The sequence below is a fragment of the Subtercola sp. RTI3 genome (assembly GCF_035018625.1).
GTDB classification, from domain to species: domain Bacteria; phylum Actinomycetota; class Actinomycetes; order Actinomycetales; family Microbacteriaceae; genus Subtercola; species Subtercola vilae.
Map to the genome: position 1 here is coordinate 1 of NZ_JASJXO010000006.1, position 57671 is coordinate 57671.

The 57671-nt window shown below is 66.3% G+C and carries 48 protein-coding genes and 1 pseudogene (1 of these 49 running past the window's edge); 23 read left to right on the forward strand and 26 right to left on the reverse strand.

Annotated elements, in window-relative coordinates:
* Positions 1 to 34 precede the first annotated feature (34 nt).
* Complete coding sequence (locus tag QN358_RS03835) at positions 35 to 1012, forward strand: AAA family ATPase (protein ID WP_136641651.1); 978 nt, start codon at positions 35 to 37, stop codon at positions 1010 to 1012.
* A gap of 67 nt (positions 1013 to 1079) precedes the next feature.
* Complete coding sequence (locus QN358_RS03840) at positions 1080 to 2387, forward strand: DUF58 domain-containing protein (protein WP_323511652.1); 1308 nt, start codon at positions 1080 to 1082, stop codon at positions 2385 to 2387.
* A 33-nt stretch (positions 2388 to 2420) separates the two neighbouring features.
* Here QN358_RS03840 and QN358_RS03845 read toward each other — a convergent pair whose 3' ends face one another.
* Positions 2421 to 3416: a stage II sporulation protein M gene (locus QN358_RS03845; protein WP_323511653.1), complete on the reverse strand. Its 996-nt coding sequence runs from the start codon at positions 3414 to 3416 to the stop codon at positions 2421 to 2423.
* A 17-nt stretch (positions 3417 to 3433) separates the two neighbouring features.
* Between QN358_RS03845 and QN358_RS03850 the strand changes: the two genes are divergently transcribed.
* The gene (locus QN358_RS03850) at positions 3434 to 4306 is read left to right on the forward strand and encodes an RDD family protein (RefSeq protein WP_323511654.1); all 873 of its coding nucleotides are present in this window, start codon (positions 3434 to 3436) and stop codon (positions 4304 to 4306) included.
* On the opposite strand, the gene QN358_RS03855 is transcribed toward QN358_RS03850, so the two are convergent.
* A complete protein-coding gene (locus QN358_RS03855) occupies positions 4303 to 4515 on the reverse strand; it encodes a DUF3499 family protein (protein ID WP_136641648.1) in 213 nt (70 codons plus the stop codon). The genes QN358_RS03850 and QN358_RS03855 overlap by 4 nt on opposite strands.
* 61 nt (positions 4516 to 4576) lie before the next feature.
* Here QN358_RS03855 and QN358_RS03860 point away from each other — a divergent pair, with 61 nt between their 5' ends.
* Positions 4577 to 5017 (forward strand): metallopeptidase family protein, encoded by a 441-nt coding sequence (locus tag QN358_RS03860; protein ID WP_323511655.1) that lies wholly within the window; start codon positions 4577 to 4579, stop codon positions 5015 to 5017.
* 32 nt (positions 5018 to 5049) lie between these two features.
* Here QN358_RS03860 and QN358_RS03865 read toward each other — a convergent pair whose 3' ends face one another.
* The 3 genes from QN358_RS03865 to QN358_RS03875 all read right to left on the reverse strand — a co-directional run bounded on the left by QN358_RS03865 (position 5050) and on the right by QN358_RS03875 (position 10672).
* On the reverse strand, positions 5050 to 6651 hold the full coding sequence (locus QN358_RS03865; RefSeq protein WP_323511656.1) for a DUF5719 family protein: 1602 nt from the start codon (positions 6649 to 6651) through the stop codon (positions 5050 to 5052).
* Positions 6626 to 10276 (reverse strand): glycosyltransferase family 2 protein, encoded by a 3651-nt coding sequence (locus tag QN358_RS03870; protein ID WP_323511657.1) that lies wholly within the window; start codon positions 10274 to 10276, stop codon positions 6626 to 6628. Before QN358_RS03870 ends, QN358_RS03865 begins: the two co-directional genes overlap by 26 nt.
* 78 nt (positions 10277 to 10354) lie before the next feature.
* On the reverse strand, positions 10355 to 10672 hold the full coding sequence (locus QN358_RS03875) for a WhiB family transcriptional regulator (protein ID WP_136641644.1): 318 nt from the start codon (positions 10670 to 10672) through the stop codon (positions 10355 to 10357).
* A gap of 194 nt (positions 10673 to 10866) precedes the next feature.
* Between QN358_RS03875 and QN358_RS03880 the strand changes: the two genes are divergently transcribed.
* Positions 10867 to 11820, forward strand: coding sequence for a GlxA family transcriptional regulator (locus QN358_RS03880; RefSeq protein WP_323511658.1), 954 nt, complete (start codon positions 10867 to 10869; stop codon positions 11818 to 11820).
* A 58-nt stretch (positions 11821 to 11878) separates the two neighbouring features.
* Here QN358_RS03880 and QN358_RS03885 read toward each other — a convergent pair whose 3' ends face one another.
* Positions 11879 to 13153, reverse strand: a complete 1275-nt coding sequence (locus QN358_RS03885) for a type I phosphomannose isomerase catalytic subunit (protein ID WP_323511659.1) — start codon at positions 13151 to 13153, stop codon at positions 11879 to 11881.
* Positions 13154 to 13278: 125 nt separating this feature from the next.
* Between QN358_RS03885 and QN358_RS03890 the strand changes: the two genes are divergently transcribed.
* The 3 genes from QN358_RS03890 (at position 13279) to QN358_RS03900 (ending at position 16951) form a co-directional block, all read left to right on the forward strand.
* A complete protein-coding gene (locus tag QN358_RS03890) occupies positions 13279 to 14481 on the forward strand; it encodes an acyl-CoA dehydrogenase family protein (RefSeq protein ID WP_323511660.1) in 1203 nt (400 codons plus the stop codon).
* Between the two features lie 65 nt (positions 14482 to 14546).
* On the forward strand, positions 14547 to 15935 hold the full coding sequence (locus QN358_RS03895; RefSeq protein WP_323511661.1) for an O-antigen ligase family protein: 1389 nt from the start codon (positions 14547 to 14549) through the stop codon (positions 15933 to 15935).
* Between the two features lie 47 nt (positions 15936 to 15982).
* A complete protein-coding gene (locus QN358_RS03900) occupies positions 15983 to 16951 on the forward strand; it encodes an FkbM family methyltransferase (RefSeq protein WP_323511662.1) in 969 nt (322 codons plus the stop codon).
* Positions 16952 to 17000: 49 nt separating this feature from the next.
* Here the strand turns inward: QN358_RS03900 and QN358_RS03905 are convergent.
* The 8 genes and pseudogenes from QN358_RS03905 to QN358_RS03940 all read right to left on the reverse strand — a co-directional run.
* Positions 17001 to 17744, reverse strand: a pseudogene (locus QN358_RS03905) (ABC transporter ATP-binding protein); the annotation flags it as partial.
* Complete coding sequence (locus QN358_RS03910) at positions 17744 to 18688, reverse strand: ABC transporter permease (protein ID WP_323511663.1); 945 nt, start codon at positions 18686 to 18688, stop codon at positions 17744 to 17746. The pseudogene QN358_RS03905 and the gene QN358_RS03910, both read right to left, overlap by 1 nt.
* A gap of 67 nt (positions 18689 to 18755) precedes the next feature.
* Complete coding sequence (locus QN358_RS03915) at positions 18756 to 20225, reverse strand: glycosyltransferase (RefSeq protein WP_323511664.1); 1470 nt, start codon at positions 20223 to 20225, stop codon at positions 18756 to 18758.
* Entirely contained in the window at positions 20222 to 21772 is a 1551-nt protein-coding gene (locus QN358_RS03920; protein WP_323511665.1) for a glycosyltransferase, read from the reverse strand. Before QN358_RS03920 ends, QN358_RS03915 begins: the two co-directional genes overlap by 4 nt.
* Positions 21769 to 22029: a hypothetical protein gene (locus tag QN358_RS03925; protein WP_323511666.1), complete on the reverse strand. Its 261-nt coding sequence runs from the start codon at positions 22027 to 22029 to the stop codon at positions 21769 to 21771. The genes QN358_RS03920 and QN358_RS03925 overlap by 4 nt, the downstream gene beginning before the upstream one ends.
* A gap of 7 nt (positions 22030 to 22036) precedes the next feature.
* Positions 22037 to 22660 carry a GtrA family protein gene (locus QN358_RS03930; RefSeq protein WP_323511667.1) on the reverse strand — a complete coding sequence of 208 codons (624 nt, stop codon included), beginning with the start codon at positions 22658 to 22660 and terminating at the stop codon, positions 22037 to 22039.
* A 67-nt stretch (positions 22661 to 22727) separates the two neighbouring features.
* Positions 22728 to 24458 (reverse strand): DUF4012 domain-containing protein, encoded by a 1731-nt coding sequence (locus tag QN358_RS03935; RefSeq protein WP_323511668.1) that lies wholly within the window; start codon positions 24456 to 24458, stop codon positions 22728 to 22730.
* A 237-nt stretch (positions 24459 to 24695) separates the two neighbouring features.
* Positions 24696 to 26597 (reverse strand): glycosyltransferase, encoded by a 1902-nt coding sequence (locus QN358_RS03940; RefSeq protein ID WP_323511669.1) that lies wholly within the window; start codon positions 26595 to 26597, stop codon positions 24696 to 24698.
* Positions 26598 to 26670: 73 nt separating this feature from the next.
* Between QN358_RS03940 and QN358_RS03945 the strand changes: the two genes are divergently transcribed.
* From QN358_RS03945 to QN358_RS03975, 7 genes are read left to right on the forward strand one after another with little or no spacing between them, the layout of a single operon-like run.
* On the forward strand, positions 26671 to 27657 hold the full coding sequence (locus tag QN358_RS03945; RefSeq protein WP_201799253.1) for a GDP-mannose 4,6-dehydratase: 987 nt from the start codon (positions 26671 to 26673) through the stop codon (positions 27655 to 27657).
* Between the two features lie 4 nt (positions 27658 to 27661).
* Positions 27662 to 28627, forward strand: coding sequence for a GDP-mannose 4,6-dehydratase (locus tag QN358_RS03950; protein WP_323511670.1), 966 nt, complete (start codon positions 27662 to 27664; stop codon positions 28625 to 28627).
* Positions 28624 to 29814: a glycosyltransferase family 1 protein gene (locus QN358_RS03955; RefSeq protein ID WP_323511671.1), complete on the forward strand. Its 1191-nt coding sequence runs from the start codon at positions 28624 to 28626 to the stop codon at positions 29812 to 29814. The genes QN358_RS03950 and QN358_RS03955 overlap by 4 nt, the downstream gene beginning before the upstream one ends.
* A complete protein-coding gene (locus QN358_RS03960) occupies positions 29811 to 30674 on the forward strand; it encodes a glycosyltransferase family 2 protein (RefSeq protein ID WP_323511672.1) in 864 nt (287 codons plus the stop codon). The genes QN358_RS03955 and QN358_RS03960 overlap by 4 nt, the downstream gene beginning before the upstream one ends.
* Before the next feature lie 5 nt (positions 30675 to 30679).
* Positions 30680 to 32161, forward strand: a complete 1482-nt coding sequence (locus tag QN358_RS03965) for a hypothetical protein (RefSeq protein ID WP_323511673.1) — start codon at positions 30680 to 30682, stop codon at positions 32159 to 32161.
* Positions 32162 to 32173: 12 nt separating this feature from the next.
* Positions 32174 to 33922, forward strand: a complete 1749-nt coding sequence (locus QN358_RS03970) for a glycosyltransferase (RefSeq protein ID WP_323511674.1) — start codon at positions 32174 to 32176, stop codon at positions 33920 to 33922.
* On the forward strand, positions 33919 to 35403 hold the full coding sequence (locus tag QN358_RS03975; RefSeq protein ID WP_323511675.1) for a glycosyltransferase: 1485 nt from the start codon (positions 33919 to 33921) through the stop codon (positions 35401 to 35403). The genes QN358_RS03970 and QN358_RS03975 overlap by 4 nt, the downstream gene beginning before the upstream one ends.
* Before the next feature lie 40 nt (positions 35404 to 35443).
* Here the strand turns inward: QN358_RS03975 and QN358_RS03980 are convergent, their stop codons facing one another.
* The 5 genes from QN358_RS03980 to QN358_RS04000 form a co-directional block, all read right to left on the reverse strand.
* A complete protein-coding gene (locus QN358_RS03980; protein WP_323511676.1) occupies positions 35444 to 37603 on the reverse strand; it encodes a hypothetical protein in 2160 nt (719 codons plus the stop codon).
* Entirely contained in the window at positions 37600 to 38166 is a 567-nt protein-coding gene (locus tag QN358_RS03985) for a hypothetical protein (RefSeq protein WP_323511677.1), read from the reverse strand. Before QN358_RS03985 ends, QN358_RS03980 begins: the two co-directional genes overlap by 4 nt.
* Before the next feature lie 79 nt (positions 38167 to 38245).
* On the reverse strand, positions 38246 to 39379 hold the full coding sequence (locus QN358_RS03990) for a glycosyltransferase family 4 protein (RefSeq protein ID WP_323511678.1): 1134 nt from the start codon (positions 39377 to 39379) through the stop codon (positions 38246 to 38248).
* On the reverse strand, positions 39372 to 41492 hold the full coding sequence (locus QN358_RS03995; RefSeq protein WP_323511679.1) for a hypothetical protein: 2121 nt from the start codon (positions 41490 to 41492) through the stop codon (positions 39372 to 39374). Before QN358_RS03995 ends, QN358_RS03990 begins: the two co-directional genes overlap by 8 nt.
* Positions 41493 to 41623: 131 nt before the next feature.
* A complete protein-coding gene (locus tag QN358_RS04000) occupies positions 41624 to 42910 on the reverse strand; it encodes a hypothetical protein (RefSeq protein ID WP_323511680.1) in 1287 nt (428 codons plus the stop codon).
* A gap of 74 nt (positions 42911 to 42984) precedes the next feature.
* Between QN358_RS04000 and QN358_RS04005 the strand changes: the two genes are divergently transcribed.
* Entirely contained in the window at positions 42985 to 43866 is an 882-nt protein-coding gene (locus QN358_RS04005) for a decaprenyl-phosphate phosphoribosyltransferase (protein ID WP_323511681.1), read from the forward strand.
* A gap of 30 nt (positions 43867 to 43896) precedes the next feature.
* Entirely contained in the window at positions 43897 to 44877 is a 981-nt protein-coding gene (locus QN358_RS04010; RefSeq protein WP_323511682.1) for a UDP-glucuronic acid decarboxylase family protein, read from the forward strand.
* A 20-nt stretch (positions 44878 to 44897) separates the two neighbouring features.
* Here QN358_RS04010 and QN358_RS04015 read toward each other — a convergent pair whose 3' ends face one another.
* Complete coding sequence (locus QN358_RS04015; protein ID WP_323511683.1) at positions 44898 to 46784, reverse strand: hypothetical protein; 1887 nt, start codon at positions 46782 to 46784, stop codon at positions 44898 to 44900.
* A 93-nt stretch (positions 46785 to 46877) separates the two neighbouring features.
* On the opposite strand from QN358_RS04015, the gene QN358_RS04020 reads away from it, so the two are divergent.
* Positions 46878 to 47597: a glycosyltransferase family 2 protein gene (locus QN358_RS04020; protein WP_323511684.1), complete on the forward strand. Its 720-nt coding sequence runs from the start codon at positions 46878 to 46880 to the stop codon at positions 47595 to 47597.
* A 76-nt stretch (positions 47598 to 47673) separates the two neighbouring features.
* Positions 47674 to 48813 (forward strand): glycosyltransferase family 1 protein, encoded by a 1140-nt coding sequence (locus QN358_RS04025; protein WP_323511685.1) that lies wholly within the window; start codon positions 47674 to 47676, stop codon positions 48811 to 48813.
* Positions 48814 to 48831: 18 nt separating this feature from the next.
* Here the strand turns inward: QN358_RS04025 and purE are convergent, their stop codons facing one another.
* The gene (purE, locus tag QN358_RS04030; RefSeq protein ID WP_136641615.1) at positions 48832 to 49332 is read right to left on the reverse strand and encodes a 5-(carboxyamino)imidazole ribonucleotide mutase; all 501 of its coding nucleotides are present in this window, start codon (positions 49330 to 49332) and stop codon (positions 48832 to 48834) included.
* A gap of 229 nt (positions 49333 to 49561) precedes the next feature.
* Between purE and QN358_RS04035 the strand changes: the two genes are divergently transcribed.
* Positions 49562 to 49972: a hypothetical protein gene (locus QN358_RS04035; protein ID WP_323511686.1), complete on the forward strand. Its 411-nt coding sequence runs from the start codon at positions 49562 to 49564 to the stop codon at positions 49970 to 49972.
* A 41-nt stretch (positions 49973 to 50013) separates the two neighbouring features.
* On the opposite strand, the gene QN358_RS04040 is transcribed toward QN358_RS04035, so the two are convergent.
* On the reverse strand, positions 50014 to 51156 hold the full coding sequence (locus QN358_RS04040) for a 5-(carboxyamino)imidazole ribonucleotide synthase (protein ID WP_323511687.1): 1143 nt from the start codon (positions 51154 to 51156) through the stop codon (positions 50014 to 50016).
* Positions 51157 to 51296: 140 nt separating this feature from the next.
* Between QN358_RS04040 and QN358_RS04045 the strand changes: the two genes are divergently transcribed.
* Entirely contained in the window at positions 51297 to 51821 is a 525-nt protein-coding gene (locus QN358_RS04045; RefSeq protein WP_323511688.1) for a GtrA family protein, read from the forward strand.
* On the opposite strand, the gene QN358_RS04050 is transcribed toward QN358_RS04045, so the two are convergent.
* Complete coding sequence (locus tag QN358_RS04050) at positions 51811 to 52329, reverse strand: PH domain-containing protein (RefSeq protein WP_323511689.1); 519 nt, start codon at positions 52327 to 52329, stop codon at positions 51811 to 51813. The genes QN358_RS04045 and QN358_RS04050 overlap by 11 nt on opposite strands.
* Positions 52330 to 52336: 7 nt before the next feature.
* Positions 52337 to 53164: a biotin--[acetyl-CoA-carboxylase] ligase gene (locus QN358_RS04055; RefSeq protein WP_323511690.1), complete on the reverse strand. Its 828-nt coding sequence runs from the start codon at positions 53162 to 53164 to the stop codon at positions 52337 to 52339.
* A 76-nt stretch (positions 53165 to 53240) separates the two neighbouring features.
* Between QN358_RS04055 and QN358_RS04060 the strand changes: the two genes are divergently transcribed.
* Together QN358_RS04060 and QN358_RS04065 are read left to right on the forward strand one after the other, a co-directional pair.
* Complete coding sequence (locus QN358_RS04060) at positions 53241 to 54812, forward strand: acyl-CoA carboxylase subunit beta (protein ID WP_136641675.1); 1572 nt, start codon at positions 53241 to 53243, stop codon at positions 54810 to 54812.
* Positions 54813 to 54884: 72 nt separating this feature from the next.
* Positions 54885 to 55112 carry an acyl-CoA carboxylase subunit epsilon gene (locus tag QN358_RS04065; RefSeq protein WP_136641610.1) on the forward strand — a complete coding sequence of 76 codons (228 nt, stop codon included), beginning with the start codon at positions 54885 to 54887 and terminating at the stop codon, positions 55110 to 55112.
* 292 nt (positions 55113 to 55404) lie between these two features.
* Here QN358_RS04065 and QN358_RS04070 read toward each other — a convergent pair whose 3' ends face one another.
* Together QN358_RS04070 and QN358_RS04075 are read right to left on the reverse strand one after the other, a co-directional pair.
* A complete protein-coding gene (locus tag QN358_RS04070; protein ID WP_323511691.1) occupies positions 55405 to 56448 on the reverse strand; it encodes a hypothetical protein in 1044 nt (347 codons plus the stop codon).
* Positions 56424 to 57671, reverse strand: partial view of a sensor histidine kinase gene (locus tag QN358_RS04075; RefSeq protein ID WP_323511692.1) — the 3' portion only. 105 nt of this gene lie beyond the right edge of the window; 1248 of the gene's 1353 nt are visible here — the last part of the coding sequence; its start codon lies beyond the right edge, outside the window; it ends in the stop codon at positions 56424 to 56426. Before QN358_RS04075 ends, QN358_RS04070 begins: the two co-directional genes overlap by 25 nt.

Here is a 57671-nt window from a genome sequence, read left to right on the forward strand (position 1 = left end):
CGTGGGCTCGGAGATGTGTATAAGAGACAGTCAGATGACCGACCCCGCCCAGCCGAGAACGAACGACGAGCTGCGCCTCGCCCTCTCCCGTGTGCGCACCGAAGTCGGCAAGGCCGTCGTGGGGCAAGACGGCGCCGTGACCGGGCTCATGGTGGCGCTGCTCGCGCGCGGGCACGTGCTGCTCGAGGGTGTTCCGGGCGTCGCCAAGACCCTGCTCGTGCGCTCGCTCTCGGCCGCCCTCAGCCTCGACACGAAACGCGTGCAGTTCACGCCCGACCTCATGCCCGGTGACGTGACGGGTTCGCTCGTGTACGACGCCCGCGCCGGCGAGTTCGAGTTTCGGGCCGGGCCGGTGTTCACGAACATCCTGCTGGCCGACGAGATCAACCGAACGCCCCCGAAGACCCAGTCGGCGCTGCTCGAGGCCATGGAAGAGCGCCAGGTCAGCGTCGACGGTGTCAGCCGCCCGCTGCCAGACCCGTTCCTGGTGGCCGCCACCATGAACCCCATCGAATACGAGGGCACCTACACGCTGCCCGAGGCGCAGCTCGACCGCTTTCTGCTGAAGCTGACGCTCGAGATTCCCGAGCGCGACGCCGAGATCGCGGTGCTGGCCCGACACGCCGCCGGCTTCAACCCGCGCGACCTGGCCGGCGCCGGTGTCACGGCCGTGCTGGGTGCCGACGAGTTGCACCAGGCGCAGGCCGCTGTGGCGCGGGTTGGTGCGGCCCCGGATGTTCTCGCGTACGCCGTCGACCTCTCGCGTGCAACGAGGCAGAGCCCCTCGGTGAAGCTCGGGGTGAGCCCGCGCGGCAGCACAGCGCTGCTCGCCGCAGCCAAGGCGTGGGCCTGGCTGAACGGATTCGACTCCATCACCCCCGACCACGTGCAGGCAATGGTGCTGCCCGTGCTGCGGCACCGCATCCAGCTGCGGCCAGAGGCCGAACTCGAAGGGGTGTCGGTCGACACGATTCTGCGCGGCATTCTCGCGCAGGTGCAGGTGCCGATCTAGTGCCGCTGCCGCTTGCACTGATCTCGTCGCTCGCACCGCGAGCCGTCATCGACGCTGGGCCGCGCTGATGGCCGTCTCGGGCCGTTTCGTGCTGCTCGTCGCGCTCGGCGCTGTGCCCATCGTGCTGTTCGGGCAGCTCTACGGCCTCGCGCTGCCGTCGCTCGGCTGGTGGCTGGCGCTCGTCGTTGTGCTGGGCATCGTCGACCTCATCGCGGCAGGCTCGCCGCGGGCCCTCGCCCTCGAACGCGCGCTCCCGGCCCGGGTGCGACTCGGAGAGACGACCGCGGGCGAGCTGTACCTCACCAATACGGGCCGTCGCCCGGTGAACGGCACGGTTCGGGATGCCTGGCAGCCGTCAGCCGGTGCCCTCACGACACGGTTCGCGGTGCGGGTTCCCCGCGGCGAGCGGCGAATGGTCACCGTCGTTCTCCGGCCGTTCAGGCGGGGTGAGCGCCGGGTAGAAGAGGTGGGCATCCGGTCATTCGGGCCGCTCGGGCTCTGGGCGAGGCAGGCCACTCTGCGGGCACCCGGGCGCATTCGGGTGTTACCGCCGTTCACCTCGCGCAAGCACCTGCCGTCACGACTCGCACGGCTCCGCGAACTCGACGGTCGCACCAGCATCATGATCAGGGGGCAGGGCACCGAGTTCGACAGCCTGCGCGAATACGTTCGAGGCCACGATGTGCGTTCGATCGACTGGCGTGCGACGGCCCGGCACAACGACGTGGTTGTTCGCACGTGGCGGCCCGAGCGAGATCGCCGCGTCGTGATTGTCATCGACTCAGGCCGTACGAGTGCCGCCCGCATCGACAACGAACCGCGGCTCGACACCGCGTTCGAGGCGGCGCTGCTGCTCTCGGCACTCGCCACGCGCGCCGGCGACCGGGTCGACGTCATCGCCTACGACCGCCGCGTTCGCGCCCGTGTGAAGGGTGCGACCGGCGCTGCACTGTTGTCGGGACTCGTCGACGCGCTGGCCCCGGTTGACCCTGAGCTGCTCGAGACCGACTGGGCGGCCATCCCGGCCCAGGTGCGCCAGGTGACGAACCAGCGGGCGCTCGTCGTGCTGCTCACGTCGCTCGAGACACCCGGGTCATCGCGCGGGCTACTGGCGGTGCTTCCGCAGCTCACCCAGCGCCACCTCGTGCTCGTAGCGTCGGTGACCGACCCCGAGACGTTTGCGCGGGTCAGCCGGAGATCCGACCGCGAGGAGACCTACACGGCGGCCGCCGCCGAACGTGCGCTGCTCGATGTGGCACGCGTGGCCGCTGCCGCCCGCCAACAGGGTGCGGATGTCGTCACGGGCGCCCCTGCCGACCTGCCGCCCGCGGTGGCCGACCGGTACCTGGCTCTGAAGGCAGCCGGTCGGCTCTGACCCGCCGCACGCGCGAGCTGGGCGAGCGGGCTCTCAGACCGCGACGAGCTGCCGCGCGCCGGCGTCGAACTCCGCCAGGTCGCCCGTCTGGCCGGCCCGAAAGGCCCGGCCGCCCACGAACACCATGTAGAACACGAACGCGCCCACCGCAACGGCACCGATGGCGATCTTCACCGGCCACGGCCACGGCTGCGGCGTGACGAACCCCTCGAGCACACCCGACACGAGCAGCACGAACACGAGACCCACGGCGACCGTGAACAGGGCCCGCCCGTCGTCGGCGAGCGCCTGGCCACGGGTGCGGGCGCCCGGCGCGATCCACGCCCAGAAGATGCGCAAGCCCGCGGCCGCGGCCACGAAGATGGCGGTCAGTTCGAGCATCCCGTGCGGAAGGATGTACTGAAAGAACACGTCGCCCTGCCCGTAGTGAAAGAGCACCGCCGCGTCGACGCCGATGTTCTGGGCGTTCTGCAGCAGCAGGTACGGCACGTAGACACCCACAAGGCCGAAGGCGACGCACTGCGCGGCGAGCCAAGCGTTGTTTGTCCAGACCTGCCCGGTGAACGAGGCGGCGGGGTTGTTCGAGTAGTAGTCGACGAAGTCATGCTGGGCGACCTGGCGGAGCTCGGCATCGGTGCCGAAGTTGGCGAGCACCTGAGGGTCGTTCAGCGCCCACACGGCGAACAGTGTGCTGACAACCACCGTGGCCAGCGCGACCACCAGCACAATCCACCGGAGCCGGTACAGCGCCGCCGGCAGCTGCAGTTGGAAGAAGGCGGGAATCTGGCTGAGCACATTGCTGCTCGCCCCGGTGAACCGCAGGCGTGCCCGCGACAGCGACACCGAGAGGCGGTCGCCGGCGACACTCGAGCCGACCGAGGTGCTGATGGCCGAGAGGTCGGTGGCTCCCGATTGGTAACGGTCGATCAGTTCGTCGGCTTCGGCACCCGAGAAAGTGCGGCGTCGCCCGAGAGCATCGAGACGACTCCATTCGTCTCGATGGGCGGCAGTGTAGGCGTCGAGATCCATCTGCTTAGATGATAGCCATGGCAGCGCCCCTTCTCGCCCCCACACAGGCGACACACTCCCTCGAGTACAGCGGCGACATGCTCGTCACGGGCGAGGCGGTCGCGCTAGACCTCCGCCCCGCGAGTTTCATTCTGCGGGGGGCAGGCGCCATGATCGACGTGCTGTTCTCTGCGGGGTTGTTTCTCGCGGCCCTCTACCTGCTGGGGGTCTGGCAGCAGGCGACCGGCGCAGACGACGCCCTTCTGCGCGCGTTCACTGTGGCCAGCGTCGCGTTCTGTCTCGTCGTGGTGCCCACCGCCGTCGAGACCTTCACGCACGGTCGCTCTCTCGGCAAGCTCGCGGTCGGCGCTCGCATCGTGCGCGACGACGGCGGGTCGATCTCGCTCCGCCACGCACTCATCCGCTCGCTCACCGGAGTGCTCGAGCTCTACTTCACTCTCGGCGGCCTGGCCGTGTTCGTGTCGCTGCTGAACCCGCGCTCGAAGCGCCTGGGCGACCTCGTGGCAGGAACCTTCTCGCAGTACGAACGAGTTCCCCGCCTCGTCTCGCATGCCCAGCCCCTGCCGCCGGTTCTGTTCGGCTGGGCCCAGGTGGCCGACGTCGCGCGGCTGCCTGACCGCCTGGCCCGGCGCATCGCCCAGTTTCTGGCCGAGGCACCGCAGATGACTCCGGATGCCCGGGGCCGTCTTTCTGCGGCTCTGCTGGCCGAAGCGGCACCCTTCGTCTCACCGCTGCCCTCGTCGCCGCCGTTTCACCCCGAGACGGTGTTGCTCGGCGTGGCCGCACTGCGGCGCGATCGCGAGGCTGCCGCCCTCGCCCTCGAGGCTGCACGGCTCGCCCGCCTGGCCCCTACCCTCGCCGCGCTGCCGCACGGCTTTCCGAACCGTTAGAAGTCGTTGCCCACAGCGACGTACCGTACGACTTGCCAGCCCTGCGGGGCACTGAGGCTCTCGGAGTGCTTGGCGCACAGATCGTAGCTGTGCGGCTCGTGCTGGGTGCTCAACGGGCCGAGCACCGCCATGGAGTCGGCGTACACATAGGTGAACGTGGAGACCGCGACGTTGTGGCACGTGATTCTCGAGCAGGTTCTGGTGGTCATCCGTTTCAGAGTAAGCGCCCCGGGCGCCCAGAAGCTCCGTGCCGCGCCGTAAGCTGGGTTCATGCCACGTTCACGGCGAACCAGTTCAGCGAGAACCTCCAGCGAGAGGTACCGCAACCGTCACGGGCGCACCCTGCGTTCGTCGGTCACGGGCCCTCATCTGCCACCGCTGCGCACTCGCATCGACTCGTTCGAGATGACCGTGGCGTCAACAGCCGACTACCTGAAAAGCGTCTGGCCCGATGAGCTGGCAGACGCGAAATTCGAGATCGGCGCGGTTCCGCTCGGGCTTCCCGAAGCGGGCGCACCCGTTGCCCGTTGGAGCGTCATCGGCCGCCGCGTGATTCTGTACCGGCTGCCCATCCAGCGCCTGTCGAAGCTGCACCGCGACGACGAATTGCACAAGCGCATGATTATCGAGAGCTGCGTTTTTCGCGCGGTCGCCGAGCTGCTCGGCAAAGACCCGTGGGATCTGGCGCCCGATCGCTTTCGCCACTTCTAGAAGCGGGGCCGCGGCTCTGCAGCCGCAGAACGTCAGTTGCCCGGGTACAGGGTGAGCGGGCTGGCGAGCGGGCTCGGCGGGCTGATCGTGAACGACGAGATGAGTCCGTCGCCGAGGTACCCGATCGCTGCTGTGATGGGCGCGGTCGTGGTCACCGTGTACGTCGTGTTCGGCTGCAGTGACACTCCGGCCGCCGAATTCGCAGCCACGGTCAGCGACACCGTGTCGCTTGCCTGCGGAGAAGCGACAGCCTGAGTCACCGTCACCGCAGCGTCTGCCACGCCCGAATTGGCCAGCATGAGCCGCGGGTTCGGCCCGGTGGCGCTCGAAACCAGGAACGAACCGTTCAGGCTGGGCGCCGAACCCGTCCACGCGAAGTCGACACCGCCGCTCACGACGGCGGAGCGAGCACCGACCACGACCGGCTTGTCTGACACGACGCTCACGCTGTAGCTGTCGTCGGTCAGGGAGGGCAGCGGAAAGTCGGTGACGAGCCCCCCGGTCGCCGTATAGTTCACCGAGATGTCGGCGACTCCGAGCGTCTCGCTCTTGAACGTCACGGCGAGGGTGGCTCCCTCTGCGCTCGGCACGTAGACACGCAGCGCCGCCGGGAGGTCGCTCGACGCGGGGTCAGCGGCCCGTTCGGCGATGGCGCTGGTGCTGACGATCTGAACGCCCGCGATGGTCTGTGTAGTGGCGGGGGCCTGCGTCGGGCCTGCGACATCGACTCCGCCCGGGGTCAAACTCCGAACGACGCTCTGCTGCAGTGACGCGAGTACATTGCCGCCCGTGCTGACGACGTGGATGACCGGCGACACCACGTTCGGTGCGAACCCTGCCAACGACAACACCCGCTGCGATCGCGGTGCCACGGTGATGCCGCTTGTACCGGGTGCGGTGACGAGCCCGGTCTCGCCGAAGATCGTGAGGTTCACCGTCGACGCCACCTCGGTGGGGTTCGTGAGCACGACGAAGCTGGTGCGGCCCGTGGTTGTCGACCCGGCTGCCAGCCAGCTGTCGGCCGAGGTCTCGGCGCAGGCAGAACTCGCGAGCCCGACCAGATCGCCGTTGGAGACCTGCTGCGACTGGCTGCCCGAGACCAGGATTCCCGTGGCGCCCGCCGCAGTGATGCCCGTCGGCAGGGAGGCTCCGGATGCAGCACCGGCCGCATCGGTCTGAGTGAGGTTCGCAGAACTGAGTGGGGTGCCGAACGGGGTAGCCCCGGCCACGAGCGTGGTGGTGCCCACCGAAGCGACCTTGGTCGCGCTCTGCCCCGAACTGTCGGCAAGCGAGACGAGAGGGCCGGGGCACGCCAGAGTCTGCGGGGAGGCATCGGGAACGACGGTGACGCTCGGCACGCCGTGTGACACCTGCGGCAGAGCAAGGGCACTGGCCGCGGTAACGGTGGCGACACCGATGGCGAGCACCACCACACCCGTCACAAGCCGTGCGCCCGTTTTCGCGTACCGGGTGCGAGTCGATGGCGAACCGGTCGATGATCCGGTCGCATTTTCGGCCCTGCCTGCTTTCGCGGCTGCTTTCGCATCTGCCTTGGCTTTCGCATTCGCGGCGGCATTCGCCCGCACGGCCGCCTTCACGGTACCGGCATCAGCGTTCTTCGGTGTTCGTGCCACGGTGCACCTCCTCGCCTGGGGTCGGGTTCATGCCGTCAGCGGCATGTTCGTCGGACTCGTTTGGCACGGCGACCTCGTTTGGCACTGCGGCGTCGTCAGCCGGTGCGGTCTCGCCGGGAACTGCGACTTCCTCAGCCACGGCAACCTCGTCGGGCACTGCGACTTCGTCAGCCACTCCGACCTCGTCGGGCACTGCGACTTCGTCAGCCACTCCGACCTCGTCGGGCACTGCGACCTCGTCGGGCACGGCGACCTCGTCGGGCACTGCGACCTCGTCGGGCACTACGACCTCGCCAGCCGGTGCGGCGGCGGTGTTGATGGTTTCGGTGTTGGGTGCGGTGTCGGTGTTGGGTGCGGTGTCGGACACTGCTCTCACGTCGACCTGTGTGGCGTCGGGCGCGACAGTCACGGCGGGCTCGGCGAGTTCGCCAGAGTCGACCGGTTCGGCCGGATTGGCCGGTTCGGCCGGATTGGCCGGCTCGACGACGGCATCGACAGGCACAGGCACCGGCTTCGGTTTGCGCGCGAAGAGTTTGCGACGTTTGGCCCCCGCAGTGGCCGCGGTAGCAACCGACGCGGCCGCAGGTGTCACGGCCTCGCCGACGGCTGCGACACCGGCGGAAACCGGGAGGCCGCTGGCGTCGTCGGCGGCGGCGACCGTGCCGATGGTCGGCGGGGCGTCGAGCCCGCCCGTCTTGTCGACGGCCGCACCTCCCGCGTCACCGCGCTGATCGTCTGGCACGCTGTCATCGGGCTCGAGCGGTTCGACTGGTTCGAGCGGTTCGACTGGCTCACCAGGCTGGTCGAGCTCGTCGACTGTGCTGGCCGCCCGCAGGCCATGGGCCTCGAGGCGCCCGGCTGGCAGTGCGAGAAGCAGCAGCAGCCCGAACACGATCGCCTGCACCAGAAGAACGACGAAGCCGATGGGAGTGCCCGTGTTGGTGGGGGTGGGCGCGGGAAGCGCCGAGAACCCGGGGGTGCCGGTGATCTGCCACAGCTCGCCTGCGAAGGTCTGCCCGATGGCGGTGAGGGAGGCATTGCTGTCGAAGGCGCTCGTGGCGCGCGCAACGACGGCCTGGGCATCCGGTGTCGCCGACGACGTGGTCGGCGAGAGAACGATGAACTCGACGCCGAGGTTCGCGAGCGCGACACTCGCGTCGGTACCACTGCGGGAGGCGAGGTTGCCGACGAGGGTCGAGAGGTTCTGCTCTGCTGCAGTGGGCTCCCCCGTCGTGGCAGCCAGGGTCGACTGGGTTTCGAGGGTCGCGCCGACGCCGTGCACGACGGATGCGGTGAGGCCTCCGTTCGCCTCGGCGCCGAGCACGAGCGTGCCGACCCGCGGGTTCGAGGCGGCCTCGGCCGTGACGAAAGCGGGCAGCGAAGCGCCCGTCGATGACCGAACGTCGCTTGTGGCGGTGAGAGTCGATGCGGCGACCGGAACCGCGAGTACCGCGACAGCGAGGGCCGCGATGACGGCGGGCAGGGCAGCGAGCCGGGTGAACGTGGCGAGGCCCATCGTGGCCGCCCCCACCAGCCCGAGCCAGTAGAGGCTGAGGCCGGCGCCCGGCCAGATGGTGACCTCGAACGAGCCGGAGGCCGACACCTGGATGAGAGTCGCGCCCACCGCAGTGGCGAAACCGAGGATGGCGAAGCCGATGGCCGCCGAAGCGCGCCACGACCGCGGCAGAAACAGTGCAGCGACCGCGATGAGGGCGAGCGGCACCAGGAGGAGCAGCGCGATGAACTGCAGCGTCTGCGAGTCGATGCCGAGGGTGCCACCGATGCCCGACCATCCGCCGAGCCCCTGCTCAGGAAGCCCGAGCAGCAGATCGGTGACGCTCACGGTGCCGTGTGCGTTCGGCAACCCCGGGTCGGCGAAGACGCCCCAGAGGTTGCCGCGCATGAACTGCTCGTACGCGAGCGGCGCCACCAGCAGCAGTGCCGGAATCGGCAGGCCGACGTACCGCATCACCGCCCGGCGGGCGAAGATCACCGACGCGAGCCAGAGCACCAGCAGGGCAGGCCAGAGCGAGGGCGCAGCAGCTGTCACCGCGGCGAACAGAAGCGAGGCGATGGCCGACGCCGACCACGACCGAGCTGCCGAAAGAGCCGCGAGCACGAGCCAGGGCAGCAGCAGATGCGCCACGATGGCGCCCACCTGCCCGGCGTCGAGTGCTGAAAGCAGGGGCGGCGCGATGGCCCACAGCACCGCGCCGAAGATGCGAAGGCCCGAGCGGTTCGTGAGCTTGGCGGCAGCGAACCACCCCGCCAGCGCGGCCAGCGGCAGCGAAACCAGGTAGAGCACGACGAGCGAGACAGAGGGCGACCAGAAGGTGATCGACCCGAACACCGCGAGAATGTAGCTGAAGGGGTCGGATGCCCCCACGAAGCCGAGCCCGAGATCACGCCAGCCGTAGCCGATGTTCGCCCACAGCCCGCCCACATCGGCGCTCAGCGGCAGAAACGAACCACCGGCGAGGGCTTTGCTGCCGAACAGCGGAAAGAACAGGGCGAACCCCACGACGAGTGCAGCGAGAACAATGGCCGCGCCGCCGGTGGAGAAGAAGTTGAGCTCTTCGCGGGAGCCGCGCGCCTGTGACAGCGCCAGCTCACGAACCAGCGCGTTGCGGCGCCTCACTTCGGCGCCCGGGATGCGCAGCGGTGCGACCGCACCCCAGCCGACTTTTCTGGTCTTCTTGATCGATCGCCGCGCAGCGCCGACCCGGCCGCTGAAGGCCGTTCTGAACGCGGCGGCGAACTCACCCGCAACGGCGCCGGGCTGCTTGCGCAGAACCTGGAACAGCGTGCGGAGCACCGCGAGCGGCACGAGTGACAGCCAGTGGAAGAACACGGTGAAGGCCGGGGCATAGACCAGGCGGCGATGCAGTTGCGCCGCACGACGAACCGACTGTCGACGCCGGCGCTGCGAGCCCTTGATGGAGGTGCCGGGGCCGGAGAGCCCGTCTCCGGCGGTGACGACCTTGGCCGCCGGCACCGCGATGACCCGGTGCCCCGCGAGGCGGGCACGAATAGAGAAGTCGAGGCCGTTGTCAGCCGTGGGCAATGCCGGGTCGAACCCGCCGAGGGCGTTCCAGACCGAGTGCCGAACCAGCATTCCGGCCGCACCGACACCGAGCACATCGCTCAGCCGGTCGTGCTGCGCCTGGTCGAGTTCGCGTTCGACGAGGGGAACGCTCGCCCCGAAGCGGGTGACCGACTCACCGAAACCCGCGATGAAGCCGCTGTCGTTCCATTCCATCTGCTTGGGCCCGGCAACCGCGACCGAGGGGTTGACCTCGACGGCGGCCAGAAGCGCGGCAAGTGCGTCGGGCTCGGGCGCCGTGTCGTGGGCGAGCAACCAGAGCCACTCGTCGTCTGACGCCGGCGGGCTGACCACACCGAGCGCGTGGTTCACGGCCACACCGAACGAGAGGCGGCTCGACGCCGACAGAAAACCCGTGGGCTGAGCCTCAGAGAGCAGCTTGGCGGTGCCGTCGGTTGATGACACGTCGACGACGACGAGGGATTCGGGTTGGCGTGTCTGGGCACGAAGAGCGTCGAGCGTACGTGAGAGTCGCTCGGCACCATTCTGGGCGACCAGTACAGCAGTTACTCGGGCTTGCATCCATTCGACTTTAGGCGCACACCCCTGTTGCGGGGGGCCGTGTTGTCGGCGCGCCGAGAACTGGCGGCAGTTTTACGCTCAGCCGGCCTGTTTGCGGAGCTTGCGGCGCTCGCGCTCAGAGAGCCCGCCCCAGATACCGAACCGCTCATCGTTGCTCAGCGCGTACTCGAGGCACTTGCTCTTCACTTCGCAGGTCTGGCAGATGCGCTTGGCATCTCGGGTCGAACCACCTTTTTCGGGAAAGAATGCTTCGGGGTCGGTCTGCGCACAGAGCGAGTCGGTCTGCCAGGCCAGCGGATTGTCGTCGGTCTGACGCACACCCGGTACGCCCAGTTCGACGGGGTCGACGAACCAGTTGTCAGGCACGCCTCCCGAGCGGAACTCTGCTGGCGACATATCACGCTCTCCCTTCTGACAGACTGCGACGTGCCGAGCCTGACTGATAACCCCTTATGACTAATTACACCGGTGTAGTTCCGATCAGTCAAGTCGCAGATCGTAAACCCTCAACCGCGCATGCAAGGTTCAGACACGACGCTATTTTGCAAATGCTGTGTCAGTTATCCGCCTGTCGTCGATAAACTGCCAGCATGCTGAAGAAAATCGTCTTGATCACCCTGCCGAACGTGGCCCCGTTCGAGTTCGGAGTGGTCTGCGAGGTCTTCGGCGTCGATCGCACTGATATGGGCGGCCCCGCCTTCGATTTTCACATCGTGACAGCCGAGCCCGGCCCCGTCACCACGAGCCTCGGGTTCGACATGGTCATCACCGAAGGGTTGGCTGCGGCAGCCGATGCCGACCTCATCGCCGTGCCGGCCCACATCATCGACGACCCGGTGCATCCGGAGGTCGTGCGCGTGCTCCGCGAAGCCGAAGCCCGCGGCGCCTGGATTCTCAGCGTCTGCAGCGGCGCCTTCACGCTGGCAGCCAGCGGTATTCTCGACGGCCGACGTGCGACGACGCACTGGATGCACGCCGAACGCCTCGCGAACGACTACCCCCTCACCGTCGTCGACCCCGACGTGCTCTTCGTCGAAGACCGTCGCGTCATCTCGAGCGCCGGCACCGCCGCGGGAATCGACGCCTGCCTGCACCTGGTGCGCACCGAACTCGGAGCCGCTGCCGCCAATGTCATCGCGCGCCGAATGGTCATCCCGCCGCAGCGCTCGGGCGGCCAGGCGCAGTACATCGCCGCGCCGGTGCCGGTGGAGGTCGGCGACTCCTTCGCGGCCGTCACGGCCTGGATGGTCGACAACCTCGGCCACGAACTCTCTGTCGACCAGCTGGCCCGGCGCGCGCTGATGTCGCCCCGCACCTTCGCCCGCCGGTTTCGGGCCGACCTCGGCACCACCCCCGCAGCGTGGCTCACCCGCCAGCGGCTGCTGCGCGCGCAGGTACTGCTCGAAGAGGGGGGCCTGGCGCTCGACCGGGTCGCCGCCGAGGCGGGCTTCGGGTCGGCGGCGGTCATGCGCCACCACTTCGCGAAAGTCCTCGGCACCACACCGGCGGCGTACCGGCGCACCTTCTCGTTGACGCCCGCCTGAGCGGCAGCCCGCGCTCGGCCGGCTGCCGTCACCGGTGCGGGTACCGGTTGGCCTGGTTCTAGGCGCCGGGCGCGGCGAGAAAGAGCTCACCCGTGCCGCTGAACGTGAGCGCACCTTCGTCAGGGGTGACGAAGAACGACTCCCCGCGCCGGGCGACAACACTGCCGGTCGTCGACGACACCGTCACCGAGCCAGCCGTGACGATCACGATCGCAGCACCCTGGGGGCTGTAACGGGCATCCAGCCCGGCCGTGGGCGTGATGCGCACGAGCACGAAGTCAGTGATGTCGGGCTGGTACTCCTGAACCCCGGGCACCGGATGCCCGGCCTCGAGATACGGCACGGGTGACGACTCGAACACCAGCACCGAGAGCAGTTCTGGCACATCGATGTACTTGGGCGTGAGGCCGCCGCGCAGCACATTGTCGCTCGCCGCCATCAGCTCGACGCCGAGACCCTTGAGGTAGGCATGGATGTTGCCGGCCGGCAGAAACAGCGCCTCGCCCTGCTTCAGCGTGACGCGGTTCAGCAACAGCGACAGCACAACACCGGCATCGCCCGGGTACTCGGCCGAGAGATCGCGCACCGTGGCGAACGCGGCACCGAACGGGCCCGACAGCAGCGCGGCCGTGGCCGCCGGCTCGCCGACGACCTCGGAGTCGGAGGAGGCACCCGGCCCGACGACAACACCGCCGACCAACACGGTGACCTGCTCGACCAGCGTCGCAACCTGAGCTCCACCGGAGAGCAGCCACTCGACGGCCGTCTTCAGCGCCTCGGCGGGTTCGCCGCGCAACTGGCTCGCGAGCGCCGCGAGCGGCTCGGGTTCGGGAAGGCTCTGTCGGGCATCCGCCTCGGTGAGGGCGGCGATGATGGCGCGAATCTCTGTGACGTCGCGAAACCCGCAGAGGGCTTCGAAGGTGTCGCTGAGCGCGTAGATGACCTCGGGCTTGTGCAGCGGGTCTTTGTAGTTGCGGTTCGGGGCGTCGAGGGCGAGCCCCGCGGCGTTCTCGCGGGCGAAACCCTCTCTCGCCGCAGCCAGGGTGGGATGCGCCTGCAGCGACAGCGGGCGCTCGGCCGCGAGGATCTTCAGCAGGTACGGCAGGTGTGTGCCACCAGTGGCGCGGGCGGGGTCAGCCGCGATCCAGGCCGCCAGGGTGTCGAACCCGCCCGTCTCAGCCGGGTCGACGATGCGGCTCGGTGAGCCGGGGTGCGCGCCCAGCCAGAGCTCGGCCTCCGGTTCGCCCGTGGGCTGGGAGCCGAGAAGGTCGCTGATCGCGCTCGGCGACCCCCAGGCGTAGTTGCGCGGGGTATTGGCGATCTGTACAAACATGGGTTACCTTCCGAAAAGTCTCTTGGACCAAACTACCAATGGGGTTTGTGCCGCTTCGCCCGGCGCTTAGGCTGACGGCCTAACTGCACGCAGTCGTGCACGAGTGCGAATGGATGATGCCCACAATGACAATGGTTTCGACAACGGCTTTCGAGCCACTGACCAGCGACTTCTTCGGCTACTCGAACCTGCTCACCGAGCGGGAGAAAGAGGCACTCGCGGCACTGCGCGAATACCTCGAATCCGAGGTCAAGCCGATCGTCAACGATCTGTGGGAGAAGGCAGAGTTTCCGCACCAGGTGGTCAAACGCCTCGCAGAGCTCGACCTCTACCGTTTCGCGTGGGAGGAGACCCGCACCTTTGCAAACTCGGCCGTCTTCCGCGGCTTCGTGGCACTGGAGCTCGCTCGCATCGACGCGTCGATCGCCACCCACGTGGGCGTTCACAACGGTCTCGCCATGGGCTCGATCAGCGTCGCCGGCTCGGCCGAGCAGCGTGCCGAATGGCTGCCGCAGATGGCGTCGGGCGACGTGGTGGGCGCCTTCGGCCTCACCGAACCCGACTCGGGCTCAGACTCGGCCCAGGGCCTTCGCACCGTCGCGACCCGCGACGAGGCAACCGGCGACTGGATTCTGAACGGCTCGAAGCGCTGGATCGGCAACGCCACCTTCAGCGACATCACCATCATCTGGGCCAAGAGCGCCGACGATGGCCAGGTGAAGGGCTTCATCGTGAAGACCGACACCCCCGGCTACACCGCCACCAAGATCGAGGGCAAGCAGAGCCTGCGCATCGTGCAGAACGCCGACATCACCCTCGAGAACGTTCGGGTTCCCGAGGCAATGCGGCTGCAGAACGGAAACAGCTTCCGCGACACCGCCGCGGTGCTCCGCCTGACCCGGGCAGAGGTGGCGTGGGCCGCCGTCGGCAACTCCATCGGTGCCTACGAAGCCGCCGTTCGCTACACCAAGCAGCGGGTGCAGTTCGGCAAGCCGATCGCCTCGCACCAGCTGATTCAAGACCTGCTGGTGAAGAGCCTCGGCAACATCACCGCGAGCCTCGCCATGGTGGTGCGCGTGTCGCAGATGCTCGACGAGGGCACCCAGCGCGACGAACACTCCGCCCTCGCGAAGGCCTATGCCACGGCGCGCATGCGCGAGACGGTGGCCTGGTGCCGCGAGGCACTCGGCGGCAACGGCATCGTGCTCGAGTACGACGTGGCCCGGCACTTCGCCGACGCCGAGGCGCTCTATTCGTATGAGGGCACCCGCGAGATGAATACCCTCATCGTGGGCCGCAAGATCACGGGGTTTGCTGCCTTCGTATAACGATTGGCGTGCGGGGGTGCCCACGAACAGAGGGCACCCACCGCGTGCTCGTACCCTTGAGGCAGATGAGCCTCACACCCACCCCCGCACCCCTGCCCCCGTTCGATTCGGTTCAGCACCGTCGAGCGACGATGACCGCCCCCGACGGCAGCCCGGCCGGCCGCATCCGCCTGGCGGGCTTCGTGCTCTTCACCGCTCTGGGTGGAGACGCCTGGCAGAGCCTCTTCGGCTGGCCCGCGTTCGTGGTGCTGGTGGTCGGGCTCACCGTTGCCTGTGCAGTGTCGCTCGCCCAGAGCGGCCGGCGCATCGCGCTACCGCGCTACTCCAAACCCCTTGTGGCCTTCGTGGTGCTCTGTGCGGTATCCCTGCTGTGGTCGCAGTACCCGGGTGCCACCGCGCTCGGCATCGCCGCGCAGTGGCTGGCCGCCCTCGCGGGTTTCTTCATGGCTCTCACCCTTACCTGGCTCGAGATTCTGCGCGCTCTCGGCACGGCTCTCCGATGGATGCTCGGCCTCTCGCTGCTCTTCGAACTCGCCGTGGCGGTCTGGGTTCGCCAGCCCCTGCCTGCACTGTGGCTGCTTGCGCCCGGCCAGACCCCACCGGCCGACTACCAATGGAGCACCGCGTCGCTGCTGAACGGCGGGCCCATCCAGGGCATCGTCGGCAACCGCAATCTGCTCGCCTTTCTCGTTCTGCTCGCGCTGATCGTGTTCGCCATCGAGTGGGTCGAGAAGACCCGCAGCACCTTCTCGAGCATCGCCTGGCTCGCGGTGGCGGTACTCGAACACGCCCTCACCCGTTCGGCTACCGTCTTGATGGCCACGGTGGCCGTGGCGTTTGTGCTGGCCATTGCCCTGGCCATTCGCCGGGTGGCGGTGAACCGGCGGCTGGTCATCTACCCGTTCGGCATCGCCGGGCTTGTGGGCCTGGCGTTCGCCATTCCGCACCTCTCCGACCGCCTGTTTCCGCTGCTCGGGCGCAGCAACGACCTCACCGGCCGTTTCGACATCTGGAACACGGTGCTCAGCCTGGCGTGGCAGCATCCGGTTCTCGGCTGGGGCTGGGTGAGCTACTGGGCGCCGTGGGTGGCGCCGTTCAAGGGCCTCATCGTCATCGACGGCACAGAGTACCTGCAGGCGCACAACGCCTGGGTCGACATCTTTCTGCAGCTCGGTTTCGTGGGGCTCTTCGTGTTCGGCTGTCTGATCGCCGCGACCGGGGTGCGGTCATGGTGGATGGCAGTCGACCCGCCCGGGCCGCTGGTGGGCGTGCCGACGCCATACCAGGCCATCGCCCTGCTGCCACTGCTGCTGCTCGCGGCCCTCGTCATTCAGAGCCTCACCGAGAGCCGCCTGCTTCTCGAGGGCAACTTTCTGCTGCTCGTGCTGCTCGCCACCAAGGTGAAACTCGACCCGCTGCCACTCGGGCCGCCACCGAGGTCGCTCGCAAGATAGGGTCGAGGCACCCCGATACTCAGGCGATGGCGCCGGAAAGGTTCAGCGTGACCGACCGAAACATCTCTTTCGCCCAGAACGGCGAAGACATCGTACTGTGGCGTGCCCTCAAAGACATCCAGGGTGGCACCTACATCGACGTCGGAGCCAACCACCCGACCATCGATTCGGTTTCGCGCAAGTTCTACGACGCCGGCTGGCGCGGGGTGGCCATCGAGCCGAACCCCGAGTACGCCTCGCTGTACCGAGTCGAACGCCCGGGAGACGCGGTGTACGAGGCGATCGCCAGCGACGTCGACGCCCCGAGCGCCCAGATCCACCTCATCGATGGTACTGGCCTCTCGACGATGATCGACGAGTACGGCGAGGAGGCGGCGGCGGCCGGCTGGTCGGTGCACGACGAGACGGTGCCAGTGGTCACCCTGAACCAGACCATCGAAGAGTCGGGGCTCGCCGACCGCGACATCCACTTTCTCTCGGTCGACACCGAGGGCGCAGAGGCGTTCGTGCTCGGCTCCATCGATTTCAGCCGCTACCGCCCGTGGATCCTTGTGATCGAAGCCACGGCGCCCAACTCGACCCGCCAGGTGCACGGGTCGTGGCAAGACACCGTCGAGCGTGCCGGCTACACCTTCCAGATGTTCGACGGCCTCTCTCGCTACTACCTCGCCGACGAACGGGCCGAACAGATCGGCACAGCGCTCACCTACGCGGCCAGCGTCATCGACGACTACGCCCGCATCGACAGAATGGCCCTCGAAGAGCAGTGCACGGCGACACAGGATGCCCTGACCTCCCTCACCGTTCGTGAACAGCAGCTCGCCGTCGACCTTGAGCGCGCAGAGAAGCGGTCTGCCCTCCTCGCGAGCGAACTCGAGCAGACCCAGGCAACTGCCGCACGATCCGCGGCCCGGGAGGCCGAGCTCGGCGCGCTGGTCGCCGAGCTGCAGCGCACCCTCTCGTGGCGCGTCACGAAGCCGCTCCGCGGCATCCGGAGCCTCACGCAGAAGCGCTGACGCCTGTCGGTGCAGAGGGCCGCTCAGCGGCGCCTCGCACCGATCAGTGCTCGAACGACTCGCGGAGCGCCAGAATTCCGTCAGCGGCGCCGCCGTCGAAGACCACGTTTCCGTGCGAGAGCACGACGACCCGGTCGCAGAGCTCTTCGACCTGGCCGGCCGAGTGGCTCACCAGAATGATGGTGCGGCCCTCGGCCTGAAACTCTTTGATCTTGTTCATGCACTTCTCTTGGAACGGCTCATCGCCCACGGCGAGAACTTCGTCGACCAGAAGAATGTCAGGATCGACGTGCACCGCGATGGCGAAGGCCAGCCGCACGTACATGCCGGAGGAGTAGAACTTCACCTGCGTGTCGATGAACTCCTCGATCTCGCTGAAGTCGAGAATCGACTGAAAGTACTCGTCGGTTTGGCTCCGGCTGAGACCCAGAATCGCACTGTTCAAGTAGACGTTCTCACGGCCAGTGAGATCAGGATGAAACCCGGCACCCAGCTCGAGCAGCGCGGCCAGTCTCCCGCGTCGTTCAACCGAGCCGTCATTGGGCTGAATGATTCCGCCGAGCACCTTCAGAAGCGTGCTCTTACCCGACCCATTCGCCCCGACCAAACCAATGGTCGAGCCGGCTTTGATATCGAATGAAACATCACGCAGGGCCCAGAAGTCGTCTTTGTGTTTATTCGAACGACCGAAGTTCACGATGCGCTCTTTGATGGATTTGTCTTTGCGGATGACAAACCGTTTCGAAACGTTCGTGGCGCGCACGACGACCGGAGCGTTGGCTAGAACTGGCATCAGATCTCCTGGGCGAAATTGCCCTGCAGGCGTGAGAACACGCGCTGGGCGATGAAGAGCACGATGAGCCCGGCGATTGCCGCACCGAGTAGCTGCAGATCCATATAGTGCGGCCAGGCCTGCGGGGGAATCACGCGATCGTCGATGGTGCGCGTTTCACTGCCCGCCTTCCACAAGCCTCGCTGAAACGCGAGCATGGCGATCGAAATGGGATTCAGGAGATACACATCGAGCAGCCATGCATGGCTTGCTGCTGCGTCAGTGATCAGCTTCCACGAATACACAATTGGAGATGCCCAGAAGAGCAGCAACATCGCCACTTCGACGAGGTACTGAATGTCACGGAGATACACGTTGAGTGCCGAAAGCAGAATCGCGAGAGCGATTCCCCAGATGAGAACGATCGCTACACCGGCGGGAACATACAGCAGATTCAGTGACACCGGGAATTGACCCAGCGCAATGATGGCTATGAGCAGAATGCCAAGCTGGATGAGAAAGTTGAAGACGGCTGAGCCGGTAGCCGCAAGCGGGAAAATCTCTCTGGGCAGATAGACCTTCTTGATGAGGCCGGCATTCGTGACAATCGACGAAGTGCCCGTTGTGATGATCTCGCTGTAGAGACCCCACAGGGTGAGCCCGGAGAAGACGAAGATGGCGAAGTCGGGAACACCGCGCGATGCCTGAAGCACCTGGCCGATGAAGACGTAGTAGATGAGCAGTTGCGTAAGAGGCTTCACCAGGCTCCAGAAGAACCCCAATGTGCTGTCTTTGTACCGCGATTTCAGCTCACGCCTGATGAGCAGGTCAAGCAACTCCCGATGGGAAACGATCTCCTTCACCGCAGCAACAAAACCACCGAATGATTGTGGGCCTGCGTTGACCGATACTTCGAAGGGAAGTTGGGCCAATCGCTCGGCTCGTACTTCGGCTTGGGTCGCCATGTGTCTCCGTTACGTGAAAGATGTCGGGTGCATCCACCGCCAAATACTACGCGGTGTGTGCTGGTAATTAGCTTGTGGCGCTGGCGTTTGCGAGGCGGGTGTCGAGTTCGAAGTACCGCCACAGCTCATCGGCGTAGTCAGACCAGCCGCGGGTCGACAATCCGGCCGATTCGGCCACGAGCTTCGCGTGCAGCTCGTCGTCGAGCAGACCGGCCTTCATTCCCCGGTACACGTCGTCGTCGTCGCGCGGGTCGACCAAGATGGCGCCGCCTGCCGCCGCGATCTCTTTCATGCTGCCGAAATTCGAGGTGACAACCGGGGTTCGGGCCGAGAGCGACTCGCCGACGGGCAGCCCGAAGCCCTCGTTCAATGACGGGAAGACACTGACCCGAGCGAGCCGATAAGCACTCCAGAGCAGAGCGTCGGAGATGGCCGAGATGGCCCGCACAGGCCATCCGTCGCCCTGCAGTCGTTTCAGCTGTGCGCGGAACTCGTCGCCGTGCCAGCCGTTGCCGCCAATGAAAACCAGCTGAAACTCGATGCCGTCGCGCCAGAGCCGCTCGGCCGCGTACAGCACGGCAAGGTGATTCTTGCGGGGTTCGTGACTGCCCACCACCAGCATCATGGGCGCGTCTCCGGTCAGCAGAGCGGCACGGGCCGCCTCGAAGTCGGCCGCCGAGACCTCTTCGGCAACGCTCGGCAGCAGCAGCGGCTCGATAGCCGGGCCGGTGAGCCCGGCACCGGAGAGCATGCCGCGCCAACCGCGGTACTCGGTGGCAGCGGCCTCGGAGATGGTCGAGACGCGGTCGAAGTGCGCGAGAGCTGCGAGATTCTTCGAGAACGCCGCCGACATACCAGCACCCACGGTCTCTGATGAGGTGAGGGGCACACAGTCGAAACCGATGACGTTGGTGCGGTTGCCCGAGAATTCGGCCAGGCACGAGATGCGCGCCGTACGGTCGTCTTCGATGGCGAGCTCTGGCAGCACGTAGATGCTCTTGAACGGAATGGTGAGAACCCACGTCTTCGGCCGCGCGAGGTGCGGGGCCGAACCATAGAGCGCGTTCTGCTGCTCGGGCTCGGTGAGGTGACGAAGCCCGCTGTAGCGACGATCCCAGCCCACCAGTTCGACGCCCGGCCGATCTTTCCAGTACCCGATGGTCTGCCGAACCACGCGCTGGATACCCGTGGCCAACCCTGTGCGTGCCGTGTGGTGCACGTCGAGAACGACCGCACCCGTCACGATGCGTACCGCGACGGTTCGGTTGGGCGCGAGCAGGTGTGTGCTGCGGGCGGCGACCTGGGCGAGTGCCTGGCGGGTGCCGTTCAGCACGGCATCGCGACGAAACTTCTCGTACGTGTCTGTCTTCGGAAACTCGGCTGACACGGCGGCAAGTGCCAGCCACAGCAGCTCGCTGTCTGCCCCGATCGACGTGGCCAGCGTGTCGAGGTAGCCAGAGGTGGTCTCGTCGGCAGGCAGCGGGGTGCCGATGGCATCGGCAAGAACGCGAAAACGGGCGGTGAGGGCGTGGCTCATGAGGCATTCTCCAACGGTTCGACGAGTTCGTGCCAGAGTTCGGTGGCGTAGTCGTTCCAGGTGCGAGGCACGCGGGCGCGGGCCTCGGCGGCGAGGCGTTCGCGTTCGACGTCGTCGGTGAGCAGCAGGCGCATGGCATCGACGATCGACTGGTCGTTGCGGGGGTCGACGGTGAGGCATCCGCCGCCGTCGGCGATCTGCTGGGTACTGCCGTAGTTCGACGTGATCGACGGAACCCCCATGGCCAGAGACTCTGCAACGGGCAACCCGTACCCCTCGTGGGTCGAGGGGAAGACGGTGAACCGGGCGGCCCGGTACGAATCGATCAGCACGTCGTCGCCCGCCCCGCGCAGCACCTCGATGGCGTGCCCGGCCTTCGCGAGGCGCTTGGCCTCGTGGTCGATGAGGCGGGTGTAGTCGCTCTTGCCGCCGCCGATCATGCGCAGCGTGAACTGCAACCCCTCACGCCAGAGCGTCTCGGCGGCGAACAGAACGGCCAGCAGGTTCTTGCGCGGCTCTTGGTTGCCCACCATCAGAACGAGCTTCTCCGGCTGGTCTGTGGGCGCCGATACGGATGCCCCGCGAGCCGGGCTCTGCACTGCCAACGTGACACAGCCGACCACCGGCGCACCCACGCCCTGAGACACGAGCGCGCTTGCGAACCCGCGAAACTCGCCCGCCGCCGCGTCGCTGATGGCCACGACACGCGTGGCATTCTTCACGATGGTGAGGTACTTCGAGAACTTCTCTGTCTCATGGCTCGAGATGAGGTCTGCGCTGGCAATGGGAATGGTGTCGTAGCCGATCATTGCCGTCTGGTTGCCCGAAAACCGGGCCAGGGCCGAGAGCTGCGGCCAGAGGCCGCCGTGCGCCACCTCGGGCAGCACAACGGTGGTGCGGAATGGCACCACGATCTGCGGCACGAAACCCGCCGGAGTCATGCCGTCGGGCTTCGGGTGACCCGCCATCTCGGCCTTATGGGCGTCCCACTCGAGCACACGCCTGAGTTCGATGGGTGCGAGCGTTCGAAAGGCGTTGTCGCCGTCAGACCAGCAGGCGAGCACCATCGGGTGCTCGCCGTTCCACCGGCTCATCGTCTCGCGCACGACGCGCTGAATTCCTGTGTTGTGGTCGAATCGGGCACAGAAGTCGACGTCGACCACAGGCCGGTCGGTGACCACCCGCATCTCGAGCTCGAGGGTCTGCAGCCGCACACCCGAGTGATAGCTTGCGTCGAGCACGGCCGACAGCGCCTGCTGCCCCTCAGAAAGGCTGAGCGCCCGCCGAGCCCGGAGAACCAGCTCGGTGTTGGGAAACGAGCCGGTGAGAGCCACCAGCACCAGCCACAGTTCACTGTCGAGCCGCGAAGCCTGCACCCGGTGCACGAGAGCGCCGAGCAGCACACCGAGACCGCGCTCTGCCAGCGCCTCACCCTCGGACTGGTCGTCGAACAGTTCGCGGGCGGCGGCGAGCAACCGGCTCCTCAGAGCCGTGGTAGCCGAGGGCAGCGCGTGGTCGGGAGCGGGTTCGTCGAGCAGGAAGCTCACGAGGTCGATCCGCCGCGCGGCCGGCGCGAGAGTTGCAGGTGGCGAACCCACCGCAGCGGCTTCGTCACGCGCCACGACAGCGTCTGCTGAATGGCATTCACCACAGACGACTCGTAGTGAACCGCGAGCAGCCAGCGATCGGTGGCACGGTTTGCGATCTCGTCGAGTTCGCCCTGCAGGCGGTCGCGCTCGTCTTCGAGCACGCGGAGGCGGTTCGTCACGACGGCAAGACGCTCGTCAGCAGTATCTTCTGGCACCGCACAATTATAGGCGCGGGCCCTTCGCGGTGTCGTCGGTGCGGGTTCGGGGTGCATGTGGAGGGCGCGGCACGTGCGGCGCGCTGGCGGTCGCCTCTGCGGCATCGTCGTTCTCGAAGATCGCCACGGCGGCAAGCTCGGCCTTCTGCTCTGCACCCACTACGGCGTGACCGCGGTGGTGGCCGAAGACCCAGTAGCGGTAGAGCGCGAAGCGGAAGAGTGTTGCGAGTCCCGTTCCGATGAATTGGCCCGAAATGTTGTCGGCCAGCAGCGAGGTGAAACCAAGAACGTAGTGCGAGAACCACAGGCACAGCAGGTTGATCAGCAGGCCGGAGACAGCCACGACAGAGAACTCGAGCAGCTCTTTGACGTAGTTCGTACGACGATGCTCCCTGAAAGTCCAGTAGCGGTTGCCGAACCACGTCACGATGGTTGCGGCTGCGACGGCGGCAACTTTGGCCCCGAGGGGGCCGGAGAGCAGATGCTGGTCGCCGAGGCCGCCGACGAGCAGCCAGTTGAACACGGCAAAGTCGACCACGAAGCCAATGCCGCCCACCACACCGAACTTGAGCAGGTAACGCAGCATTTTTGTGTAGAACGCAGCGACGAGCGCTGTAACCCTGTTACTCACCGTTTGTGTTGCTCACCATCTGAGTTGCTCACCATCTGTGTTGCCCACCATCCGTGTCACTCACCGTCTACTTGCACCCCGCCGCGGTCAGAGCCGTCGTCGTCGTGTTCATCATGGGCGTGGTCTGGATGACCGGGGGCCCGTACACACCGCCGACGCCGCTGAACGACGCCGTCACCGTGTTGGTCTCGCCCGGCTTCAGGTTCACCAGAAAACGTGCGACCGGTCGACCCAGATCGCTCGCCGACGATCGTACCGCAGCACTCACACTCGTGGTGCCCGCGACTTGCTCACCGGTCGAGGCGCCGACCGGCCCGTAGATGTACACCTCGGTGCTCACCTGCGTTCCGCCGAAGTTGCCACCGACCACGAAGCGAGGAAGAGTCTCCGATTCGGCCACCGTCATCGTGGAGTGCAGGGTGACGGTCTCGGTGAACGTGGGGTTGGTGGGGTTCGTGCAGACATCGGTACTCAGGTCGACGTGCGACTGGATCCAGTAGTCGGCCTTAGAGGTCGTGACGTCACGAAAGTAGGTACCGACCAGAGTCGACTTCGCGTTGTCGGTGGGCAACACACCCTGGAGCGGTGAACTGGCGATGAGCTTCTGTTCGGCCGGAATCGGGCTCCACGCCAAGATGTTGCCCGAGTCGATGCCTTTGTTCACCGCATCGATGAGGGTCTGCGGGTCGGCGCTCGTGCTGGTGATCCCCGAGAACACTGTCGCCGCGGCATCTTTGAAGAACGCGTCTGACCCGGTCTCGATGTCGAGCGGAGGAAAGCGCAGGTAGATATCGTGCAGCAGCAGCGGCACAGCGTTGTCGGCGGTGATCTGCTCGCCAGAGGTGAGGGTCATCGGCCCGGTTGCCTTCAGAAGGTACGACAGCGCGATCGGGTCGATCGAGATGACGCCATCGACCGTTCCGCCCTTGTACTTCTGCCAGAAGGCCTGGATGGTGAGCGCTGCGGTGGGAAAGTCGGGCCGTGCGGTCGACCAGTTCAGGGTCGACACCACGCCGGTGCCGAAGATGTTCTTCACGTTCTGGTCGATGTCTCGCACAGGGCCGTCGGTGAGGGGGAAATCCTGGCTCGACGCGTGGTCTGTGAGCGCGAAGGCCCCATTGTCGACCGTGAGCATCGAGAGCGACGCGGGGCCGCCGCCAAGGCCGGTCGTCTCGGCGTTGTTGAGAAAGGCGAGAACGTAGTGCCTCGGCCCGTTCATGCCCAGCATGCTCTGCACGGTGGCGACGGTGCTGCGTACGGTACCGATCTCGGTGTGCGCCTTGCCGAGCGCGGTGACGAGCTGTGTCTTCGCCGACGAGATCTGGCTGACCGTGCCATCGGTGGGGATGGCCGAGATGGTGGCCACATTCGCCACGATGGCCGCGTCGGCCGACGCGAGCGTCGCATCCCCACTCGTCAACAGGGCGACGTTGAGCTTGCCGTCGACCGGCTTCAACGACGCGGGCGTGAGCGTCTTCGAGAAATCGACGACGGGCAGCAGCACCTGGCTGCCGATGCTGTCGAGCGAGCCCGAGAGTTCGCGTACGGCGGTGAGGTTCGGGCCGACCACCGGCACGATCTCGGCCAGCTTGTAGAGCGGGTCGTTCGTGTAGGTCGCGGCGTCGTGTGCGTGGCCTGCGAAATCCGTCGCCGATGCCGAGAGAGCGCTGACATTGAGACTCGACAGTTGCGACTGGATCTGGGTCACCGAGGCCTGTGCGGCCTCGAGCGATGACCTGGCCTGCAGCACCTGATTCGCCACGTAGCCCACCACGCACGCCAGAGCGATGACCAGCACGGCAACAGAGCCGCCGACAATCAGCCGGCGACGCCGCTTGGGTGACGTTCTCCGTCTGTCGCGCCGACGGGTGGGCTCGACCGTCTCGCCGCTCAGAGCGGCAGGCTGGCCAGCGGGGCCGGGGTCGGCAGACCTCGTCGCATCGGGCCCTTCGGGCTCAGTGGGTGGGGTGGCGATGGCTCAGCACTCCTGGGGTCGGCGGCAGGTTGCCCCACTGTAGCAAGGGCTGCCTCCGAATCAGCCTCGAACGAGACGGCGTCGCACAACCCGCCAGGCGGCTTTCGAGGCGGCAGGAACACCCATCTCCCGAGACCGAGCAACGAAGAACCGTGCCAGTGGCACCACCTTTCGGGCCTTGAACACGAGAGAGTTCTCACGAGCGCGGGTTGCGGCAGCACGGGCGCTGACGGCCTGCCACCATTCGGCGAGCAACCGGTCGGCGTCGGCCGCGGGGCGGGCCGTGGCCTCGGGGTGGGCCGTGGCGGCTCCGGATGCCCGGGCCGCGACCGACGCGGCGAGCGGTTCCACGAGGGCGGCCCAGAGGTCGGCGGCGTAGTCGTTCCAGGTGCGGAAAGTGCGGGCCAGGGCCTCGGCCCGCAGCGTTTCGTAGAACTCGTCGTCGCTCAGCAGGCGGCCCATGGCGAGTTCGAGCGCATGGTCGTCGCGAGCATCGATGGTGAGGCATCCGCCCCCCTCGGCGATCTCAGCCAGGCTGCCGTGGTTCGACGTGATGACGGGGGTGCCGAGGGCCAGCGACTCGGCGACCGGCAGCCCGAAGCCCTCGTGCAGCGACGGAAAGACCGTGAACCGGGCCTGCCGGTACGAGTCGAGCAGAACGGTGTCGTTCGCGCCCCGCAGAACCTCGACGTCGAGGCCGGCCGCCCGGGCGAGCCGAACATCGTCGTCGAAGCGCTTGACGGCGGCCGCACCGCCGCCGCCGATGAAGCGCAGGCGGAATCGCGCGCCCGAGGAGGCCAGCCGACGAGCGGCGAACAGAATGGCGTCGTGGTTCTTGCGCGGCTCGAGGCTGCCGACCACGAGCACGAGGGGCAGCTGATCGGCGGCCGCCAGTTCGCCGGGCTCCCCCGACGCTGACCGGGCCGCGGCCGACGGCTGCCCACCGGCGGTCACCGCGCTCCGCACCGAAGCCGACGGCGCGTTCATGGCCAACGGCACCGCCACGACGTCGGGACCCGGCAGCCCCTGGGCGCGAACGGCGTGCACGAAGCCCTCGAACTCGGCCGCAGCCGACGCGCTCACGCCCGAGACCCGGTGCGCGTACTTCACCACCGTGAGAAAACGCGCGAACCGCTCGATCTCCTCACTTGCCTGGCCCTGAGCGCTGACGAAGGGAATCATGTCGTGACCCACGAGACCCATGCGGTTGCCGCTGACGGCGGCGAGGGCCGCGAGCGCCGCAGCCGTCTCGGGCTGCGCCACCTCGATCTCGACGATGACCGAGCGAACCGGCACCACGATCGTGTCGCGGGCCGGGTCGTGCGGCTCGCGCTCCTGGCGCTCGGCAAGGCTCAACGAGTGATGCGCGGCCCAGTCGGTGACCCGGGTGACCTCGCGGCCGGTGAGGCGCCGAAGCGCCGTGCCGCTGTCGTTCCAGCAGACCAGGGCGAGAGGATGAACGGGGTTCCAGCGCGAGACCGTTTCGCGGAGCACGCGCTGCACGCCGGTGTTGTGGTCGAAGCGCCCGCTGAAGTTGGCGTCGACGACGGTGGCGCCTGTGAGCAGCTCGAGCGGGGCATCCGGTGTCGCCGCGCGTTCGACGACGGGCTCGAGCGCGTCGAACAGGGCCGCGAGCTCGACACCCTCAGCGGCCAGCGCGAGGGCCCGGCGAACCGCCCGCACCTCGTCGATGGTGGGGAAGACGGTACTGAAACCCACGATGGCGAGCCAGATGTCGGCTTCGTCGAGCGACGAGCGGAGCTGCCGGGCCAGCGCGGCGGCAAGCTCACCCGCGGCAGAGTGGGAGTGCGCGGTTGCCGGCAGGATGACGGTCGCGATCTGGCGCAGCCGCCCGGCCAGGGCAGCGACCGAAGCGGCACCCGCCGCCCCCTTCACGACAGTGCCCCTCAGCGGAAGTAGACGGTCGCCTTCAGGCACGTCAGACTCGGTCGGGGCATCCACCATGGAATACTAGTTGATCGGGCCCAGTAGCATGGGCTATCGCAGAAGCCCCTGACACAGACAACGAGGAATCATGCCCCGCGCTCTCATCACCGGAATCACCGGCCAAGACGGCCTCTATCTCGGAGAACTTCTCCTGTCGAAGGGCTATGAGGTCTACGGCCTCATTCGCGGCCAAAACAACCCCAAGCGGGCACTGGTCGAGAAGACCCTGCCCGGCGTGCACATTCTCACCGGCGACCTCACCGACCTGTCGAGCCTCATTCGCGCGCTCGAAGCAGCGAAGCCCGACGAGTTCTACAACCTCGGCGCCATCTCGTTCGTCGCGTACTCGTGGGAGAACGCCAGCCTGACCACCGAGGTCACCGCCAAGGGTGTTCTGAACGCCCTCGAAGCCGTGCGCCTCTACTCGGGCGACGAGCCCGCGAAGGTTCGCTTCTACCAGGCCTCCTCGAGCGAGATGTACGGCAAGGTGCAGACCGTTCCGCAAGACGAAGACACACTTCTCTGGCCGCGTTCGCCGTACGGCGTCGCCAAGGTCTTCGGCCACTACATGACCATCAACTACCGCGAGTCGTACGGCATGCATGCCTCGAGTGGCGTGCTGTTCAACCACGAGTCGCCCCGCCGCGGCCCCGAGTTCGTCACCCGCAAGGTGTCGCAGGCCGTCGCCCGCATCTCGCTCGGGCTGCAGAAGAGCATCGTGCTCGGCAACCTCGACGCCCGCCGCGACTGGGGCTTCGCCGGCGACTACGTCGAGGCGATGTGGCTCATGCTGCAGCAAGACGTGGCCGACGACTACGTCATCTCCACGGGTGAGACGCACTCCATCAAAGAGCTGCTCGAGAAGGCGTTCGCCGTCGTCGGAATCACCGACTGGGAGCAGTACGTCGAGCAGAACCCCGAGTTCATGCGCCCCGCCGAGGTCGACCTGCTCATCGGTTCGAGCGCGAAGGCCACCAAGGCCCTCGGCTGGAGCCCCAAGGTCGGTTTCGAAGAACTCGTGAAGATGATGGTCGAGAACGACGTCGTCGAGCAAAAAGCTCTGGCCGGTCTCTAGACCCGTGCCCGTTGCACTGATCACCGGCATCTCAGGCCAAGACGGGTCGTACCTCGCTGAGGCCCTGCTCGCCGACGGCTACGAGGTGCACGGGGTCGTGCGAAACAGTACCGAAGAGAACCTGCGGGCTCTCGGCGAGCGCCCGGGCCTCACGCTTCACGAGGTCGATCTGCAGGCACCGGATGCCCTCGAGAGCCTTGTGGCGGCCGCTCGCCCCGACGAGCTGTACAGCCTGGCGGCCGTCAGCAGTGTTTTCGCGTCGTGGCAGAATCCCGTGCTCACAGGGGCTGTGAACGGCCAGGTGGTGGTGCGGCTGCTCGGCAGTGCGTACGCGCTGCAGGAGGCCGGGCATCCTGTGCGCCTCGTGCACGCGTCGAGCGCCGAGATCTTCGGGCAGGCCGAGGTCACCCCGCAGACCGAGACCACCGCCATCAGGCCGTCGTCGCCCTACGGCGCGTCGAAGGCGTACGCGCACCTGTCGGTGGGCGTGTTCCGTGGCCGGGGGCTGCACGCGTCGAACTGTATTCTGTACAACCACGAGTCACCACGCCGCCCCGAGGCCTTCGTGACACGCAAGATCACGGCCGGGGTGGCCCGCATCAGCCGCGGGCTGCAAGACCGGCTCGAACTCGGCAACCTCGACGCCCGCCGCGACTGGGGCTGGGCACCCGACTACGTCGACGCGATGCGCCGGGCTGCCGGCGCCGAGACAGCCGGCGACTTCATCGTGGCCACCGGCGTCTCGCACACCATCGGCGATTTTCTCGACGCCGCGTTCACCCGGGCCGGTATCGACTCCTGGGCCGACCTCGTCGTGGTGAACCCCGAATTCGCTCGCCCGGTCGACCCGGCAGAACAGCTGGGCGACGCCTCGAAGGCGCACACCGAACTCGGCTGGCAACCGTCGGTGAGCTTCGACGAACTCGTTTCGCGCATGGTCGACAACGATCTAGCGCTGCTCGACGAGTGAGCGGCAGAGAGCCCGCGCCCGCTCTGCGCGTGCTGGTCGATGCAACCGCGATTCCCGCCAACCGCGGCGGGGTGGGCCGGTACGTCGACAGCGTCATTCCCCTGCTCGCCCGCGACGGCATCGACGTTGTGGTGGTGTGCCAGCAGCGCGACCGGGTGTTCTTCGAGGCCTCGGGCGTCGGAAGCGTCGTGACGGCGCCCGCGTGGGCGGAGCGCACCGCGCTGCGGTTCGTGTGGGAACAGACCGGGCTGGTTCGGCTGGCCAGAGCAGCGGGGGCGGCGGTCATCCACTCGCCCCACTACACCTTTCCCGTTTTCACGAGGGCCGCACGCGTGGTCACCGTGCACGACCTCACCTTCTTCACCGACCCCGCGGTGCACGGCAGGGTGAAGCGCCTGTTCTTTCGCGGCTGGATCCGTGCGGCCGCTCTCGCGCGCGTCACCGTTGTGACGCCGAGCGTCGCCACCGCGAACGAGTTCACCCGCATCACGCGGGCGCGATCAGCACGCGTGTTCGCCGCGCCGCTCGGGTACGACCAGAACGTGTTCCACGTGCCCACCGCCGACGACATCGCGGCGTTCCAGAAGACACTCGACCCTCAGCCGACCTCGTGGATCGCGTTTCTCGGCACTCTCGAACCGCGCAAGAATGTGTCTGCCCTTGTGCGCGGCTACGTCGAGGCCGTCTCGGCACACGCCCCCGCAGACCGCCCGGCGCTGCTGCTCGCCGGCGGCCCCGGCTGGGATTCGTCTGTCGCCGACACCGTGGCCGCAGCCGTGGCGAGCGGCTTCGACGTGCGCACCCTCGGCTACCTGCCGCTCGACGACCTGCGCTCGCTGCTCGGCGGGTCGCTGCTCACGGCCTACCCGAGCCTCGGCGAGGGCTTCGGCCTTCCCGTGCTCGAGGCCATGGCGAGCGGCTCGTGCGTTCTCACCACCCGGCGGCTCTCGCTGCCTGAGGTGGGCGGCGACGCGGTCAGCTACTGCGATGTCGACCCGGGTAGCATCGGGCGTGCGCTGGCGGAGCTTCTGGATGATCCTGCCGAGAGGCGCCGGCTGGCCCGTGCTGGCGCGGCACGTGCCGAGGGCTTCACGTGGCAGGCCTGCGCTGACCGGCATGCAGTGGCGTATCGCGCCGCCGGGCATCCATCGACACAGCTGACGACCGAGAAGAAAGGCCCCCGATGACCGGCACCGTGGCCCTCGTGACCGTGAGCTATTTCTCTGAAGACGACGTTCTCAGCTGCCTGGCCTCGGTGCCGGCAGCGGCAGCGTCGACCGCCCGGTCGGGCCTCGAGCTCTGCGTCGTGAACAACGCCGCGTCAGACCCACTCAGCGCACTCGAGGGCACCGGCGCCTCCGTGCTGACGCCCGGCACGAACCTCGGCTACGGCGGCGCCGTGAACTTCGCGGCAGCCACCCTCGGCCCGGAGGTCGAGTGGATTCTGGTCACCAACCCCGACGTGCAGTTCGAGCCCGGCAGCGTCGACGAACTGATGCGGGTCGCCACGGGCGACGAACGCATCGGCGTGGTCGGCCCCCGCGTGACGAACGACGACGGCACCATCTACCCGTCTGCCCGTGACCTGCCCTCTCTCACCTCGGGGGCTGGTCACGCTGTGTTGCACCGCGTCTGGCCGGCGAACCCGTGGTCGAAACGGTACCTGCGTGCCGACAAGTCGGCCACGACCGGCACCGACCCCGTCGCCGCGGGCTGGCTCTCCGGCTCGTGCATGCTCGTGCGTCGTGCCGCCTTCGACGCCGTCGACGGCTTCGACCACCGCTTCTTCATGTACTTCGAAGACGTCGACCTCGCCGAGCGCCTCGGGTTGGCCGGCTACTCGGTGCTCTACGTACCCACCGCCACCGTGATGCATGCCGGGGGCACCAGCACCCGCAGCCACTCGGCAGCCATGCTGAAGGCGCACCACCACAGCGCGTACCTGTACCTCGCGAAGCGGTACCACGAGTGGTACTACCTGCCCGTGCGGGTGGCGCTTCGGGTGGGGCTGGGGCTCCGATCCGCACTGGGCCAGAAGACGAAGTGAGCACCATGATCAACCGCCTCAACCGCATTGACCGAACCGTCACAAGCATTCTCTTCTGGGCGCTACTGGCTGGTGGACTCGCGCTGCGCATCGCCCTGCTCTTCACAAATGCATTTCACGTCGACTCCGACAATGCCATCGTTTTCTTAATCGCAAAGCATATTTCCGAGGGCAACATCACGTGGTTCTTCTGGGGCCAGTCGTATGGCGGCACGCTGCTCGAATTCGTCGCAGGCGGCGCCATGCTCATCTTCGGTGCGCACTTCGAGGTGCTCTCGGTCGTCGGGGTGCTTTTTCTCGTCGCGGTCGCCGTACTCGTGCGATCGATCGCCACTCGCGCGTTCGACAACCGCACGACCGGCAACGTGGCCGGCACGCTCTTCTGGTTCTCGGGCTACTGGACAATGCGTGTCGGAGTGAGCGAGCCGGGGTTCTACGGCCCCAGCCTGTTTCTCGGCCTGCTGACACTCTGGCTGGCCTTGCAACCGAAAGATGCTCGGTTGAGCGCCTTGCGCTGGGCTCTGCTCGGGCTCGCGGCCGGTCTCGCCCTCTGGCAATCACCGATGGGCGCGGCGCTGGCCGTTCCCGGGGTTCTCATCGCGCTCGCGCGCCACCGTTCATGGCGGCACTGGCTCGTGGGGATCGCCGCAGCGCTAGTCGGCTCACTGCCGTGGATCATCAACTTCACCCAGAATCTGTCAGCGTCAGTGCGTCCCACCGGCGTCAGCTGGAACCTTTCGTCGCTTCGCAGCTTCGTCACCATCTTCACGCAGGTCGTTCCGATGGCTTTCAGCCAACTCGAAACCGTTCCGCGGTACACCATCGGAGCAATTGCGATCGGGCTGCTGGTACTCGCCGCGGTGCTGGCAGTGAGGGGTTTTCGCCAACACAACTACTGGCTCGGCGGGCTCGTCGCGAGCTCACTGCTCGTCATTGCCGTGATTGTAATCGGCTCGGGAATTCTACTTCGGGCCGATTCTGTGCGGTACAGCATCTTCATCATGCCTGCACTCGCCATTGCGGTGGCATGGCTTGTGACACGTGTCCCTTTCACGGGCATCGTCTGCGTGCTGCTGGCGGTGGCCAGCAATCTGCTGCAGTTGCAGCTGCTGTTTCCCGATCTGCAGAGCAACACCGACCAGAAGTACGTGGTGGGTGACATCAAGGGCCTCGGCGACTACCTCGAAGAGAACCACATCACGACGGCCTACGGCGACTACTGGATCGGATACGCCGTATCGGCAGAGACCAATGAAGAGGTCACCGTGGCCTCCCTCTCCGCCCCTCGGAGGTACACCCCGTACGAAACAGCAGCCGCCACCGGTACGAGCGCAACTGTGATCGTTCTCGTCGACCAACAGAACGACGTACTGCTGCAGTCGGCAGCCGACCTGCCGGTTCACACCCGGGCGGTCGTCGACGGGTATGCCATCTATACCTTCAGCCAACCGTTCGACGCCTACAGCTACCAATGGAACCTGTATTAGGATTTCTGATTGATGAGCACCTCTATAGAGTCTCCGAGTACGGCCCACCTGACACAGACCCAACTCGACAACTGGCTCGCCGGTCTCAGTGGTATCTCCGTCACGACCGGGCCGTCGGCCGAAGAACTGCAGGCGAGCCTGAGCTGGCGCGTGACGCGCCCCATGAGGGCCGTTCGTGCGCGTGAGCGACTCTCAGGCCTGCGGCAGGGCCGTCTGACGCTGCCGGTGCATCATGCCGACCTCAGCGCTCTGTTCGAGTCGAGAACTGCACTGCACCAGAGACTCACTGAGGTGGCGCCGCACCTCCTCCCCGATGTGCCCGTGTCAGAGTTCGGCGCCATGAGCACCGACGCCCTGCTCGGCGCCATTGCAGCGCGCGTGCACGAACGCAATCAGAGCTCCGAGTTGTGGATGCTCATCATCGCCGTCAGCGGCTGCTTTCCTGACCAGGCCATGCTTCAGGGCCTGCAGCGCGACATCACCGGGGTGGCTGCCCATGACGCCATCCACCGGCTTCTGAACCACTGCGCCGTGTGGACAACCCGGCACCATTCTCAGTTGCGCACTCTGAAGGTTGTGAGCGACCGCCGTGTCGCATTCGCAGACCAGACCGCCAAATTCGGTTTCAATTCGGGTATTCAGCGTGTCACCCGGCAGATTCTCTCGCATTGGGACGAGAAGGCGTACGAGCTGGTCGCCCTGACAACAGACGGCACCGCGCTCCGTACCGTCACGAACGCCGAACGCCAGCGCGTGGTGCAGTGGAGCAACGAGCACGCCCGCGATGACCTTGTCAAAGACCAGAAGGTCAACAGAAAAGTCGAGTTCGAAGACACGACCAGCGTGCTGGTGGTGCCCTGGAAGACGACCTTCTTCACGCCTGAGGTGCCGGTCGGCCGGGGAACAGACACCCTCACCGCGCTCGCCCGCTACTCCCCCAACCGAACAATCGCCCTCGGCTACGACACTATTCCGGTGTCGAGCGGTCACCTCGTGCCCCGTCACCTCAGCGGGTTGTTCGTGTCGTACCTGTCGATGTTGAAGTACTTCACCGAAGTCATCGCGATCTCCGAGGCTGTGAACGGCGAGTTCACCGGTTTTGCCGAGGCTGCCGCGACGCAGGGGCTCCCCCCTTTCACCGTCAGCACACTGGTTCTGCCGCTCGAACGCATCGAGGCCGGCGACTCACTCGAACCTGTCGAAGCGCCGCCCCTTCCGCTCGTCGTCTCGGTGGGCAGCAATGAACCGCGAAAGAACCAGCTCTCTGTCATCTTCGCCAGCGAAGTTCTGTGGCGGCAGGGCCTTCAGTTCTCCCTACTGCTGCTCGGCGGCAGTGGCGATCGCGAGATGACCGCTGTACCCGACGCAGTGGCAGCGCTCAGCTCCCAGGGCCGCTCCATCGAGCAGCGCCGCGACGTCGATGAGGTAGAACTCGCGGCCGCGTACCGCCAGGCCCGCTTCACCGTGTTCATCTCGGTTCAAGAGGGCTACGGACTGCCGGTCGCCGAATCGCTGGCCGTGGGTACTCCGGTGTTGGCGACGGGCTACGGCAGCACGGCAGAGATTGCGGCGGGCGGCGGATGCCTCACCGTCGATCCCCGAGACGACGACGACATCGTCGCGGGTATGCGCCAGCTGCTCACCGATGACGCACTTCTTGACCGCCTGCACAGCGAGATCACGGCCAGGGTCGATTCGACCTGGGCCGACTACTCGCGCTCACTCTGGCAGCTCACCGCAACGAACCAGGATTCAGAATGACTCACGACCCTCTAGTGTCGCCCACTGTTCGAAGCCTGCTCGAAATTCTCGGTCGACCGCTGCCAGGTGGGCCCCTCTCCGCTGACGCGCTCGACACTCTGGCCTCCGAGGTCGACCGCCTGGTCGCAGAGGGTTCTGCGGGCCAGCAGGGTCTCTGGCTCGTGTGGGCCGCGCTGCGAGGCGAACTGCCCATCGAGACCGACATCGTCGACTTTCGCCGCACGGCCATTCTGAACGGTTCGCTTCAGGCTCTGCGTTCTGTCGGTGCGCGCTCAGACGCGAGCATGTTCGGTTTCACCGCTGAGATCGAGATCGTCTCTGACGCCGTACTGGTCGACGTTCACGACACCAGCAGCACAGACGTCATCTCGGGCATCCAGCGCGTGGTGCGGGAGACAGTGAGGCGCTGGCTGGTCGACCACGAGGTGATTCTGGTCGCCTGGTCACACAACAAACGATCCCTCCGGCGGCTGAACGCCGAAGAAGAGGCCCGTATCAGGGGCGAGGAGTTCGATCTCGAAGTGCTGGCCACTTACGAGCCCGAGCGCATCGTGATTCCCAATGGCGGGCTGATGATTGTTCCCGAGCTGGTGGCCGACACGACCCGCGCCGATCGGCTGCTCGCCCTCGGTCGCTTCGCCCGCACCCGGGTCTCGTACATCGGGTACGACTGCGTTCCGCTCACGTCGGGTGAGACCTCGCACGCCGGTATCGCATCGCACTTCCCGCTGTATCTGGATGCGATGGCCTACGCCGACACGGTCGCCACGATCTCCGAGTCGACCGCGCACGAATTTCTGGCGTGGAAGAAGATGCTCCCCTCCTCGGGGCGCTCGGGCCCTGACGTACGCGCGGTGTTCCTTGGTGGAGATTCGGCAGAGCCGAGCACCAGCGGCCTGAAAGAGGCCCGCACGAAGCTCGGAGTCGTTGGTGACGAGCCTGTGGTGCTGGTCGTCGGCAGCCATGAGCCGCGCAAGAACCATCTCTCGGTTCTGAACGTCGCACATCGGCTGTGGCGCAGCGGAGTGCAGTTTCGGCTCATCATGATCGGCGCCGCGTCGTGGAACAGCGCTCCGTTCGACCAGCTCAGCCAGATGCTCACAGAGCAGGGCTTCCCGTTGCAGATCGTTTCCAACGCGTCAGACGACGTGTTGTCGGCAGCGTATCGGCTCGCCACGGTGTCGATCTTCACGTCGTTCCACGAGGGCTTCGGGTTGCCGATCGTCGAATCGCTCAAAGCGGGAACGCCGGTAATCGCGTCGAACGTGGGCAGCATGAACGAGATCGCGCACCGGTATGGCGGCGTCATCACGGTCGATCCGCACTCCGATGACGAGCTCGAGGCAGAGCTCCGCGGAGCGCTGCTCGACCCCGCTGTGCTTGCAGCCAAGCGCACCGAACTCGCGACCAACGACTACCAGTCGTGGAACACCTATGCTGACGAGGTCTGGCAGTACTTCAGTTCACAACCGACGACGTGACCAACGACGAGTTCACCGACCGCTTGGTCGACCACACGGCCTAGTTGATCTGGGCGCTGTCGACCCAGAGGTTGTTCCCTGTCGTGTTCTCGTATACCTCGAATTTCAACGAGGTGTGACCCATGGCGGCCACCGGTAAATCGACCGCAACCCGGGTCCACGTAGTGCCGACAGTGAAGTTTGTCGAGCGTTGCTCTGTCACACCGCCCAAGCCCCACAGAGCGAGGGTGCCGCTGAACGTCTGACCGTCGTTCGCTGAACGCAGCCACACCTCGGCAGTGTAGGTCTCACCGACGTACGTCTGTCGCGGCACCACCTGAGACAGTGAGTTGCCCGGCGTGTTGGTGTTCGTTGCAGCGAAATAGCTACCGTTCTGGGCGGCGATTCCCGTGGCGGCAGTGCTATAGACCGCTGTATTGATGAACCCTTGGCCTGCCCCCCAGCCCGTGAACGAACCACCTTCGAACGACCCTGCGGTCATCAGGTTCGGGCCCACTTGGGCGTCATCGATGTAGAGGGTGTTGTTTGTCGAGGTGAGGTAGATCTCGGCCTTGACCTGTGACACATTGGCCTGGCTGATATCGGTGGTCACCGCAATTCGGGTCCACGAGCCGCTCGCCGTGAAGGCCGCACTGTTCGCGACCGGTGCGCCCGAACCCAGTGCCCAGAGTGCGACCGTTCCCGTGAAAGGTTGGCTGGGGATGGCGGAACGCACCCAGATCGAGAAGGTGTACCTGCTGCCAGCTGCCGGCGTTGCCGAGACGGTCTGCGACAGCGAACGACCTGGCGTGTCTGTGTTGGTGGCGCCATACCACGAACCCGAGTGTGCGCCTGCAGGGTCTTGGTAGATAGTTCTGTTGACAAACCCGTTGCCCTGTGTCCAGTTCGAAAGCGTGCCCTCGAAGGAGGGCGCAGAGAGGAGGTTCTTGTCGGGAGTGGCCGTGCCGAAGGCCATTGTGGCGTTGTCCATGTACAGGGTTCCACTGGTCGTGTCCATGTATGTCTCGAGCCGCACGGTTGAGTGAGACGAGAGCCTGACCGGCAACTGCACGGTGACCTGCTGCCACGAACTGCCCACGGTGAAAGGCGTACCAGCCGACTCCGTCTGGCCACCCAGGCCCCAGAGAGCGAGAGTACCGGAGAAGGGCGACCCAGTGGCCGAGCGCAGCCAGATGGTCGAGGTCACGAGGTCGCCGACGGCGACGGTTCGCGGCACATCCTGAGCTATCGACCGGCCTGCGACCTGCGTGTTCGACGCGTAGTACCACGAGCCGTTCTGGGCTCCTGAGGGGTCGTTGTACGCAACGTGGTTCACGAAGCCATTGCCAGCCACCCAGCCTGTCGAGCCGCCCTCGAACGACGGTGACTGCAGGCCGCCGCCGGTCGGGTCACCGAACCACGAATTGAAGTAGACCCAGAAGTTGCGATTGCCGTAGGCCGAGCATCCGTCGCCCGACCCCGTGAGGTTCGCCAGGGCAGCGGCATTCGGCTGGTACGGCGTATAGATGTAGAGGTTGGCGGTCGCCTGGTTCTGAATGTAGACCGAGCCCGAACCGCACGAATAGTCGGGGTTGTAGAGAATATTGTTGTTGCGGCCGGGCTGGTAGCTCCACGACGAACTGTTCTTGGTGTAGCTCTGAAACTGTGCGGCTGCAGAGTAGACCTGATTGAAGAAGCCGTAGTAGGTCGAGTCGCAGGCAGCGGTGTCAGGGCAGCCGTAACCGAGTGCGGAACGGTACATATACGAGGTGGTCGACGAGGCGTCGACCAGGCCCTGCTCCTTCTGTAGCATAACGAGCAGCACCTGGGGGTTGATGCCGCACGCTTGTCCCACCCGCACGATGATCTGCGCAGCGGTCTCAGACGACTGACCGCTGTAGGCAGAACAGTAGTTGGTGCCTGCACGCGACGCCGTGGCCTGCGAATAGTTCTTCAGGCACGGCAGCGACGCGGTGCCCGAACAGTTGGAGCCGTGGTCGTTCAGAAAACTCTGCACCTGGTCGGCCGACAGGGTGCCTGAGTTGAAGAAGGTCGCGTCACTGATGATATTGCCGGCGTTGAACTGCGAGCCGCTCAGGGCGCTTGCCGGGGCAGCCGCGAGAGAACCGCCCGCGACAAGACCGGCGGCGACGAACACGACCGCAGCGAGGCCCGCGAGCAGTCGCCCGGCAGAGGTGCGGGGGCGGCGGCGTTCGGTCATGGAATGGCTACTTCGGTCGAGGCGGAGGTACCGGCAGACGTGGGCGAGGCGTAAGTCACCACGACGTTCCAGCTGCCGGAGACGAGTGTGGGCGAGGCGAGCGAGGCAGAACCGCAGTCGGTGGTGGTGGCTGACGCCCGGGCACTGAACGACTGCGAAGCGGTGAGGGAGCCTTTGGTCGCGGTGATCGTGCAGGTGCCGTCGGATTCGATGATCTGCGGCACGAAGGCGCTGACCGTGATGGCGCCGGCCCCGGCATCCCACCCGGCCGACGAGACGAACGGCACGACCGCCTTCACCGCGGGGGTGGCGGTCGCCGTCGGCGTCGCCGTGGGAGTAGAGGTGGCAGTCGGCGTCGCTGTGGGGGTGGCTGTTGCTGTGGGGCCGACGGTGCCGGTCGGCGTTGGCGACGAAGTCGGGGTCGCACTCGGCGTGCCGGTGGCCGAAACGTCACCCGAAGAACGTGACCCGAAAAGCAGCACCGCAGTCACTGCGAGACCGGCAATCACCACTACGCCCACGATCAGCCAGACCCACCAGCGGGAACGTCGCTCAGTCTCCATTGATTCGGGCCAGGCCTTTCACTGTTGCGGAACCCCGCAGACAATTCACGGTGCAGGTCAAAACGAGATTACCCCCCATTCAGGGCTGGGCTTGGCGACTCACCGAATCAAACATACTCAAGTAGAGCGCGACCGTCTGTTCAAGCGAGTAGTCAGCGTTCGTCGCGGCTGCTCCCGCCACCCGATCGGGTGGGTTCTGCTGCAGGTCACGCAGGGCGGCGGCAATGGCATCGGGCTGGTTGCGGGGCACGATACGCCCGAAGCCGGTGGCCTCGACCGGGGTGCGAACCCCCGGCAGGTCAGAGGCCAGCGAGGGCACTCCGGCCTTCATCGCCTCGACCTGCACGATACCGAAAGCTTCGAACGAGTTGACCGACGGCAGCGCGAACACATCGAGCGAAGAGTAGAAGTGCGGCAGCTGGCCGTCAGGTAGAAATCCGAGCAACCGGATGCGCGTGTCATCGCCCATCTGCCGGCGCACCCGTTCGACGACACTGCCCCCCGCCACCTTCAGATAGTCGCCCGCGATGAGCAGCCGGGCCTCCGGGTCGTCGAGCTGACGAAACCCCTCCACCAACGACTCGAGCCCCTTCTCTTCGACCAGCCGACCGAGAAAACCCACGTGCAGCCCCGCAGTTTCGCGAAACGTCTCGGCGACATGCGCAAAAGTGTGGGTGGGCGGGGCGATGGCCACGAGCTTGTGGGACGGCATCGCGGCCGCGAGCCGCGAGTGCGTTGCGTAGTCGAGGCTCGATGGAACGATCACCTCGCTGGCTCTGAATGCGAGGCGACTCGACGCATCCATCGCCGTCATCTGAATCCGGTTGAAGAGCCCAGGCGGCAGCGCGATGTCGCACTGGTACGTGCTCACCACCGGCGTGCGCCCCACTCCCACGGCGATCGGCCCCGCCTCGAGCATTGGCATGTGCAGGTTGACGAGCCCGGCTCGACGGCCGTACCGGATGGCCGTGCTCACGAATGACGGGCTGATCAACCCTTTGCCGATGCGCGCCACCACCGGCGTTCTGATCACGTCGACCCCGCCGAGCACCTCCCGGCGCGGCAGCGATGCGTCGTGCTGGCCGGCCACGACCAGCACCGAACGCCCGGCCCGCGCCGATTCCTCAGCCACAATGCGCACCACCTCGGTGAGACCACTGACGTAGGGGGCGTAGTAGTTCACGGCGAAGACGATGTCGTACGACTCAGTCACGGGTGATCCCTTCGAGGGCGAACAGGTCGCCCGAACGTGAGGTGGGTGCGACAGCGGTGCCCGCGCCGGGTGCACTCTGGGTCGTCACCGCGATGGTGACCTGAGCCAGCGAGTTCTGAACCGTCACACCGGTGAGCGGTAGCTTCAGCGCTTCGCCAGCCGCATCGATCGACGCGACGGGTGAGCCGTTCTGTTCGAGGGTGACGGTACTGCCGGGGGCGAGACCTCGCACCTGAAGCGACAGCCCCGCGAGGCTCTGCTCACTGGTGAGCAGCTGCACCACGCCGGCGGCGCTACTCGAGATGGCACCCGAGGCGTCGGTCACATAGCTCCAGCTGGGAGCCGCCACGACCGGCACCGCCACCGTGGCCGGCTTCGTGAGGTCGAGCAGCACGAACTGGCTGTTCTGTTCGACCACGGCTGACGGGTCGTACGAGCCGAAGGCGCCACGGCCCAGCAAAACGTACCGCTCAGGCTGGTCGGCCCAGAACGTGTGCATGGTGAGATTGCCGCGGTAGCCGAGGTCGCCGCGCAGGCTGATGTAACTGACGTCGGGTGCGCTCGAGAGCGCCTCGCTGATCCATAGCTGCTGAAAGAGGGTTGCGCTGGCCACCGCCACCGCGCTGCCATCACCGTTGCCGATGCGGGAGACCCACGAGGCGGCCTCGTGGAACTCGGCGGAGACGAGCACGTCGTCAGACCGAGCATCCACAGTGTTGACGAACGCGAAATTCACGCCGATGCCCACCGTTACGGCTGCCGCGGCAGCGCCTGCGACCAGCACGGCCAACGACCTGCCTCGCCGAGAATTCGAACGAGCGGTCGGGTCGGTCGTGGAACGCTGCGATCGGCGAGCCCAGCGGTAGAGGTTCACCCAACCGAGCACCGCCGCAGTGAACACCAGTGGTGTCACGATGGCAGCGCCGCGCGAGGTGACGTAGTCGTTGCCTTTGAACGCGATGTAGACGATGATCGCGGCAGAGAGAGCTGCCCCCACCGCAAGGGGCCTCGAGCGGCGACCGATCAACGCGAGAACGCACCCGGCCAGAATGGCGAGCACGACCAGGGTGAGCAGCACCTGCCCGGTGTGCCCATAGGTGACGACCCCGTTGGGTTCGAAGATGGCCTGGTACGGCCCGAGCAGGCGCCCCACTCCCTCGCCGAACGACAGCGTGGTGCCACCACCACCCGCGGCAATACCGCCGACAAAAAGACTGTTCTGTATAGCGCGTGCCCAGATCAGCGGCCCCAGCACAATCGACAACCCGATGATCACCAGAGCCCTGGCAAGGGCGCGCGGAACGGCGCGCGGCGCGCGCAGCAGCACCACCATGACCAGCGTGACCCCCGCGAACGGAAGGTACTCGGTGTACGTGCCCACCAGCGCCGCCACCACCAACGCGGCCAGCCAGAGCGGCGTCACCCTTTCTTTGCGCGGGGCCGACACGCCAGCCGCGACCAGCGCGATGACCAGCCCGAGAAAGGCGATGCCGAGCAGCGAGTCTGCATTCTGGCGAAGTACCTGGTCGACCAGCGAGAACGACGTGACCACCACGAGCCCGAGAATCACTCGCCCGATGCGTGCGACGTGGAACACTTCGCCGAGCACCCAGAGCCCACCGGGAACCAGCAGTACCCAGAGCCCGATCCACGGCGAGAACGCGCTGACCGGCCCCAGGCCCGTGAGCGAGCCGAGCCCGGCCTGAACGAGCTCCTGACCCACGCGCAACCCACTGCGCAGACTCTCGGCGGCGGGGCCGTATGCCGGGGAGTCGAGGCCGAGAAGAGGGTTCGCACCGATGTTCGGCAACGCCAGCACCGGATGCCCGGTCAACCAGTCGACGACCGAGGCGTAGTAGAACCCGTCATTGCTCACCGTCGCACTCACGAGTTGAGGCGACCCGGCCAGCAGCGACGGCGCCAGCGCCAGTATCGCCCCAGGAACACCCACCGCGAGGGAGACGCCCCACGCCCCCACACTTCGTAGGGGAACGAACCATTCAGAACGTTCCCGCACCACCGATACGGCGAGCGCCACGACGGCAAGGCTCACAGCGACCCAGATTCCGACGCGCGCCGGGAGGAAGGTGCCGGTCAGATGCAGCACCACCACGAGATACGCCGCACCGAACAACGGAAGCGCCGGGAACAGTACCGCCCTCTGCGACCGCCTGGTCAGCGAGAGAACGGCCAGCCCGAAGAGCGACAGCAGCAGCAGGCCGAGAAGGGCAATGGCAATGACAGCTACGATGTGGACGCCTCCCGGGCGGTAGTGGAACGGGCCCGGATGGTTCGGGCGAGCCCTGCGACCAATTGGATGAGAGCAATGCTCGATCCTATGATAAGCGGGCACGTGACGCGCAGAAGCGGGTCACCGACCACGACCACCGTGGCCGCGGCGGCCACCGCGGCGATGGCCCACGAGCGAATGACCACGCTGTGCCGACCGAGCGCCAGCGAGCCGTCGGAGGCCACGAGCGCGGTCAGAAAAACACCGACACCCACGCTCACCAGCACGATACCGCCGACCGAGAGAACGCGGTCGGCACCGAACAGCAGCCCGATCACGAACGGGCCGAGCACGCTCATGCCGGCGACGATGACGAGACCGACGGCTGCCGCAGCGCCGATGGCGGCGAGCAGGGTTCGCCTGGCCCCGTGCAGGTCGCGCGCCTTCCACTGGCCCGCCAACCGCGGCAGGTACAGGATCTGCAGCACCTGGTAGACGAACACCGGGATACGCGCTATCGAGAGGCACACCAGAATCTGGCCGGTCAGCGCCTCGCTGCCGGTGCCGCCGACGACCTTCGCCACCAGCGTGCCGCTGTTCAGAATGAGCTGAATCGACAGCGCGGCGACGATGAGTCGTGCGAGGTGCCCGGCGAACAACCGAGGCGAAAGTGCTGAGAAGCCCCACCACGAACGGTCACGCCCCAGCAGCGCGGGCAGAATCGACACCGCGGCGGCGACCGGCACGACAAGGGCGAATGAGAAGGCTCCCGAGAAACCGGCGAAGAGAATCAGCGCGGGCAGCAGGATGCGCAGCATCCCCTCCACCGCGATGATGGCCGAGTACGTGGTGGTGCGGTGGCTGCCCGACATCATGCCGCGAACAGGAAACTGCACGGCGTAGCCGACAAACGAGAGGATGAGTGCGACAACCAGCGCCGGCGAGCCGATGTACGCGGCGCCCCCGGGTGTGAACAGCAGCAGGGCGGCGAGCGAAGTGACGAGAGCAAGCGCCGCGCCGCAGAGCAGCACGAACCGTGCCATGCCACCCCGACCTCCGGGCCGGGCTCCCGGTTGGGTTCCAGCGATCGACCGCGCGCTCTCCTGCTCGACCGGGTAGAAGAAGCCGAGGCCGATGGTCACCGTCAATGACCAGAAGACGGCGAAGTTGGCGTATTCACTCGTCGAGGTGCCGTGCGAGACGAAGATGAGCAGAACGTAGCTGCCAATACCGGCGACCACAGCCGCCAGGGCCACAATGGCCGTTCGGGCAAGCGTTGCTCGTGAGGCTGGAGGGGGCACGGTAGAGTCCTCTAGGTGGTTGGCGGCAACCGTAGAAACGATACCGCTCATTTGTTCAATTGGAGGACCACTCAGTGAAAGCGCCCGCGATCGTCCGTGCACTCCGGCCACACCAGTGGCTGAAGAATGTGCTCGTCGTTGCGGCACCGCTCGCAGCCGGCTCCCTTCTGCAGTCCGGGGTCTGGCTGACGGTCATTCTCACATTCGTGATCTTCTGCGCGGCGTCGAGCGGGGTGTACCTCATCAACGACCTGCTCGACGTCGAAGCCGACCGGGCGCATCCGAAGAAGAAGTATCGGCCCATCGCCGCCGGCGAACTCTCTGTGCCCGTCGCCCTCGCAGCGGGAATCGCGTTGCTCATTGCCGCACCCCTTGTCTCTGCACTGATTGTCTCGGTGCCGCTGGCTCTGGTCATCGCGCTCTACGAAGTTCTGCAGATCGCGTACTGCCTCTGGTTCAAGCACACCGAAGTCGTCGACCTCGTCATCGTGTCGAGCGGGTTTCTGATTCGTGCGATTGCGGGCGCCGTCGCCCTCGGCATCCCCGTCTCCCAGTGGTTTCTGCTGGTCTCGTTCGCTGGCTCGCTTCTCATGGTGTCGGGCAAACGCTACTCAGAGAAGGTCGAACTCGAACACTCCGGGTTGCCCACCCGAAAGTCTCTCGAGAACTATTCGGCCTCGTATCTCCAGTTCGTCTGGATGCTCGCAGCGGGCCTCGCCACCATCTCGTACTCGCTCTGGGCGTTCGACCTCGGCGACCTCGCAACGAATATCTGGCCCGCCGTGTCGATCGTGCCGTTCTCGATGGCGATTCTGCGTTACGCCTACAATGTCGACAAAGGTATTGCCGGTGCTCCCGAAGACATCGTGCTCAAAGACCGCCAGTTGCTTCTGTTCGCGCTACTGTGGCTGATCACCTTCACGCTGTCGGTGATTTTTCGCGCACCACACATCTAGAAGCCAGTGCCCCAAAAGAAAGTTGTTCCCATGCCACTCAGAGCCCTTGTCGCCGGCGGTGCCGGGTTTGTCGGCTCGCATCTGTCAGAAGAGCTGCTCGAGCGAGGTTACGAGGTTGTCGCTCTCGACAATCTGATCACCGGCTTCACTGACAACGTCTCCCACCTCGTGGGAAACCCGAACTTCAGCCACGTCAACGGTGACGCTGAAGACGCGATGACGCTGCCCGGTCACTTCGACCTGGTGATGCATTTCGCGAGCCCCGCGTCTCCGCCGCGGTACCTCGCCCACCCGATCGAGACCCTGCACGCCGGCTCGAATGCCACCGAGGCGCTGCTGAACGTGGCCCAGCGCGACGGCGCACGATTCATCATGGCTTCGACCTCAGAGGTGTACGGCGATCCGTCAGTGCATCCGCAGACCGAGGAATACTGGGGCAACGTGTCGTCGACCGGCCCGCGCAGCGTCTACGACGAAGCAAAGCGTTACGCCGAAGCTCTCACCTTCGCCTACCACCGCACATTCGGCGTCGACACCGGCATCGTGCGCCTGTTCAACACCTACGGCCCCCGCATGGATCCCGACGACGGCCGTGCCGTACCGGCGTTCGTGAAGGCCGCGCTCAACAACGTTCCGATTCCGCTGCACGGCGACGGCAGCCAGACCCGGTCGCTCTGCTACATCGACGACCAGGTGCGCGGAATCCTCGCCCTCGCCGCCGCGCGTGGCGAGACCGGGCCCATCAACATCGGCAACCCGCACGAGCAGAGCCTGCTCGAGATCGCCGAGGCCGTCATCCGGCTCACGGGCAGCACCTCGAACATCGAGCTGCACCCGCGCCCGGTCGACGACCCCGAGCGCCGCCAGCCCGACATCACCAAGGCCCGCGCCATTCTGTCGTGGAGCCCCGAGGTCGAGGTCGAAGAGGGCCTCGCGCGCACCATCGCCTGGTTTCGCGAGCACGGCACCTTCAAGGGCCTGCTCACCGAGACAGCTGCGACACCGGCCTGACCTGTTGAGTTGCCGGCCGGTTATCTGCCGGCCGGCACCACGAACAGCTCGTAGCGGTGGTCGGCATCTGACGTGGTGAACGTGGGGCTGTTCGCGTCGGTGACGGCCGCAACCAGCGGCTGCCACGTGGCACCGCTGTCGGAGTAGGCGTAGGTGTCGACAAGAATGGCGCACGCCTTCGACGATTCGACCTTCGATGCGAACACGCTCGGGTCGGTCACGCCGTACCAGAAGTCGGCGCTGTGGGTGCCCGCCACGGCCCCGTAGCTCCACTCGAGGTCGCTCTTCTCGTCATAGATGTAGGGCAGAGCTTCGTCATAGTCGCCCATCTTGCCAATGTTGCCCGACTCGGGGAACGACTTCAGCGGCAGTTCCACCACGCCGCACCCCGGGCCGAGCAGGCTGTCGGTCTTCGCTGCGATCTCGCGCTGCGCGACATCGTCGGTGGCCTGAATCGGGTAACTGGCCTGAATGCCGGCAAGCTGATCGACACCGGCGAAGAGGGCCACCGCCGCCAGCGCGACCACGCGTATCCAGCCCCGACGCACGAGTGAGTCGAAAAAGATGGCGAGGATGCCCAGGGCGAACAGGCTGATGACGACAGACATGCGCGTCCACGCACGAATCTCCGGTGTCACGGCGAAGGCAATCAGCGCGCCGAGCCCCGACACCACGAAGAACAGGAACGCGCCGACCAGAGCGGCGAGCAGCACACCCACCCGGTCATCCAGGGTGAAGCGCTGCAGCCGTGTCGTTGCCGTTCCCGCCGGGCCGTACGAGCGCAGCAGGCGAACCAGCAGCGTGGCGAGCGCGAGAATCAGCGCAATGGTGACCAGCGTCGCCGTCACCGCGCTCTCGGTGGTCGTGAGCACGGTCGAGGTCGCGTCGTAGTCGATCGAGGGCTTTGCGAGCAGGGGGAACCCGCTCGTCGACGACGGCAGCAGCAGGTTCATGACCTTGCCGCCGTACAGCTCCGACTCAATTGCGAGCCGGGCGGTGAAGTAGGTGCTGAACCGGTCACCCAGGTTGAGCGACAGAACGGCCAGCTGCACGCCCACCAGCCCCACCAGAACGAAGGTGGTCACCGTGGGCCACGCGGCCCGTCGCCAGCCACCGCTCGTGACAAACGACAGCACGAGTTTCACCGCCCAGATGCCGCCCACGATCAGGCAGGCGAAGACAAAGTAGTACGACTGTGTCCATGCCACCAGGGCACAGAGCACCAGGATGGGCACCCAGCGGCGTGCCCGGCGCATCGAACGCGTGGTGGCGCGCCCGATCCATGCTGAGAATGGGTCGGTGCGCTCGCCCGCCACCATCAGAACGAGAATGCCCGAGAGCGGCACCGCCCAGTAGTTCGACAGAAACGGGTGCCCCAACTGCAGCTGGTAGAAGTGGTACGGAATGAGCGCGAATGCCACACCGAAGACCACGCTCGTGAGTCGGCGCAACGTGAGGGCGCGAAAGAACGCGTACGCCGTGAAACCCACGGCGAAGAAGCTCAGCAGGTTGTAGATGTTCAGCGCATAGATGCCGTTGGGCAGCACCGCCGAGAGCACCCACACCTCAATGGCCGACCACAGGTCGAACAGGGGAGCGAAGAAGAGGTTCTGCACCGCAGGGAAACCCAGCTGGCTGTTCGGGAAGTAGGGGAAGGTGTGCATGGCGCTCGAGAAGATCTGGTAGTGCAGCACCTGGTCTGCGCCGCCCGTCTGCCACCGCTCGCCGAGGCTGCCCCGCGTCACACCCAGCGCCACGGCCGCCAAGACGATCGACACAAGGCCGCTCAGCAGGGCGAGAAGCAGCTCTCTCAGAACGAACGGCCATGAGGCGAACGAGCGCACGAAGCCTCGTCGCGGCTCCGTGGGCTGAACCGATTCGGCTGCGCGGGAAGGGGCTGAACTCATCGACGTCTCTCGCTAGTGCTAATCTGAACGGGTTTTGTGTTCTCACAGAGAATGTCACCCGCCGGTGCAAAACATCCCCGCCGAAAGGTTACCGTGAAGCTCTCCGTTCTCATGCCCGTCTACAACGAGCAGGCCACCCTCCAGAAAGTGCTCGACAAGGTTCTTGCCATCGAATGGCAGCCTGAGCTCACTGTCGAGTTCGTGATGGTCGACGACGGCAGCGTCGACCTGACCGCGTCGATTCTCGACGGCATCGAAGACGACCGGGTCACCGTGTTCCACCAGCCCACCAACCAGGGCAAGGGCGCGGCGATTCGCAAGGCCGTCTCGCTCGCGACAGGCGACTACCTGATCATCTGCGACGCCGACGAAGAGTATCGCCCCCAGGAGATCCCGGGGCTCGTTCAGCCCATTCTCGATGGCGAGGCGAAGATCGTGTACGGCACCCGCACGTTCGGCAGCCACACCTCGTACAGCTACTGGTACGTCATGGGCAACAAGGGCATCAACCTGTTCACGAACATCGTGTTCAACGCCTTCGTCTCTGATGTCGAGACCTGTTACAAGCTCATGCCCATCTCGCTCTACCGCTCGTTGAACGTCACGTCGAACGGTTTCGGCATGGAGGCCGAGATCACCGGCAAGTTGCTGGCCCGCGGCTACCGCCCCTACGAGATTCCGATCTCGTACAAGGCCCGCACCCGCGCAGAGGGCAAGAAGATCACCGCCTGGGACGGCGTAGAGGCGCTCTGGATCCTGCTGAAGATCCGCCTGCGCGAGGGCTCCAGGCGCCAGCCCCCGGTTTCGCAGTAGCACCGCAATCTGGCGACACACTCACCGGTTCTGAGCAGCCCTCGATGATAGGGTTTCGCCGAAAGACAGGAGTCACGTGGCAACGCTTCGCGTAATAGTCGACCAAATTCTGGCACCAGTGCCGGGTGGTATCGGCCGGTACACCGAAGAATTGACCCGGGAACTCATCACCACAGCCCCGCGCGGGTGCGACGTCGAGGCCATTGTGTCGGCGGTCGCCCCCGAGAGACTGGCCGAGCTGAAGAGCCGTCTGCCGGGCCTCGGCGCCGTGCACCGCACGCACCTCGGCCGCCGCGAGCTGTCGGCCGCCTGGCAGCACGGGCTGCTCACCGGCCAGAGCCATGGCATGGTGCACGCCACCTCGCTGATGGCCCCGCTCACGAAGCACGACCAGCTGCACCAGCCCGGCGAGCAGATCGCCGTCACCATCCACGACGTCGTGCCGTGGACCCACCCCCAGACCCTCACCCCGCACGGTGTCGCATGGCACAAGGCGCTGGCCAAGCGCGCCCGCCGCTACGCCGATGCCATCGTGGTGCCCACCCACGCCGTCGCCGAAGAACTCGCACACTATGTGAACTTCGGTGAGCGCGTGCGGGTGATCGGCGGTGCCGTGAGCTCGAGCCTGGTTCTTCCGGTGAACGCGGATGCCCACGCCGAAGCCCTCGGCCTGCCCGAGTCGTACGTGCTCGCCGTCGGCACCCTCGAACCCCGCAAAGGTCTCGCCGTGCTCATCCAGGCCCTGGCCCGGCCGGATGCGCCAGACCTGCCCCTCGTCATCGCTGGCCCCAAGGGCTGGGGCGATCTCGACGTCGAAGCCGTCGCCGCCGAGGCCGGGTTACCGGCCAACCGCCTGCACGTGCTCGGCTTCGTGAGTGACGAAGACCTCGCGCTGGTCATCAGCCGGGCGACGGTCTTCGTCTACCCGAGCATGGCCGAGGGCTTCGGGCTGCCGGTCATCGAGGCTCTGAATTTCGGCACCCCGGTCATCCACACCGACGTGCCGGCGCTGATGGAGGTCGCCGACGACGCGAGCATCGTGGTGCCGCGCGACGACCCGGCGGGGCTGCCCGAGCGCCTCGCCCACGCCATCGCGCAGGTGGTCAATCACGCCGAGCTCGCCGAGCGACTGCGCATCGTCGGGCTCGATCGTGCGCGCGCCTTCAGCTGGCGCGACTCCGCCGAGAAGGTCTGGCAGCTGCACGCCGACCTCTAGCCCCGCCCGGGCAAGCGCTCACAGGCGCTGCTGCAGGTTCTGGTTCTTCGTCTCGACGAGCAGCGAGAGCTCGTGGCGGTACGTGTCGAGGCGCCCCGCGAGGCCCTCGTCTGCGGTGGCGAGGATGCTCACGGCGAGCAGCGCGGCGTTCGTCGCGCCGCCGATCGACACCGTGGCAACCGGGATACCAGCGGGCATCTGAACAATCGAGAGCAGCGAGTCAAGCCCGTCAAGGCGGGCGAGCGGCACAGGAACCCCGACGACGGGAAGTGTCGTTACCGACGCGATCATGCCGGGCAAGTGCGCTGCTCCCCCGGCACCGGCGATGATGACCTTGATGCCGCGGCCGCGAGCCGAGCGGCCGTACTCCATCATCTTCTCGGGTGTGCGGTGAGCCGAGATGACCTGCACCTCGTGCGGCACGTCGAAGTTCGACAGCACCTCGACCGCGTCGCTCATCACCGCGAAGTCTGAGTCAGACCCCATCACTATTGCCACCAACGGGCTTTCAGAGACCATGCCTCCAGCCTAGAGGAGCGTTCTCCGATCCCTCTCACCTGGCGACCCCACTCGGCCCCTCCCTCTTGACCATGGCATTTCGACGGGTTTAGCCTCAGTGTCATCTGGTTGAAACTAAAAGGGGAGTTCGCTGATGAAATCTTTAGTTGATGCAAATGAAACACACGTCGCTCATCGGGTCACACGACGTACAGCTCGGTTCGGAGCGGTCGCTCTTGTTCTTGCTTCGGTGATGATGTTCTTCGGGGTGGCGCCGGCAAACGCTGGCACCCTGCACTACGGATCAATATCTGAGGGAACAACTCTTTCGTCTGGAGACGAGATCGCTCTTCAAGACAGCTACTTGGTCATGCAATCCGACGGAAATCTGGTCTTCTACGTCAACGACTTCCAGTACCCGGGTACGTTCTATGTGTGCTGGGCGACGGGAACAGACAACCACGCGGGAGCTAGAGCGGTTTACCAGACCGACGGCAATTTTGTCGTGTATTCGACGAGCAACCAAGCACTGTGGTCAACCGAAACAGTGGGACAGTCACCGAACAGCGCTCGGATCGAGGAAAACGGAGGCTACCCGCAGTTCTACGTCGCCAACAAATCCTTCGGCCCGTACAACTGCCCTGACGGCTGGGTGGGCTAGCAGCAGGTGCCGGGCGTGGTGAGCACTCTGCCGGAGTCAGACTAGAGGTCGGAGCCGAGCAGCGCTGCGGCCGCCCGCGCACGGAACACCACGTCGTCGAGGTCGTCGCCGAACGCGGTGACATGACCCACCTTGCGGCCGGGGCGCGGCGACTTACCGTACGTGTGCACCTTCACGCCCGGCTGGTCGGCGAGGGCGTGCGGGTACTGGTCGACGATCTCACCCTCGGTGGGGCCACCGAGCACGTTCACCATGACGGTGTGCGGTGCCCGAACGCCTGTGTCGCCGAGCGGCAGGTCGAGCACGGCGCGCAGGTGCTGCTCGAACTGGCTGGTCACCGACCCGTCGATGCTCCAGTGCCCACTGTTGTGGGGGCGCATGGCGAGTTCGTTCACCAGCAGCCGGTCATCCGTGGTCTCGAAGAGTTCGACGGCCATCACGCCGGTGACACCGAGTTCGTCGGCGATGGTGGTGGCGATGCGTGCCGCCAGTTCGAGAACGCGGGGGTTCGTGCCGGGCGCGGGCGCGAAGACCTCGCTGCAGACGCCGCCCTTCTGAACCGTCTCGACGACGGGCCAGAGCGCGCTGGGCCCCGACGGACGACGAGCGATGAGCTGGGCCAGTTCGCGCCGAAAGTCGACGCGCTCTTCAGCGAGCAGAGCCCCGCCGTTGCCGTCTTCGTTCAGCACCCGAAACCAGTCGGCGGCCTCGGCCGCGGCCCGCACGAGCCGCACACCCTTGCCGTCATAGCCGCCTCGCGCGGTCTTGATGACAGCCTCGCCGTTGTGGTCGTCGATGAAGTCCTGCAGTTCGTCTTCGGTGGTCACCGCGGCCCAGTCGGGCATGGGAATGCCGAGTTCGCCGAGGCGCCGACGCATCTCGATCTTGTCTTGCGCGAAGCGCAGCGCATCGGGCCCGGGCTGTACCGAGTGCCCCGCAGCCACGAGTTGCCTGAGAATCGTCTCAGGCACGTGCTCGTGGTCGAAGGTGATGACGTCGACCGTCTCAGCGAAGCGCAGAACCGTCTCGGCGTCGTGGTAGTCGCCCACCGCCGTCGCAGCCAGGCGGGCAGAAGAACCCTCGGTTTCAGCCAGTACAGAGAGGTCGAGCCCGAGATTCACCGCCGCGGGAATCATCATTCTGGCTAGCTGGCCACCGCCGATTACACCTATGCGAGAGTTCACCCCCACACCTTACTCGTGCTCGACCCCTCGTGTGAGGGGCTCATGGCTCCCGGCATTTGCAAAACCTTTCCCATATAGTCGAAGGATCGATTGAAGACTGAGTATCAGCGGCACACCGGTCCGCGAGAAAGCACATGGGTTTGAACGCGCTGAAAAACTTTGCGAACCGCGCCTGGGGCGGCTTCTTGACCTACGCTGTCAAATTCGGCGTGGTAGGCCTCGCCGGCATGGTGCTCGACGTCGGCATCTTCAACATGCTGCTGCTCGGCGTCTTCGGCACCGGCCACTTCTTCGCCACCGCCATCGGCGCCAAGCTGATCAGCACGTCGGTCGCGATCATCTTCAACTGGATCGGCAACCGATACTGGACCTTTCGCGAGAACCGCCGCAAGAACGTGGGCCTCGAGCTTGTCGAGTACGCCCTGGTCTCTGTCGGCGGCCTCGCCATCGCTGAGGGCTGCATCTGGTTCACCCACCACGTGCTCGGCCAGACCAGCCTGCTTGCCACGAACATCGCGGCGAATGTCGTCGGCCTCGCCCTCGGCACCGCCTTCCGCTTCGTGCTCTACCGCTACTGGGTCTACGGCACGCAGCGCAGCGACGGCCTGCACAACATCACCGCGGCCCTTGCCGCCGAACGCGAAGACGCCCTCGTCAAGAGTTGAACGACGGCCGGTTCGACTGCTCACCGAGCGTCGTGATCGCCGACACGATGAGATTCGCGTCGGGCACGTCTGATAACACGAGTGGATGCTCGCTGCCCGAGTGAATGGTCACGTCGCCGCTTCGGAACACCGCCTGCAACCCCCGCCGGCTGACCGTCACGTCGAACCCCCGCCGTAGCGACACCTCGTGCCGCTGCCGAACGAAGAGCCCTCGTGTCACGATGACGCGCCGCGTGGTGAGGGTGTACCGCCTCGCCAGCCACGATACGACCGGCAGCAGCACTGCCACGAACACCACGAGAATGGCGCCGCCGAGAGCCGCATCGTTCTGCCAGCTCTCGGCGAACCGGCCGAGAAAGTAGCCGCTGGCCCCGGCCACCGCGACCAGCACGAGAACCGGCCAGATCAGTCGACGCCCGTGCGCACGGTAGCGCGCAACCACGCGCTCGGGCTGCTCATCGTGCAGCACCGCGGTGAAGTCGAGGGGGTTCTGGGGCGTCTCGCGCATGGCAGCTTCAGTATCTCAGGTGGGTCACATCACCGGCGGCGACCTGCAGAACGCGGCCGCCCGGTTCGACTTCGAGGCGCAGGCGACCGTCGTCTTCCAGCGCGACGGCGCGGCCTGAGACGGTGTCGCCCCCGGGCAGCTCGACCCTGACCGACTGGCCCAGGGTGCCGCAGAGCTGGCTGACGCGGGCGGCGAGGCCACTGGCCCGGGCATCCCCACCGGCCGCCTCGAACGCACGGTAGAGGGCGGTGAAGGCGCCCAGGTAGGCCGCGAGCACGCCGTCGATACTCAACCCGGTGGCGCCCTCGAGCTGCAGCGACGTGGCTGTGGGCACCGGCAGCTGATCGGCGGTCAGAAAGAGGTTCACGCCGGCTCCCACCACCACGCCGCCACCGTTCGGCAGCAGCTGAGACAGGATGCCCGACACCTTGCGCCCCGACACGAGCACGTCGTTCGGCCACTTGACCCACACTGTTTCGGCATCGCCCGTTGTGGGCACCGAGTGCCGCACCGCTTCGGCCATCGCCGCGCCCGCGAGCAGCGGCAACCATCCGAGCGCTTCGGCGGGCAGAGCGGGTGCACCCGCCGGGCCGTGCCCGAACGGTGCCGGGCGCAACAGAATCGACACGGCGAGCGAACCACCCGCGGGGGCGCTCCAGGTTCGGCCGAGCCGGCCACGACCCTCGGTCTGGTAGTCAGTGGCCAGTACCGAGAGATCGGGCCACGCCAGAGCGTCGGCACCGGTGGCCAGCGCCACGAGTTCAGCGTTGGTCGAACCCGACTCGGGCCGCCAGTCGAGCCGGGCGACCAGGTGAGAGCTTCGTTCGAGGTTCATAGTTCGACATTAGGGGCTCAGGTGCGGGCCGGTAGAGTGAACTCCCGTGAGCGATGAAACAACTTCAGGCCCCGACATGTACACAACCGCCGGCAAACTGATCGACCTCAAGAACCGTTACCACGAAGCGGTCACCCAGAGCGGCGAGGCCGCCATAGCCAAGCAGCACGCCAAGGGCAAGAAGACCGCGCGCGAGCGCATCGAGCAGCTGCTCGATCACGGGTCGTTCGTCGAACTCGACGAGTTCGTGCGGCACCGCACCCACGCGTTCGGCATGGATAAGAACCGGCCCTACGGTGACGCTGTCGTCACCGGTACCGGCACCATCCATGGCCGCCAGGTTGCCGTCTACGCCCAGGACTTCACCATCTTCGGCGGTTCGCTCGGCGAGGTGGCCGGCGAGAAGATCATCAAGGTGATGGATCTGGCGCTGAAGACCGGCGTGCCCATCATCGGCATGCTCGACTCTGGTGGCGCGCGCATTCAGGAGGGTGTCGTCGCCCTCGGCAAATACGGAGAGATCTTTCGCCGCAACACGCAGGCGTCGGGCGTCATCCCGCAGATCTCCATCGTCATGGGCCCGGCGGCGGGCGGCGCGGTGTACTCGCCCGCGCTCACCGACTTCGTCATCATGGTCGACAAGACCAGCCAGATGTTCGTCACCGGCCCCGATGTGATCAAGACCGTGACCGGTGAAGACGTGGGCATGGAAGAGCTCGGCGGCGCCCTGACGCACAACAAGATCTCGGGCGTCTCGCACTACCTGGCCAGCGACGAAGACGACGCGCTCGACTACGTTCGCACCCTGCTCGGCTTTCTGCCCGACAACAACCTCGCCGAGCTGCCGGTGTACGAGGCGACGGCTGAGCTCGAGATCACCGATGCCGACCGCAAGCTGAACACGATCATCCCCGACTCGCCGAACCAGCCGTACGACATGCACACGATCATCGAACACGTCGTCGACAACGCAGACTTTCTCGAGGTTCAGCCCCTGTACGCGCCCAACATCCTCATCGGTTTCGCCCGGGTCGAGGGTCGCTCAGTGGGCATCATCGCGAACCAGCCGAACGCGATGGCCGGCACTCTGAACATCGAGGCGGGCGAGAAGGCGGCGCGCTTCGTGCGGTTCTGCGACGCGTTCTCCATTCCGATCGTCACACTGGTCGACGTTCCCGGCTACCTGCCCGGCACCGATCAGGAGTGGACCGGCGTCATCCGCCGCGGCGCGAAACTGCTCTACGCGTACGCCGAGGCCACGGTTCCACTGATCACCGTCATCGTACGCAAGGCGTACGGCGGCGCGTACATCGTGATGGGGTCGAAGCAACTCGGTGCCGACCTGAACCTCGCGTGGCCTACGGCCGAGATCGCCGTGATGGGCGGGCAGGGTGCGGTGAACATCCTGTACCGCGGCGAGATCAAGCGCGCAGAGGCGGCGGGCGAAGATGTGGCCGCCGTTCGTACGAAGCTCGCGAACGAGTACACATACAACGTGGCCAGCCCGTTTCTCGCCGCTGAGCGGGGCGAGCTCGATGGCGTCATCGAACCGGCCGCCACCCGGGTCGCCATCGTGAAGGGCCTGCGCGCGCTTCGCACCAAGCGGGCCTCGCTGCCGGCCAAGAAGCACGGCAACATTCCACTGTAGGTCGGCGCGTCTTCATCGGCACCAGCGCAGCAGCACCCTTGCACTACCACCTCAGAGAGACGGGAACGACGCATGACCGATTCGCCTGACGACGGCACCGTCGACGCACCGGTGATCGTGACGACGAAGAACGTGACCCACGCAGAGCTGGCGGCCGTCACGGCCGTGGTGCGCGGCATGCTCGAAGAAGAGGGCGACTCGCTGCGCTCCGCGAGAGCGGCGGCCCCGACGGCCTGGCAGCGCAGCCAACGCGAATTGCGTCAGACCCTCACGCCCGGCAGTGGGCGCTGGAACGGCTGACCAGCAGCGCGGGTTCTCGCCGTTGTCGGCACCGGGCGTCGCGGGTTTTCAGCGAACCGCCGACTCCCACAAAAAACTGGGGGCCGGCGATTCGCCAACCCCCAGCTATCTTTTCAAGCCAGGCCACTAACCCGAATAGCGCCCTGACTCGCCCCCAAACACTCGCTCACTTACCCTAGACAGCGAATGTTTGGCGGTGTAACTCAAAGAGAGACACCTAGCAGTAACAATACTGTCGGCTACCCCGTTTGGGGGATAGTCGGCATTTTGGAGGACACGGGGGTCAGACTGTTCACTCTTCGTCGCGGGCGATCTGCCGCCACTCGGCCACCTCGTCGTCGTCAGAGTCGGCTCCGAGTGCCGCAGCGGTACCGTCGTCGCTCACGCGCACTCCCACCACCGTGACCGCGGCCGCACTGTCGTCGAGACCGGTGCGCACGATGAGCCGGTCGGCCTGTGAGCGGGCGATCTCGCCGGCGAGCTGCGACTGGATGCGATGGCGAGAGGCATCGGTGAGGTCATCGAGGCCGCCGTCGTCGAGCAGTGTCACATCGATGCCGCGTCGGCGAGCAGCCAGAACCTCGGTTCTCACCTGCTCGTTCAGTAGACGGCGGCCGCGAATCTCGTCGCGCATGGCCCCCTCGAGGTGTAGGCATTCCCTCCGGTCTTCGGCAGTCAACAGTCCTTCGGTGTCGACGATGTGGTGCAGGGTCGGGCCAGCGACGCGGTTCATCTGGTCGAGACGGTGGCGGCCCTCGGTGAGCTGGGCCTCCTGCGTGGCCTGCCAGGCCGCCGCATCGAGCTCGGCGCGGGCGAAGAGCTCAGTGTCACGGGCCGCCTGTGCGAGCGCGTGCGCCAGGGCGAACGCGATGCTGACCCACACGGCACTGCCCAGCACCCCCATCTCGACGAGAGCAGCCGGGCCAGACCAGACCACCACGATCACGGCGAGCGCCGCGATACCGAGCCACCCGAACAGCGCCCGCGTGCGCACGGTCACGATGGTCATCAGCGTGCCGATGGCAGCGACGGGCCACGTGGCGTACCCGTTCGACTTGGTCGCGTCGAGCTGCGAGAACACCAGAATGGAGATCACCAGGCTGAGGGCGAACGCGAGCGCGGCCATCCAGAGCGGCATCGTGAGCGGGCTGGTCGGCCAGAGGCACAGTGTGGTGATGGCGGCGTAGACCACCATGGCCACGATGACGGGCCCCGGCGAACGCGGCAGGTCGAGGGTGAAGACGGCGAGAACGAGGTGGTAGAGCGAGAAGAGGGCCGCGAGAACGAGCACGAGCGAGCGGGGCGGGGCGATCACGACGGAGTCCCCGGTCGCCATGACAGCACGATGGATGTTCCGCCACCCGGCATCGACAGAACCTCCACAACGCCGCCGACCATGTGCACACGCTCGCGCACCGATACACGAAGACCCAGACGCGCGGGGGGAACCGCGTCGGCCATAAACCCCACTCCCGTGTCAGCCACCTGCACCGTGACATCGTCGAACGACTCGGAGTGCACCGACAGCGTGCGCGAAACCGTGTCGCCGGCGCCGGCCGTGGCATCGCCGCCCGCGTGCTGCAGGCTGTTGATGAGGGCCTGAACGCCGGCGGAGTAGAGCGCCTCGGCGACCGGCGCCGGCAGCAGACGCTCGTCGAGGGAGCCCGTGGAATAGTCGATTCGACTGCTGAGCAGGCGCGCGGCGTCAGCGAGCCGTTCGGCGAACTGGGCCAGCGGTACGGCCGTCGACCCGAACACGCCCGCCGAGTGCTGCAGGGTGTCGAGCGAGTTCTGGGCGAGCGTCACGGCACGGCGGCGTTCGTCGACACTCTCGGCCCGCGCGGCCGTGATGAGCGTCGTGAGTACCGTGTCGTGCACGAGCGCGTCGACCTTCACCCGCTCGAGCTCTGAGGCGTGGTTCAGCGCCGCCCGAGCATACTCTCGCGTGGCGGTGACCTGAGCGGCATCGACGCGGTCTGCCGCCGCACGCAGACTCGTGACGATCATCAGGATGAACGCGCCGATCAACGTGACGTAGAAACCGTCGATGAGCGCGAACCCGACGCTCGCCGAACCACCGGCCGGCACCGTGCGAATGAAGACGTACACACAGGTCACCCCCACGCTGTACACCGCGGCCCAGCGCCAGGGAAAGGCGACGGCGGCGTAGGCGAAGGCCACGTCGAGCAGAAACCACAGCCACGGCTGGTTGCCTCTCGCGGCGGCCGTGTCGGTGATGGCGAGCGGCCACAGCACGAGCAGAATCGGGTAACTCAGCGCGAAGAATGCCATCGATGCTCTGACGCCGCGCCGGGCGATCGCGGCGACGAGGATCACCATGAGCTGCACGAAGACGACCAGCACGAAGCCCACGGCCCAGCCGAGGGGCAGCCAGCCCCACGATGCCGCGATGGAGGGCAGTGCGGGCATCGCGAAGAGCACCGCGAAGCCAGCCGACGAACGCGAGACGATGGTTTCGACGCTCGAGCGAGTGAGGGCGCTGCGGAGGCGCAGCTGGGGTGGCTGGGGTGGCTGGGCTGGCTGGGCTGGCTGGGCTGG

What these genes read in the sequence shown, in the direction of transcription:
- QN358_RS03835 (WP_136641651.1), top strand. Translation starts at nt 35, where the DNA reads ATGACCGACCCCGCCCAGCCGAGAACGAACGACGAGCTGCGCCTCGCC.
- QN358_RS03840 (WP_323511652.1), top strand. Translation starts at nt 1,080, where the DNA reads ATGGCCGTCTCGGGCCGTTTCGTGCTGCTCGTCGCGCTCGGCGCTGTG.
- QN358_RS03845 (WP_323511653.1), bottom strand. Translation starts at nt 3,416, where the DNA reads ATGGATCTCGACGCCTACACTGCCGCCCATCGAGACGAATGGAGTCGT.
- QN358_RS03850 (WP_323511654.1), top strand. Translation starts at nt 3,434, where the DNA reads ATGGCAGCGCCCCTTCTCGCCCCCACACAGGCGACACACTCCCTCGAG.
- QN358_RS03855 (WP_136641648.1), bottom strand. Translation starts at nt 4,515, where the DNA reads ATGACCACCAGAACCTGCTCGAGAATCACGTGCCACAACGTCGCGGTC.
- QN358_RS03860 (WP_323511655.1), top strand. Translation starts at nt 4,577, where the DNA reads ATGCCACGTTCACGGCGAACCAGTTCAGCGAGAACCTCCAGCGAGAGG.
- QN358_RS03870 (WP_323511657.1), bottom strand. Translation starts at nt 10,276, where the DNA reads ATGCAAGCCCGAGTAACTGCTGTACTGGTCGCCCAGAATGGTGCCGAG.
- QN358_RS03875 (WP_136641644.1), bottom strand. Translation starts at nt 10,672, where the DNA reads ATGTCGCCAGCAGAGTTCCGCTCGGGAGGCGTGCCTGACAACTGGTTC.
- QN358_RS03880 (WP_323511658.1), top strand. Translation starts at nt 10,867, where the DNA reads ATGCTGAAGAAAATCGTCTTGATCACCCTGCCGAACGTGGCCCCGTTC.
- QN358_RS03885 (WP_323511659.1), bottom strand. Translation starts at nt 13,153, where the DNA reads ATGTTTGTACAGATCGCCAATACCCCGCGCAACTACGCCTGGGGGTCG.
- QN358_RS03890 (WP_323511660.1), top strand. Translation starts at nt 13,279, where the DNA reads ATGACAATGGTTTCGACAACGGCTTTCGAGCCACTGACCAGCGACTTC.
- QN358_RS03895 (WP_323511661.1), top strand. Translation starts at nt 14,547, where the DNA reads ATGAGCCTCACACCCACCCCCGCACCCCTGCCCCCGTTCGATTCGGTT.
- QN358_RS03910 (WP_323511663.1), bottom strand. Translation starts at nt 18,688, where the DNA reads ATGGCGACCCAAGCCGAAGTACGAGCCGAGCGATTGGCCCAACTTCCC.
- QN358_RS03915 (WP_323511664.1), bottom strand. Translation starts at nt 20,225, where the DNA reads ATGAGCCACGCCCTCACCGCCCGTTTTCGCGTTCTTGCCGATGCCATC.
- QN358_RS03945 (WP_201799253.1), top strand. Translation starts at nt 26,671, where the DNA reads ATGCCCCGCGCTCTCATCACCGGAATCACCGGCCAAGACGGCCTCTAT.
- QN358_RS03960 (WP_323511672.1), top strand. Translation starts at nt 29,811, where the DNA reads ATGACCGGCACCGTGGCCCTCGTGACCGTGAGCTATTTCTCTGAAGAC.
- QN358_RS03965 (WP_323511673.1), top strand. Translation starts at nt 30,680, where the DNA reads ATGATCAACCGCCTCAACCGCATTGACCGAACCGTCACAAGCATTCTC.
- QN358_RS03970 (WP_323511674.1), top strand. Translation starts at nt 32,174, where the DNA reads ATGAGCACCTCTATAGAGTCTCCGAGTACGGCCCACCTGACACAGACC.
- QN358_RS03975 (WP_323511675.1), top strand. Translation starts at nt 33,919, where the DNA reads ATGACTCACGACCCTCTAGTGTCGCCCACTGTTCGAAGCCTGCTCGAA.
- QN358_RS03980 (WP_323511676.1), bottom strand. Translation starts at nt 37,603, where the DNA reads ATGACCGAACGCCGCCGCCCCCGCACCTCTGCCGGGCGACTGCTCGCG.
- QN358_RS03985 (WP_323511677.1), bottom strand. Translation starts at nt 38,166, where the DNA reads ATGGAGACTGAGCGACGTTCCCGCTGGTGGGTCTGGCTGATCGTGGGC.
- QN358_RS04010 (WP_323511682.1), top strand. Translation starts at nt 43,897, where the DNA reads ATGCCACTCAGAGCCCTTGTCGCCGGCGGTGCCGGGTTTGTCGGCTCG.
- QN358_RS04015 (WP_323511683.1), bottom strand. Translation starts at nt 46,784, where the DNA reads ATGAGTTCAGCCCCTTCCCGCGCAGCCGAATCGGTTCAGCCCACGGAG.
- purE (WP_136641615.1), bottom strand. Translation starts at nt 49,332, where the DNA reads ATGGTCTCTGAAAGCCCGTTGGTGGCAATAGTGATGGGGTCTGACTCA.
- QN358_RS04050 (WP_323511689.1), bottom strand. Translation starts at nt 52,329, where the DNA reads ATGCGCGAGACGCCCCAGAACCCCCTCGACTTCACCGCGGTGCTGCAC.
- QN358_RS04055 (WP_323511690.1), bottom strand. Translation starts at nt 53,164, where the DNA reads ATGAACCTCGAACGAAGCTCTCACCTGGTCGCCCGGCTCGACTGGCGG.
- QN358_RS04060 (WP_136641675.1), top strand. Translation starts at nt 53,241, where the DNA reads ATGTACACAACCGCCGGCAAACTGATCGACCTCAAGAACCGTTACCAC.
- QN358_RS04065 (WP_136641610.1), top strand. Translation starts at nt 54,885, where the DNA reads ATGACCGATTCGCCTGACGACGGCACCGTCGACGCACCGGTGATCGTG.
- QN358_RS04070 (WP_323511691.1), bottom strand. Translation starts at nt 56,448, where the DNA reads ATGGCGACCGGGGACTCCGTCGTGATCGCCCCGCCCCGCTCGCTCGTG.